Annotated in this window: 57 protein-coding genes and 2 tRNA genes (1 of these 59 running past the window's edge); 30 read left to right on the top strand and 29 right to left on the bottom strand. The window is 63.0% G+C overall.

What is annotated here, in order from left to right; genetic code table 11:
* Positions 1–959 carry the 5' portion of a 3-phosphoshikimate 1-carboxyvinyltransferase gene (gene aroA, locus NEZ08_RS12290; RefSeq protein WP_298107171.1) on the bottom strand. Its footprint begins 391 nt before the window's first position, so 959 of the gene's 1,350 nt are visible here — the first part of the coding sequence; it begins with the start codon at positions 957–959; the stop codon falls past the left edge of the window.
* Positions 960–1,081: 122 nt separating this feature from the next.
* Here aroA and NEZ08_RS12285 point away from each other — a divergent pair, with 122 nt between their 5' ends.
* The 5 genes from NEZ08_RS12285 to NEZ08_RS12265 all read left to right on the top strand — a co-directional run bounded on the left by NEZ08_RS12285 (position 1,082) and on the right by NEZ08_RS12265 (position 4,157).
* Positions 1,082–1,489, top strand: a complete 408-nt coding sequence (locus NEZ08_RS12285) for a TIGR02300 family protein (RefSeq protein WP_298107170.1) — start codon at positions 1,082–1,084, stop codon at positions 1,487–1,489.
* 103 nt (positions 1,490–1,592) lie between these two features.
* Positions 1,593–1,668, top strand: a tRNA-Ala gene (locus tag NEZ08_RS12280).
* 354 nt (positions 1,669–2,022) lie between these two features.
* Positions 2,023–3,222 (top strand): CaiB/BaiF CoA-transferase family protein, encoded by a 1,200-nt coding sequence (locus tag NEZ08_RS12275; protein ID WP_298107169.1) that lies wholly within the window; start codon positions 2,023–2,025, stop codon positions 3,220–3,222.
* Positions 3,223–3,417: 195 nt separating this feature from the next.
* Positions 3,418–3,843, top strand: coding sequence for an Hsp20 family protein (locus NEZ08_RS12270; protein WP_298107167.1), 426 nt, complete (start codon positions 3,418–3,420; stop codon positions 3,841–3,843).
* 50 nt (positions 3,844–3,893) lie between these two features.
* Positions 3,894–4,157 (top strand): DUF1150 domain-containing protein, encoded by a 264-nt coding sequence (locus NEZ08_RS12265; protein WP_298107165.1) that lies wholly within the window; start codon positions 3,894–3,896, stop codon positions 4,155–4,157.
* 96 nt (positions 4,158–4,253) lie between these two features.
* Here the strand turns inward: NEZ08_RS12265 and ptsN are convergent, their stop codons facing one another.
* The 7 genes from ptsN to NEZ08_RS12230 all read right to left on the bottom strand — a co-directional run bounded on the left by ptsN (position 4,254) and on the right by NEZ08_RS12230 (position 11,216).
* On the bottom strand, positions 4,254–4,715 hold the full coding sequence (gene ptsN / locus NEZ08_RS12260) for a PTS IIA-like nitrogen regulatory protein PtsN (RefSeq protein ID WP_298107163.1): 462 nt from the start codon (positions 4,713–4,715) through the stop codon (positions 4,254–4,256).
* Positions 4,716–5,053: 338 nt separating this feature from the next.
* Positions 5,054–5,647, bottom strand: coding sequence for a ribosome-associated translation inhibitor RaiA (gene raiA / locus NEZ08_RS12255; protein WP_298107161.1), 594 nt, complete (start codon positions 5,645–5,647; stop codon positions 5,054–5,056).
* Positions 5,648–5,873: 226 nt separating this feature from the next.
* A complete protein-coding gene (gene rpoN, locus NEZ08_RS12250) occupies positions 5,874–7,508 on the bottom strand; it encodes an RNA polymerase factor sigma-54 (protein ID WP_298107160.1) in 1,635 nt (544 codons plus the stop codon).
* Positions 7,509–7,662: 154 nt separating this feature from the next.
* A complete protein-coding gene (lptB, locus tag NEZ08_RS12245) occupies positions 7,663–8,673 on the bottom strand; it encodes an LPS export ABC transporter ATP-binding protein (protein WP_298107159.1) in 1,011 nt (336 codons plus the stop codon).
* 194 nt (positions 8,674–8,867) lie between these two features.
* The gene (locus tag NEZ08_RS12240; protein ID WP_298107195.1) at positions 8,868–9,542 is read right to left on the bottom strand and encodes an LptA/OstA family protein; all 675 of its coding nucleotides are present in this window, start codon (positions 9,540–9,542) and stop codon (positions 8,868–8,870) included.
* 79 nt (positions 9,543–9,621) lie between these two features.
* Positions 9,622–10,359 carry an LPS export ABC transporter periplasmic protein LptC gene (lptC, locus tag NEZ08_RS12235; RefSeq protein WP_298107158.1) on the bottom strand — a complete coding sequence of 246 codons (738 nt, stop codon included), beginning with the start codon at positions 10,357–10,359 and terminating at the stop codon, positions 9,622–9,624.
* Positions 10,360–10,589: 230 nt separating this feature from the next.
* Positions 10,590–11,216, bottom strand: coding sequence for a ribonuclease D (locus tag NEZ08_RS12230; RefSeq protein ID WP_298107156.1), 627 nt, complete (start codon positions 11,214–11,216; stop codon positions 10,590–10,592).
* A 460-nt stretch (positions 11,217–11,676) separates the two neighbouring features.
* On the opposite strand from NEZ08_RS12230, the gene NEZ08_RS12225 reads away from it, so the two are divergent.
* Both NEZ08_RS12225 and NEZ08_RS12220 read left to right on the top strand, forming a co-directional pair.
* Entirely contained in the window at positions 11,677–11,925 is a 249-nt protein-coding gene (locus NEZ08_RS12225) for a hypothetical protein (RefSeq protein ID WP_298107154.1), read from the top strand.
* Positions 11,926–12,039: 114 nt separating this feature from the next.
* Positions 12,040–12,411, top strand: a complete 372-nt coding sequence (locus NEZ08_RS12220; protein WP_298107153.1) for a hypothetical protein — start codon at positions 12,040–12,042, stop codon at positions 12,409–12,411.
* Between the two features lie 26 nt (positions 12,412–12,437).
* On the opposite strand, the gene NEZ08_RS12215 is transcribed toward NEZ08_RS12220, so the two are convergent.
* Positions 12,438–12,524 (bottom strand) — tRNA-Leu (locus NEZ08_RS12215).
* A 154-nt stretch (positions 12,525–12,678) separates the two neighbouring features.
* Here NEZ08_RS12215 and NEZ08_RS12210 point away from each other — a divergent pair.
* Positions 12,679–13,647, top strand: a complete 969-nt coding sequence (locus NEZ08_RS12210) for a complex I NDUFA9 subunit family protein (RefSeq protein WP_298107151.1) — start codon at positions 12,679–12,681, stop codon at positions 13,645–13,647.
* A 145-nt stretch (positions 13,648–13,792) separates the two neighbouring features.
* Here the strand turns inward: NEZ08_RS12210 and NEZ08_RS12205 are convergent, their stop codons facing one another.
* On the bottom strand, positions 13,793–14,599 hold the full coding sequence (locus tag NEZ08_RS12205; RefSeq protein ID WP_298107149.1) for an undecaprenyl-diphosphate phosphatase: 807 nt from the start codon (positions 14,597–14,599) through the stop codon (positions 13,793–13,795).
* A gap of 215 nt (positions 14,600–14,814) precedes the next feature.
* Here NEZ08_RS12205 and NEZ08_RS12200 point away from each other — a divergent pair, with 215 nt between their 5' ends.
* On the top strand, positions 14,815–15,507 hold the full coding sequence (locus NEZ08_RS12200; protein WP_298107148.1) for a glutathione S-transferase family protein: 693 nt from the start codon (positions 14,815–14,817) through the stop codon (positions 15,505–15,507).
* A gap of 32 nt (positions 15,508–15,539) precedes the next feature.
* Here the strand turns inward: NEZ08_RS12200 and NEZ08_RS12195 are convergent, their stop codons facing one another.
* The gene (locus NEZ08_RS12195) at positions 15,540–16,007 is read right to left on the bottom strand and encodes a nuclear transport factor 2 family protein (RefSeq protein WP_298107147.1); all 468 of its coding nucleotides are present in this window, start codon (positions 16,005–16,007) and stop codon (positions 15,540–15,542) included.
* A gap of 31 nt (positions 16,008–16,038) precedes the next feature.
* Complete coding sequence (locus tag NEZ08_RS12190; RefSeq protein WP_298107146.1) at positions 16,039–16,827, bottom strand: alpha/beta hydrolase; 789 nt, start codon at positions 16,825–16,827, stop codon at positions 16,039–16,041.
* Between the two features lie 228 nt (positions 16,828–17,055).
* Here NEZ08_RS12190 and infC point away from each other — a divergent pair, with 228 nt between their 5' ends.
* From infC to pheT, 5 genes are all read left to right on the top strand, one after another.
* Entirely contained in the window at positions 17,056–17,595 is a 540-nt protein-coding gene (infC, locus tag NEZ08_RS12185; protein WP_298107193.1) for a translation initiation factor IF-3, read from the top strand.
* 360 nt (positions 17,596–17,955) lie between these two features.
* Positions 17,956–18,156 (top strand): 50S ribosomal protein L35, encoded by a 201-nt coding sequence (gene rpmI, locus NEZ08_RS12180; RefSeq protein ID WP_298107145.1) that lies wholly within the window; start codon positions 17,956–17,958, stop codon positions 18,154–18,156.
* 78 nt (positions 18,157–18,234) lie between these two features.
* Positions 18,235–18,594 carry a 50S ribosomal protein L20 gene (gene rplT, locus NEZ08_RS12175; protein ID WP_298107144.1) on the top strand — a complete coding sequence of 120 codons (360 nt, stop codon included), beginning with the start codon at positions 18,235–18,237 and terminating at the stop codon, positions 18,592–18,594.
* Between the two features lie 171 nt (positions 18,595–18,765).
* Positions 18,766–19,848 (top strand): phenylalanine--tRNA ligase subunit alpha, encoded by a 1,083-nt coding sequence (gene pheS, locus NEZ08_RS12170; RefSeq protein WP_298107143.1) that lies wholly within the window; start codon positions 18,766–18,768, stop codon positions 19,846–19,848.
* Positions 19,845–22,250, top strand: a complete 2,406-nt coding sequence (pheT, locus tag NEZ08_RS12165) for a phenylalanine--tRNA ligase subunit beta (protein WP_298107142.1) — start codon at positions 19,845–19,847, stop codon at positions 22,248–22,250. The genes pheS and pheT overlap by 4 nt, the downstream gene beginning before the upstream one ends.
* 21 nt (positions 22,251–22,271) lie before the next feature.
* On the opposite strand, the gene NEZ08_RS12160 is transcribed toward pheT, so the two are convergent.
* Complete coding sequence (locus NEZ08_RS12160; RefSeq protein ID WP_298107141.1) at positions 22,272–23,657, bottom strand: FAD-dependent oxidoreductase; 1,386 nt, start codon at positions 23,655–23,657, stop codon at positions 22,272–22,274.
* 350 nt (positions 23,658–24,007) lie between these two features.
* Here NEZ08_RS12160 and NEZ08_RS12155 point away from each other — a divergent pair, with 350 nt between their 5' ends.
* Both NEZ08_RS12155 and NEZ08_RS12150 read left to right on the top strand, forming a co-directional pair.
* A complete protein-coding gene (locus NEZ08_RS12155) occupies positions 24,008–24,862 on the top strand; it encodes a YiiX/YebB-like N1pC/P60 family cysteine hydrolase (RefSeq protein WP_298107140.1) in 855 nt (284 codons plus the stop codon).
* Positions 24,863–25,180: 318 nt separating this feature from the next.
* Complete coding sequence (locus NEZ08_RS12150) at positions 25,181–25,933, top strand: sulfate transporter family protein (RefSeq protein ID WP_298107138.1); 753 nt, start codon at positions 25,181–25,183, stop codon at positions 25,931–25,933.
* Between the two features lie 5 nt (positions 25,934–25,938).
* On the opposite strand, the gene NEZ08_RS12145 is transcribed toward NEZ08_RS12150, so the two are convergent.
* Positions 25,939–26,604: a polysaccharide deacetylase family protein gene (locus NEZ08_RS12145; protein WP_298107136.1), complete on the bottom strand. Its 666-nt coding sequence runs from the start codon at positions 26,602–26,604 to the stop codon at positions 25,939–25,941.
* Positions 26,605–26,883: 279 nt separating this feature from the next.
* Between NEZ08_RS12145 and NEZ08_RS12140 the strand changes: the two genes are divergently transcribed.
* Positions 26,884–27,765 (top strand): J domain-containing protein, encoded by an 882-nt coding sequence (locus NEZ08_RS12140; protein WP_298107134.1) that lies wholly within the window; start codon positions 26,884–26,886, stop codon positions 27,763–27,765.
* 538 nt (positions 27,766–28,303) lie between these two features.
* Here NEZ08_RS12140 and NEZ08_RS12135 read toward each other — a convergent pair.
* The gene (locus tag NEZ08_RS12135) at positions 28,304–29,512 is read right to left on the bottom strand and encodes an ABC transporter substrate-binding protein (RefSeq protein WP_298107132.1); all 1,209 of its coding nucleotides are present in this window, start codon (positions 29,510–29,512) and stop codon (positions 28,304–28,306) included.
* A 241-nt stretch (positions 29,513–29,753) separates the two neighbouring features.
* Positions 29,754–30,536 (bottom strand): endonuclease III, encoded by a 783-nt coding sequence (gene nth, locus NEZ08_RS12130; RefSeq protein WP_298107131.1) that lies wholly within the window; start codon positions 30,534–30,536, stop codon positions 29,754–29,756.
* Positions 30,537–30,563: 27 nt separating this feature from the next.
* Here nth and NEZ08_RS12125 point away from each other — a divergent pair, with 27 nt between their 5' ends.
* Together NEZ08_RS12125 and NEZ08_RS12120 are read left to right on the top strand one after the other, a co-directional pair.
* Positions 30,564–31,079 (top strand): DUF2244 domain-containing protein, encoded by a 516-nt coding sequence (locus NEZ08_RS12125; protein WP_298107129.1) that lies wholly within the window; start codon positions 30,564–30,566, stop codon positions 31,077–31,079.
* Positions 31,080–31,243: 164 nt separating this feature from the next.
* Entirely contained in the window at positions 31,244–32,137 is an 894-nt protein-coding gene (locus tag NEZ08_RS12120; RefSeq protein WP_298107128.1) for a bifunctional helix-turn-helix domain-containing protein/methylated-DNA--[protein]-cysteine S-methyltransferase, read from the top strand.
* A gap of 29 nt (positions 32,138–32,166) precedes the next feature.
* Here NEZ08_RS12120 and NEZ08_RS12115 read toward each other — a convergent pair whose 3' ends face one another.
* The 8 genes from NEZ08_RS12115 to dnaK form a co-directional block, all read right to left on the bottom strand.
* The gene (locus tag NEZ08_RS12115; RefSeq protein WP_298107125.1) at positions 32,167–32,787 is read right to left on the bottom strand and encodes a 2,3-bisphosphoglycerate-dependent phosphoglycerate mutase; all 621 of its coding nucleotides are present in this window, start codon (positions 32,785–32,787) and stop codon (positions 32,167–32,169) included.
* 24 nt (positions 32,788–32,811) lie between these two features.
* Complete coding sequence (gene dapB, locus NEZ08_RS12110) at positions 32,812–33,627, bottom strand: 4-hydroxy-tetrahydrodipicolinate reductase (RefSeq protein ID WP_298107123.1); 816 nt, start codon at positions 33,625–33,627, stop codon at positions 32,812–32,814.
* Positions 33,628–33,685: 58 nt separating this feature from the next.
* Positions 33,686–34,006: a DUF1330 domain-containing protein gene (locus NEZ08_RS12105; RefSeq protein WP_298107121.1), complete on the bottom strand. Its 321-nt coding sequence runs from the start codon at positions 34,004–34,006 to the stop codon at positions 33,686–33,688.
* A 14-nt stretch (positions 34,007–34,020) separates the two neighbouring features.
* The gene (pyrF, locus tag NEZ08_RS12100; protein WP_298107120.1) at positions 34,021–34,728 is read right to left on the bottom strand and encodes an orotidine-5'-phosphate decarboxylase; all 708 of its coding nucleotides are present in this window, start codon (positions 34,726–34,728) and stop codon (positions 34,021–34,023) included.
* Between the two features lie 6 nt (positions 34,729–34,734).
* Positions 34,735–35,313: an NADPH-dependent FMN reductase gene (locus tag NEZ08_RS12095; RefSeq protein ID WP_298107118.1), complete on the bottom strand. Its 579-nt coding sequence runs from the start codon at positions 35,311–35,313 to the stop codon at positions 34,735–34,737.
* A 47-nt stretch (positions 35,314–35,360) separates the two neighbouring features.
* Entirely contained in the window at positions 35,361–35,963 is a 603-nt protein-coding gene (locus tag NEZ08_RS12090) for an rRNA adenine N-6-methyltransferase family protein (RefSeq protein ID WP_298107116.1), read from the bottom strand.
* A 185-nt stretch (positions 35,964–36,148) separates the two neighbouring features.
* Positions 36,149–37,276, bottom strand: a complete 1,128-nt coding sequence (gene dnaJ, locus NEZ08_RS12085) for a molecular chaperone DnaJ (RefSeq protein ID WP_298107114.1) — start codon at positions 37,274–37,276, stop codon at positions 36,149–36,151.
* Between the two features lie 148 nt (positions 37,277–37,424).
* Positions 37,425–39,326: a molecular chaperone DnaK gene (dnaK, locus tag NEZ08_RS12080; RefSeq protein ID WP_298107112.1), complete on the bottom strand. Its 1,902-nt coding sequence runs from the start codon at positions 39,324–39,326 to the stop codon at positions 37,425–37,427.
* A gap of 502 nt (positions 39,327–39,828) precedes the next feature.
* Here dnaK and NEZ08_RS12075 point away from each other — a divergent pair.
* Together NEZ08_RS12075 and pncA are read left to right on the top strand one after the other, a co-directional pair.
* Complete coding sequence (locus NEZ08_RS12075; RefSeq protein ID WP_298107110.1) at positions 39,829–40,764, top strand: hypothetical protein; 936 nt, start codon at positions 39,829–39,831, stop codon at positions 40,762–40,764.
* A 132-nt stretch (positions 40,765–40,896) separates the two neighbouring features.
* Complete coding sequence (gene pncA, locus NEZ08_RS12070; RefSeq protein ID WP_298107108.1) at positions 40,897–41,613, top strand: bifunctional nicotinamidase/pyrazinamidase; 717 nt, start codon at positions 40,897–40,899, stop codon at positions 41,611–41,613.
* Between the two features lie 219 nt (positions 41,614–41,832).
* Here pncA and grpE read toward each other — a convergent pair whose 3' ends face one another.
* Together grpE and hrcA are read right to left on the bottom strand one after the other, a co-directional pair.
* A complete protein-coding gene (gene grpE, locus NEZ08_RS12065; RefSeq protein WP_298107107.1) occupies positions 41,833–42,453 on the bottom strand; it encodes a nucleotide exchange factor GrpE in 621 nt (206 codons plus the stop codon).
* Between the two features lie 99 nt (positions 42,454–42,552).
* Positions 42,553–43,641 carry a heat-inducible transcriptional repressor HrcA gene (gene hrcA / locus NEZ08_RS12060; protein ID WP_298107105.1) on the bottom strand — a complete coding sequence of 363 codons (1,089 nt, stop codon included), beginning with the start codon at positions 43,639–43,641 and terminating at the stop codon, positions 42,553–42,555.
* Positions 43,642–43,805: 164 nt separating this feature from the next.
* Here hrcA and rph point away from each other — a divergent pair, with 164 nt between their 5' ends.
* Genes rph through hemW form a run of 3 tightly spaced genes read left to right on the top strand, consistent with a single transcriptional unit; the run spans position 43,806 to position 46,332 of the window.
* Positions 43,806–44,519, top strand: a complete 714-nt coding sequence (gene rph / locus NEZ08_RS12055) for a ribonuclease PH (RefSeq protein ID WP_298107103.1) — start codon at positions 43,806–43,808, stop codon at positions 44,517–44,519.
* 27 nt (positions 44,520–44,546) lie between these two features.
* A complete protein-coding gene (rdgB, locus tag NEZ08_RS12050) occupies positions 44,547–45,176 on the top strand; it encodes an RdgB/HAM1 family non-canonical purine NTP pyrophosphatase (protein WP_298107101.1) in 630 nt (209 codons plus the stop codon).
* Positions 45,169–46,332: a radical SAM family heme chaperone HemW gene (gene hemW, locus NEZ08_RS12045; protein ID WP_298107099.1), complete on the top strand. Its 1,164-nt coding sequence runs from the start codon at positions 45,169–45,171 to the stop codon at positions 46,330–46,332. Before rdgB ends, hemW begins: the two co-directional genes overlap by 8 nt.
* A gap of 65 nt (positions 46,333–46,397) precedes the next feature.
* Here hemW and NEZ08_RS12040 read toward each other — a convergent pair whose 3' ends face one another.
* A complete protein-coding gene (locus NEZ08_RS12040) occupies positions 46,398–47,597 on the bottom strand; it encodes a penicillin-binding protein activator (RefSeq protein ID WP_298107191.1) in 1,200 nt (399 codons plus the stop codon).
* 319 nt (positions 47,598–47,916) lie between these two features.
* Here NEZ08_RS12040 and rsmI point away from each other — a divergent pair, with 319 nt between their 5' ends.
* From rsmI to NEZ08_RS12020, 4 genes are all read left to right on the top strand, one after another.
* Positions 47,917–48,870 (top strand): 16S rRNA (cytidine(1402)-2'-O)-methyltransferase, encoded by a 954-nt coding sequence (rsmI, locus tag NEZ08_RS12035; protein WP_298107097.1) that lies wholly within the window; start codon positions 47,917–47,919, stop codon positions 48,868–48,870.
* Entirely contained in the window at positions 48,860–49,255 is a 396-nt protein-coding gene (locus NEZ08_RS12030) for a YraN family protein (protein WP_298107096.1), read from the top strand. Before rsmI ends, NEZ08_RS12030 begins: the two co-directional genes overlap by 11 nt.
* A gap of 31 nt (positions 49,256–49,286) precedes the next feature.
* Positions 49,287–50,237, top strand: coding sequence for a glutathione synthase (gene gshB / locus NEZ08_RS12025; protein WP_298107095.1), 951 nt, complete (start codon positions 49,287–49,289; stop codon positions 50,235–50,237).
* Positions 50,238–50,392: 155 nt separating this feature from the next.
* On the top strand, positions 50,393–51,160 hold the full coding sequence (locus NEZ08_RS12020) for an outer membrane protein (protein ID WP_298107093.1): 768 nt from the start codon (positions 50,393–50,395) through the stop codon (positions 51,158–51,160).
* Positions 51,161–51,268: 108 nt separating this feature from the next.
* Here NEZ08_RS12020 and NEZ08_RS12015 read toward each other — a convergent pair whose 3' ends face one another.
* On the bottom strand, positions 51,269–51,703 hold the full coding sequence (locus NEZ08_RS12015) for a cupin domain-containing protein (RefSeq protein ID WP_298107091.1): 435 nt from the start codon (positions 51,701–51,703) through the stop codon (positions 51,269–51,271).
* A 196-nt stretch (positions 51,704–51,899) separates the two neighbouring features.
* The gene (locus tag NEZ08_RS12010) at positions 51,900–52,892 is read right to left on the bottom strand and encodes an alpha/beta hydrolase (RefSeq protein ID WP_298107089.1); all 993 of its coding nucleotides are present in this window, start codon (positions 52,890–52,892) and stop codon (positions 51,900–51,902) included.
* Between the two features lie 299 nt (positions 52,893–53,191).
* Between NEZ08_RS12010 and NEZ08_RS12005 the strand changes: the two genes are divergently transcribed.
* Together NEZ08_RS12005 and NEZ08_RS12000 are read left to right on the top strand one after the other, a co-directional pair.
* A complete protein-coding gene (locus NEZ08_RS12005) occupies positions 53,192–53,593 on the top strand; it encodes a DNA-directed RNA polymerase subunit N (RefSeq protein ID WP_298107088.1) in 402 nt (133 codons plus the stop codon).
* A gap of 269 nt (positions 53,594–53,862) precedes the next feature.
* The coding region (locus NEZ08_RS12000) for a YifB family Mg chelatase-like AAA ATPase (RefSeq protein WP_298107087.1) at positions 53,863–55,268 on the top strand (1,406 nt) is incomplete at its 3' end.

Genomic DNA, 55,268 nt, shown 5'->3' with positions numbered 1-55,268 from the left:
ACGCCCTTCAGCCGCGAGCCGCGCACGCGCAATTCCGCCATCGGTTCGCCGGCGTCGGTGCGGACATCGCGCTGTTCGATCGATGCGCCCATTTCGCGCAACGTCGTGAACAGGCCGGTGCGCAGTGGATTGGTCATGACGTCGGGCAGAATGATATCCGATCCTTGGACGATCAGCGCCGCTACGATGGGAAAGGCCGCCGACGATGGATCGGCCGGCACGACGACCCTCTCGCCGTGCAGTTCGGGCTGGCCGGTCAGCGCGATCCTGCGGCCATGCACCCCTTCGGGCGTCGAGACGATCTCCGCTCCGAAATGGCGCAGCATCAGTTCGGTGTGGTCACGGCTCGCCTCGTTTTCAATCACCGTCGTCACGCCCGGCGCGGCAAGCCCCGCGAGCAGCACCGCGGATTTGATCTGCGCGGAGGCGACCGGCGTGCGGTAGAGGATCGGCAAGGGATCGCGCGCACCAGCCAGCGTCAGCGGCAGCCGACCACCCTCCCCACCGGCGATGACCCTGGCTCCCATCAGGGTTAAGGGATCGAGCACCCGCCGCATCGGCCGGGAACGCAGCGAGGCGTCGCCATCGAACACCGCCGTGATCGGGCAACCGGCGACGGCTCCCATGACCAGGCGGCAGCCGGTGCCGGAATTGCCGAAATCGAGCGGCTTTGCCGGCTGGGCAAAGCCGGCGACTCCCACCCCGCGGACGGCCCAGGCGAAATCGCCCGTCCGCTCCACTCTCGCTCCCAGCTCCCGCATCGATTTGGCGGTATTGAGGACGTCTTCGCCCTCCAGAAGGCCTGATATCCGGCTTTCCCCGACCGCCATCGCGCCCAAAATCAAGGACCGGTGCGAGATCGATTTATCGCCGGGAACGCGGGCTTTTCCCGTCAAAGGGCCGTTGGAACGGGATTCCAAGGGGGTTTTTTGATCGGCGGCGCGATCCGAATGGGTCAAGATTGTGTCCTTTGGTCTCAGCTCCGGCTTCCGCCATGATCTTCCGTAAAGCACTATTGACAGCGGCGTGCCAACTAGCCAAGTGAAGCACCGCTTTTCGAAAGATTCCCAGGATTCCGCACGTGGCCAAATCCGATCTCGGAACCAAACGCATTTGCCCGACGACGGGTAAGAAATTTTACGATCTCAACAAGAACCCGGTGATATCGCCTTACACCGGCGAGGTCGTGCCGATTGCGCCGGTGACGCCGGCGCGAACCCGAAGCGACGCACGCGCCGCCGCTGCCGCCACCGAGACGATGCCCGAGCCCGCAGAGGCCGAGGAGTTGGTCTCGCTCGAGGAGGCCGATGCCGAGGAGAACACCGGCAAGGTCAAGGCAGTGGTACCGGAATCGGAAGACGACATCGAGATCGACGAGACGATCGAGGGCGATGACGACGACGATTCCACCTTCATTGCCGATGAAGAAGAAGGCGATGAAGACGTGACCGATATCATCGGCGATGTCGGCGGCGATGAGGAGACTTGAGATCGGCTCTGATTTGTGATCAGGGTCGTGTTGATATGGCGCGTCGCCCAAGGCGCGCGGAGAGCATGATCCGAAAGGGATCATGCTCAAAGGCTGAAGTTTCGGGGCCATAGCTCAGCTGGGAGAGCGCTTGCATGGCATGCAAGAGGTCGGCGGTTCGATCCCGCCTGGCTCCACCAGCCTTCGCCGGCCACGGGAAGTTTGTTGTAACGAGCCAGTGGGCTGCGCCTTCACGAGCTGGCACTTCAGCGGGTTTTCCTCTCCGCCTTCGCATTCAGCCGGTCGAGCGGCTGCTTTTTGACGGGATTGAAGTCTCAATGCCGGGCGCGCCGCGCGACGATGCCGAGGCTTTCCTCTCCAAGAGCCTTGGTGTGGACCTACGCCAGCGCCGAACGCCAGGACGTTGACGTGTGACTGACTTCGGTCTGGCGTAAGGCCGCCCTGCTCGGAAAGCCGTTGCTGCGGTTCGCGAAGCCAGCTAGCTCTGAAACCCTGACATCACGGATTGGACCAGGAATTTTCGAGGGCTTCCGATGACTGAGACCGGTTCGGGCGCGATGACGGGCCTCCGCGTGATCGACCTCACGCGCGTGCTCGGCGGCCCGTATTGCACGCAGATTCTCGCCGATCACGGCGCCAACGTCATCAAGGTCGAGCCGCCGGCCGGCGATGAGGTGCGCGACTGGGGACCCCCCTTCCACGGCGAGGATGCGGCCTATTTCGTCGGGATCAACCGCAACAAGCGCTCGATCGGCCTCGACCTTGCCTCCGAGGGCGGTCGCGCCGTGCTGATGAAGCTGCTCGAGGGCGCCGACGTGCTGATCGAGAATTTCAAGCCGGGCACGCTGGACAAATGGGGCATCGGCAACGACGTCCTGCGCGCCAGGTTTCCAAGGCTCGTTCACTGCCGGATTTCCGGTTTCGGCGCCGACGGACCGCGCGGCGGCAATCCCGGCTATGATGCGATCATCCAGGCGATGACGGGTATGATCATGGCGACCGGCTCGCCGCAGTCGGGCCCGACGCGGATCGGCGTTCCTGTGGTCGACATCACGACCGGCCTTTATGCGGCGATCGGCATCCTGATGGCCTTGTCGGAACGGCAACGCTCCGGCCAGGGACAGTTCCTCGAAACCACGTTGTTCGAGACGGGGCTTTCGGTCATGCATCCGCATGCCGCGAACTACTTCATGCACGGCAAGCCGCCGGCGCTCACCGGCAACGAGCATCCGAACCTCGTGCCTTACGCAATCTTTCCGACCCGCACCGACAACATCTTCATCGGCGTCGGCAATGACGGCACCTTCGGCAAGCTCTGCAAGGAGATCGGCAAGGAAGAGCTCGCTGCCGATCCGCGCTTTGCCCGCAACCGCGACCGCGTCGCCAATCGCGAGGCGTTGCGTGCGGAACTCGCCGCTGTGTTCAGTCAGCATGACGCCGGGCCGCTGTGCGATCGCCTGCTGGCCGCGGGTCTGCCGGCAGGTCCGGTGCAGTCGATCGATCAGGCCCTGACCAGCGCCCATGTCGCCCATCGCGGCGATGTCGTCGAGAAGGACTGGTATAAGGGCGTGGCTTCCCCGATCCGCATGTCGCGCAGTAAGGCGAGCCTGCGCAGCGTCCCCCCCACATTCGGCCAGCACACGGCCGAGGTGCTCGCGGAGTTCGGCTACTCCAAATCGGAGATCGAGGCCTTGGCTGCCAAAGGCGTGATTGCTACCCAGCGCCGCCGTTAATGATCGGCGACACGTCGGTAACTGTTCGCAAACGCCTTTGGGGAAAGCTTCTGACACTGCGGCAAAGGGTGCTTGAACACCCCCGGATTATGCCCATATTGGCTTTGACCGGAGTGTGAATTCACCTTCAGGTCATTAGGGGTGCCGCAAGGGCCCCGAACACTTCAAAGTCGCTTCGAGAGGACTTTGCAAAAAATGTCTCGTGTTCCCTCGTTATCGAGTCCGTTTCTGCTGGGATTTGACGAAATCGAGCGTGCGCTCGATCGCGTCGTCAAAGGCGCTGACGGCTATCCTCCTTACAACATCGAGCGGTGCGACCGTGCCAACGGGCAGCCGGAACGGCTGCGCATAACGCTCGCGGTCGCCGGATTTACCCGCGACCAACTCGATGTGACCATTGAGGAAAATCAGCTTGTCATCCGCGGCCGCCAGCAGGAGGAAAAGGCCCGGCAATACATCCATCGCGGCATCGCCGCGCGCCACTTCCAGCGCACCTTCGTGCTGGCGGAGGGGATGCTGGTGCTGGGCGCGGATCTGAAGAACGGGCTGTTGTCGATCGATCTGGCCCGGCCGGAGCCGGAAAGGGTCGTTAAGACAATTGCTATCAATGAACACGAATAATGGAACGAGTAGCGGACTCGACCGCTTGGAATTGAGAAGGAGTCGAGACCATGACTGAAGGTAATGTTGCTTTGGAACCTCGCGTCTCCCTGGAGACGTTGGCCAGCCTTGGCGAAGGTCATATCGCCTATGTGAAGCAGATCCGCTCGGAAGACGTGCCGGGCCTGTTTCCGGAGGCGCCGGAAATCGCGCCGGGACTGAAACTGTTCGCGCTTCACGCCGCGGACGGCACCCCGATCATGCTGACCGACTCGCGCGAAGCCGCGATAGCGAACGCCTGGAGCAACGAACTACAGGCCGTCAGCGTGCACTGACGCGCGCGCGCCCGCACAGAGAATTCAAAAACGGCGGGCCTGCCGGGGCCCGCCGTTTTCATTTTTTGTCTGTAAGCTGACGTCAGGCCGATGATTCTAAGCTGCGCTGGCGGGCGGCAGGGCCAGCACCGAATAGATGGCCTGAGCCTCGCGCGAGGCGCGCAGCTTCTTCGCGACATCCTGGTCGCGTAGCAGCCGTGCAATGCGCGCCAATGCCTTAAGGTGATCGGCACCGGCGCCTTCCGGCGCCAGCAGCAGAAAAACAAGATCGACCGGCTGGCCGTCCATGGCCTCGAAATCGATCGGGCGCTCCAGCCGCGCAAACAGGCCGAAGATCTTTTCCAGCTTGGGCAGCTTGCCGTGCGGGATCGCGACGCCATATCCGACAGCCGTGGTGCCGAGCTTTTCACGCTGCAACAGCACTTCGAAGATTGAGCGCTCGTTCTGTCCAGTCAACTGTGCGGCGCGCGCCGCCAGTTCTTGCAGCGCCTGCTTCTTGCTGTTGACTTTTAACGCGGGGAGAATCGCCTCGGGTGCGACCAGATCGGTAATCGTCATGGAACGTTCCGAGGTAAATTGCGCGGTGGATCGATCGTCAGGTTGCGAAGGGATGCTGGCCAGCGAACAAGAGAGTGAAGGCGACCGCCCCCACTCCGTTCCTAATTGGGTGGGCTTCTACTCCAACACAAGAGCAGTGCCAACACCCGCAAGAGAACCGCCGGCCGCGCATCATCAAGGGCGCGGACCATAGGGAGGGGCCCCCCGCTCGTCAATGCCGATTTTGCCTCAGGAGCGAGCTTGGAATGGACCGAGATAAGGCAATAGCGCATTGTTCTGCCATCGTTTTTTCGCAAAACCCGAGTTCCGCTTCCAGCCCCGCCCACCTTATGGCTGCTTCAGTCCTTCGGCTTAACCGTGGGAGGATCGATCCAGCCGACATGGCCGTCGACACGACGGTAGATGATGTTCACCCGGCCGCTGGACCCGTGCTGAAACACCAGACAAGGCGCGCCGGTCAGATCCAGTTCCATGACCGCCTCCGCAACCGACAGCCGTTTCAGCGAGGTCGTCGCCTCGGCGATGATGACCGGGCTATAGCCGGTGACCTCGTCGTCGCCCTCGCCCGGCGCCTCGATCACGTAGCTCGGCGCATCAAGCGTCGCCAGCGCCTCGGAGGCCGCATGAGCCTTGCGGGCCGAACGATCCTTCAGCCGGCTTTTGTAGCGGCGCAGGCGCTTCTCGATCATCAGCAGCGCCTGATCGGCGCTGGCATAGGCATCGGCCGCATTGGAATCGGCTTCCAGCGTGATGCCGGAATCCAGATGCAGCGCGCAATCGGTTCGAAAGCCCGAGCCATCCTTGCTCAGGGTAATGTGGCCCGAATAATTGCCGTCGAAATATTTGCGCAAGACTTCGTCGGTGCGCTCCGAGACCCGTCCGCGCAACGCCTCGCCGATCGAGATGCTTTTTCCAGAAATTCGCAGCGTCATCGTTTGCCTCAGTCGTGTGGCGGATCAGAAGTCCGCATCATTGCTGCAGCGAGCTCGCCGCGCGGACGTTTGATCCAAGCCCAAGAGTTAGTGGGTTTGCCAGCGCTCTTTTGATTCCGACCCTTGATTCGATTCCCACCTTTGAATGTGCTCCGAAAAAAATCGAACTCCGGAATCGGGACCAGTTGTGCTTACTGAACACTATTACGATTCGACCGAGACACAATCAGGCAGGCTGGGGGTCGCGGGATCGGTCGGAAGATGCGGGAGAAGCTGACAGGGCATTGCCAAGCATACCTTGTTTATCGCGGCGTCGCTGGACCGATGACGGAATCCGCATCGCTTCGCGGTATTTTGCGACCGTGCGGCGGGCGATATCAATACCGTTTCCGCGCAATCGTTCCACGATGGTGTCGTCGGAGAGAATCAGCGCCGGGTCTTCGGCATCGATCAGTCGCTTGATATGGTGACGCACCGCTTCCGCCGAATGCGCTTCGCCGCCGTCGGCGGACGCAATCGAAGCAGTGAAGAAATACTTCAGTTCGAAAATACCGCGATTGGTTGCCATGTATTTGTTGGCGGTGACGCGCGAGACCGTCGATTCGTGCATCTGGATCGCGTCGGCCACAGCTTTCAGGTTGAGCGGCCGCAAATGCGCCACGCCGCGCGTGAAGAAGCCGTCCTGCTGCCGGACGATTTCGGTCGCGACCTTTAGGATCGTGCGGGCGCGCTGATCAAGTGCGCGGACCAGCCAGGTGGCGTTTTGCAGGCAGTCGCTGAAATAGGACTTGTCGCCGTCCTTGCGGATCGTCTTCGACAGTTCGGTGTAATAGCTCTGGTTGACCAGGACACGCGGCAGCGTCTCGCTGTTGAGTTCGACCAGCCATCCGCCGTCCGGGCCCGATCTGACATAGACATCGGGCACCACTGTCTGCGCGCGTATCGAGCCAAACTTCAGGCCGGGCTTCGGATCGAGCTTTCGGATTTCACCGATCATGTCGGTGATATCTTCGTCGTCGACGCCGCACAGTTTCCGCAAGGCGACGATGTCGCGCTTCGCGAGCAGCTCGAGATTTTCAACCAGCGCCCGCATCGCGGGATCGTAGCGGTCGAGTTCGCGGAGCTGGATCGCGAGGCATTCACTCAGGGAACGCGCGCAGACTCCAGGCGGATCGAACTTCTGCAAGACGGAAAGCACCGCCTCGATGTCCTCTTGCGGTGCGCCGAGCCGCTCGGCAGCCTGCCCAAGATCCCCAGGCAGATAGCCGGACTCGTCGACGAGGTCGATCAGGTATTGACCGATCATGCGCTGTGCCGGCGCGGTGAAGGCCACCGCCAGCTGTTCAGCGAGATGACTCCCCAGCGTCACCTCGGCGGCCACGAAAGCCTCGAGATTGTAACTGTCGTCGTTGGAGGCGCCGCCTCCCCATTCGGTATAGGTGGTGGGCACGGCATCCTGCGCGTTGCGGGCGGCAACCTCCGTAGGTTCTTCCGAAAACACGTTGTCGAGCGGGGTATCGAGGGTTTGCTCGATCTCGGTTCGGCTGCCGAGATCCCGGTTCATCCAGTCCTCCTGGACCGGCTCAAAACCTTCGGCGCCGGATTCGGAGGCTTGGCCGGCAAATTCCTCGTCAAAACCGCCCTCGGACGCCTCCGCCCCGCCTGTGGCCGGTTCGCCCGCTACCGGCGCTTCCGGACCGTCGCTTTCCCGCTCGAGCAGCGGATTTCGCTCCAACTCCTCCTCGACGAATGCCGAAAGGTCGAGATTTGACAGCTGAAGCAGCTTGATCGCCTGCATCAACTGCGGCGTCATCACCAGCGACTGCGACTGGCGGAATTCTAGTCTCTGCGTCAGAGCCATCGAGGCGAGAACCGATTACCGATTCGAAAAATTGGTCCGATTCTTGCTTATCCTAGTCGTCAGCCGATGTACACGGCTTGACTCGGCGGAAAAAAGTTTACTTCCACGATGGATTACGGGTTCGGCCTGGTGCGTGCGGGCGCAACTTCCGCGATCAAAGCCGGAATTCTTCGCCGAGATAGAGCCTGCGGACATCGGGATCGCTGACGATCTCGTCCGGGCTGCCCTCGGTCAGGATCTCGCCGGCATAGACGATATAGGCGCGGTCGGTCAGCCCGAGCGTTTCGCGGACATTGTGGTCGGTAATCAAGACGCCGATGCCGCGATTGGTGAGGTGACGGACAAGGTCCTGAATATCGCCAACGGCAATCGGGTCGATGCCGGCGAAGGGCTCGTCGAGCAGCATGTAGTTCGGACGGGTGGCAAGCGCGCGCGCGATCTCGACGCGCCGCCGTTCGCCGCCCGACAGCGCGATCGAGGGCGTCTTCCTTAACCGTGTGATGTTGAATTCGTCGAGCAGCGAATCCAGCTCGGCCTCGCGCTTCTTGCGCGAGGATTCGACGACCTCGAGCACCGCGCGGATGTTCTGCTCGACGGTGAGGCCGCGAAAAATCGACGCCTCCTGCGGCAGATAGCCGATGCCGAGCCGGGCGCGCTGATACATCGGCAGCTTGGTAACGTCGTGGCCGTCGAGTTCGATGGCGCCGCGATCGGCCTTGATCAGGCCGGTGATCATGTAAAAGACGGTGGTCTTGCCGGCCCCGTTCGGGCCAAGCAGGCCGACGGCCTCGCCACGGCGGACGTAGATGCTGACCCCGCGCACGACCTTGCGGGTGCCAAAGCTTTTTTCCACGCTATGCACAGCCAGATAGCCGGCGCGGGCGGCTTGCCGCGGCGCAGCCGCGCCGCTGGCCCTTTGCGCGGGGTTGGGCGCAGGTTTGGGCGCTGCAGCTGGAGCCGGGCGCGGACGCGGATTCTCGACCGGCGGCAATTCCAGCACCGGTGAGGGTGCGGCCCTGGCGAGCGGCGGCGCATCGCGCACGGGGCTTGTCAGCATGTCGCCCATGTTGTTGCCGAGTGTGGTGATGTCCTCGCGCGAACGCGCAAACCCTGCCTTGCCGCGTTTTGCGGGGCGCCGCCGGAACATGCCGAGTAAATCCACCATCCCCGCTTCGTCCGACCCCTCTAACAAGCTCCGCGAACCTTGCCTGGCGATGATTCGCCCGCCAGCATGAATCAACGGATGCCCCTTGCCCAGCGGAAGCCTTTGTCCGAAACGCGCGACCCCGTGCGCTAAATACAAGCTTGCGCCGAGCCGTTCAACCGCGCCCCGGCGGCCCTTTGATCAAGCTCTTGGCATTACTTTGGTTTATTCGGCGCCAAAGACTGCGGCGCCCCCGGCTGGGAGCCCGACGGCGACGCGCCGGGCAGCGCCGGCCCAGTCCCGCTCTGGCCGGATGACTGGAACAAGCCCTGGACGCGCCCTGTGTCAGACTCGACGCGCGACACGCCGGTGGTCATGTCGACCAGGAGCCGGTCGCCACGCAGCACGTTCTTGCCCTGGGTCAGCACCACGCCGCCGAGCATCGTGATCAGGTTGGTCTTGGTATCGAAGACGGCCGTTTCGCCGGTCACGACCTGATCCTTTTGCGTCACGATGACGTCGCCCTTGGCCTCCAGCCGCTTGATCGACGATGCGCCGCCCGGGCCCGGCGTCGTAGACTGCATGGATGCCGATTGTGCAGAGGCTGGCTTGGCGGAAGCGGACGCCGACTTGCCGGAAGTCTTGCCGTTCGCCGGCTGAGCATTCTGATTGCTCGATTCATAATAGACGACCAGCACCTTCGAGGTCATGGTGGTGTCGCCCTGAACCACCTTCACATTGCCGGTGAAGGTCGCCTCCTTCTTCTTGTCGCGCATCTCGAGAGAGACCGATTCGATCTGGATCGGCTGATCGCGGTTTTGCGAAAATCCCTGCATGGCATTCGGCACCCCGGTCACCGTGCTTTGCGATCTGGCATCGCCCGCAGCCATCGCGCATGCAAAGGCTGCGCAAGCGACACCGACTGCAAAGCGGTCTTTGAGAACTCTCACGGGAGACAGCGTCATCGGATCACTTGGCGTTGGAGGATTTGGCGGCCCGTGCCTTTGCGGGGTGCGCTGGCTGCGGTGGCGGCTCTCGCGGCGCGGCATCGGCAGAGGGCGGCAGCTTGTCGATGTTCATGACCACATGACCGTCGAAGCGGACGACTTCGCCGCCGCCTGTCACCTTCATCGTATCGGCGGAGATCTTTCCGTCGGCCCATTTGACATCGACATGCTCATGGGAGCTCACGGTCCCGCTGTTCATGTCGACGAAGGCCTGACTGAGCCACGCCTGGTACCCGGCGGTGGTCTGGACGTAGATGTCCTTATGCAGTTCGAGCTGCTGTTGCTTGGTGTCCATCTGTCCTTTGACCGCCTCCAGCGTGACGGTGGATTGATCTTCCATCAGCATCTTGCCCCGCAGCGTGTGCAGCTCGACGTGATCCGGGTCGGTCACGTCCTGGATCGCGGTGTTGGCCCAGACCTCATAGGGACGCTGGTCCTGCGAATAGCCCGCCAAATGTGGCGATTCCATCGTCACCTTGGTGCCGGAGACGACGAGGTTGCTCATGTCGACCGGCAGCTTCGGCAACAGCATCCGGAACGGATTGAAGACCGACACCAGGACGATGGCCGCCAGCGACAGAATCACGGCGGCCGGAACCGCAACCCGCAGGATGCGCACCAGCCGGCTGTGGCGCGCCGCCATCGCAAAGCGCGCCTCCATGCTGGCGGCGTCATAGGCAGGATTCTGGACCGAACTCAAAAAAGCTCCGAAATTCGCGAGCTGTCATTTTAGCGGGAGATTACCGGGTCGCCCAGTCCACAACCGCACGCACCCTCTTATCTGCTATCTGCTGCTGTCAGGACTGTGTCGGAAAAACGGCGAAATGGCCGCCCTTCCAGCAAGCAATTGTTTCGTTTTGCTTCAGCCTATCGGATCTTCGGACGGCACGAGCCGCCACCAGGGTGGGGAGCGAATGTCAAATCCACGCCCTAGGAATGCGCGAAAATATCCTCGGCTTCCCAGCCCTGAAGATCGAGCCTGGCGCGCGTCGGCAGGAACGCAAAGCAGGCTCGCGCCAGGTCGAGGCGGCCTTCGCGCGCGAGCATGACGTCGAGCCGCTCGCGGAGCGCATGCAGATGCAGGACATCGGAAGCCGCATAGGCTAGCTGCGCTTCGTTCAAGGCTGGTGCGCCCCAGTCGCTCGATTGCTGCTGCTTCGAAAGCTCGACGTTGAGCACCTCACGCACCAGGTCTTTCAGGCCGTGGCGGTCGGTATAGGTGCGGGAAAGCCGCGAAGCGATCTTCGTGCAATAGACCGGCTCGGGCATCACACCGAAGCTGTGATAGAGCGCGGCGAGATCGAAGCGGGCGAAATGGAAAATCTTGGTGATCTTCGGATTTGCGAGCAGCGCCTTCAGATTCGGCGCGTCATTCGCGCCCTTGCCGTGATCCTTGGGGATCTGCACCACGTCTGCGCTGCCGTCGCCGTTCGACAACTGCACGACGCAAAGCCGGTCGCGATGCGGATTGAGCCCCATGGTCTCGGTATCGATCGCGACTGCCTCAGTATAGCGGATAAGATCGGGCAGGTCGCCGCGATGCTGGCGCACGGTCATAGCTTCAAAGGCCTCTGGTCGATTCGGAGCAGTGAGAGCGGCGACAACACTAGCCTCCAATATCGCAACAGGCGAGCCGCACGAGGCCGCTTCGGTCAGCAAAATCGATCTCGCTCCAGGGGCGCACAGCCCGGCCTTGGGCGCCGACCAATCTCACCTCCCTCCCGACCTCGGGGTAACTTCGGCGGCTGAAGCTCGCTGCCGTTGGCTGCAGCGCTCCAGGTTATCGACGATTTTCCGGCGGGCTGGGCGCAACGGCTTTGGGGTCCTGCGAAAGCGCGCGCGGCAGGGTCAGATGTTGGCCAGGACAAGTCCTCATTCCGCTCGACCATGAGGACTCGGCCGACAATAAAATATTGTGTTTATTGCGATTTTTACATTTCTGGCTGGGCCGATGGAACTTTTGCGGCCTGAGCGAATTGAGTAAATTACTCAACGAGATGATTCCTGGACAGATTCGATGAATGATATACGTGGCGAGCGATTGCAGGTCATGCTCTCCCCGGAAGAGCTTGCCGCGTTGGACGATTTTCGCTTCAAGCACCGGATGCCGACGCGCGCGGCAGCCGTGCGCGAGCTTTTGAAGCTCGGGCTGACGGTCGCGGCCCCCGACGCCCTTGCCGGCGTCAAATCCAGCAATTACGGCGTCTTCAAGCGCGGACCCGACGGACACAGGGAAGCGAGCGCCGAATCGGACGGCGGAAACTGACCGGGCAGGAAACACGAAAGTTTTGCAGCATTTTTGAAACATCCCGGTGAGCGGTTCTCTACCGGTTTTGCAGGCTGCAAAAGCGCCCACCGCGGGCGCTGATATAATTTGATCATGATTGAACCCCGTCGTCCCGAACGTTGCGCCACGATCAAGGTCCACTCCCGACCCTGCATCGAACCCCATCGCAAACGCGGATGGGAGCTCGTCCTTTGGACAGGCAATGCCTTCGACCACTCGACCCCGTTCCGGGAGATGCTGGCCGAGATCGCCGCAGTGTTAGCCAAGGAAGCGCCGACCTCGATCGAATTACCCGACTATCGGGACTCGGAAGATCGGGTCGAAGGCACGCTTCGATTCGGCGGAGAAGAGGTTGGCATCTACTACGAACACTCGCTGAGCTATCTGTCGCTGATGAGCAACAACGCGACCACGCTGCTGCGGGTCGCGGACCACCTTCAGCCGCTGGTGGCGCTCGCCGCCTGACGTAGTATCCGTTGATCGAAGGGGAATGGTGCCCAGGAAAGGACTCGAACCTTCACGACTGTTAGGTCACTGGCACCTGAAGCCAGCGCGTCTACCAATTCCGCCACCTGGGCATGGCCCGGCTTGTTAAGGTTCGGTCGCGCGCTTGTCAAATTGAAGTAGCCCGGCCGAATGGGCTATACAGAAATCGGGCGATGGCGTATCGGCAAATCGCCGAATCTTGAAGCCCATCAGACCCGAAGCCCAGCAGACCAAAGGCATCCGAACATGGCATCGAATCTGGAAACCCTGGTCACGGTCTTTGGCGGATCGGGCTTCCTGGGCCGGGCCGTGGTCCGGGCGCTGTGCAAACGCGATTATCGCATCCGCGTCGCGGTGCGGCGGCCAGAGCTCGCAGGCCACCTCCAGCCGCTCGGCAAGGTCGGCCAGATTCACGCTGTTCAGGCCAATTTGCGTTACCCGGCCTCCGTCGAGGCGGCCATGCGCGGCGCCCATGTTGCGGTCAATCTCGTGGGCATCCTGGCGCAGAGCAGCGCCCAGACCTTCGACGCCGTTCAGGCGGAAGGGGCGGGCCACGTGGCGAAGGCGGCAGCCGCCGCGGGCGCGCGGATGGTGCATGTATCGGCGATCGGGGCCGACGCCAATTCCGCCTCGCTTTATGCCCGCTCCAAGGCCGCCGGCGAACAGGCCGTGCTGGCGGCCGTTCCCGGCGCGACCATCTTCCGGCCGTCGGTGGTGTTCGGTCCGGAGGATGATTTCACCAACCGCTTTGCCGCACTGGCGCGGATCTCGCCGGCGCTGCCGCTGATCGGCGGCGGGCTGACCAGGCTGCAACCGGTCTATGTCGGTGACGTCGCGACCGCAGTGGCGGGCGCGGTCGACGGCAACACCAGGGCAGGCGCGACATACGAACTCGGCGGTCCGGAAGTGCTCACCATGCGCGAGATCATGGAAACGATCCTGGAGATCACAGAGCGCGGGCGGATGCTGGTGTCGCTGCCGTTTGGGCTGGCGAAACTCCAGGCACTGTTCCTGCAATTTGCACCCGGCCCCTTCCGCCTGACGGCGGATCAGGTCGAACTCCTGCGCAGCGACAATGTAGTGTCAGACGCCGCGAAAGCCGCGGGCCTCACGCTGGAAGGGCTGGGCATTGCCCCGGATTCGCTGGAAGCAATCGCGCCGCAATATCTCTGGCGCTTCCGTAAAGCGGGCCAGTTCACGCACCGGAACGCGTAGCGAATCCGAGTTGTCGTTGCCGGCATAGATGCTCGACGAGCGGCAGCGCTTCCGCTCGCCTGTGACCCGGCAATCCATCGGATTTTTCGCAGAGGACCGTGGATGCGCGGATCAAGCCACTCGTGACGAGCAACCTGAGTAATCATCATCGTCCCAGCGCCAGTGCGATCAGGCCGAGCGTGCCGACGACGACCCGCCACCACGCAAACAGCGTGAAGCCGTGGCGGGTGAGATAGCTGAGGAATGATTTCACCACGATGGCCGCCACGACAAAGGACACCACGAAGCCAAGGGCCACTATGCTCAAATGATCGAACGTCATCTCGGCGCGGTTCTTGTAGAAGTCATAGGCAAACGCGCCGATCATGGTCGGTATTGCCAGGAAGAACGAGAATTCCGCGGCCGCGCGCTTGTCCGCCCCTAACAACATCGCCGCGACGATGCTGGCGCCCGAGCGCGACACGCCGGGAATCATCGCAAGACATTGCGCGATACCGATCCACAGATACGTCAGCAGCGGAAATTTGGTGGCGTCGTGCTCATGCGGCTTGTGATCGATCTGGTCGACCCAGAGCAGGATGGCGCCGCCGACGATCAACGAGAAGCAGATCACCCAGGGATTGAACAGGAGCAGCTTGATATATTTGCCGGCAATCAGGCCGATCACTACCGCCGGCAGGAACGCGATCAGGATACCGATGACAAAGCGGCGGTCATCGGGGTTGGAGAACATACCGAGCGCGACTTTCCACAATCTCGCAAAATACAACATGACGATCGCGAGGATTGCGCCGAGCTGGATCAACACCACGAAGCTGTTCCAGAAGGCGCCTTCGCCCAGACCGAAGAAGCGTTCCACGAGCAGCATGTGGCCGGTCGAGGAAACCGGCAGGAACTCGGTGATGCCCTCGACAATGCCGAGAATGACCGCCCGCAGCGAATCAGTGAGCATGATGGAGAGCCCTCTTTCTGGTCAGATTGGAGATTGAGGCGATGGCGGTCCGTCGACGGACCGCATCAAAGCGATAGCGGCTGAAAATGGCCGGATTCTTCTCGCTTATTCGTTTGCATGGAGCAACGGCAAAAACGTAGAAACGATCATCGGGGTTGCCACAATCGAAAGCTTCGCTAGTTTGGCGACCCGATCAGGCGTCACCCCAAGGCTTCATGTTTACGCTGTTCCATCACCCCTTCTGTCCACATTCGCGCTTCATTCGCCTCGTGCTCGGCGAACTCGGCGCCGATCTGCGTCTGGTGGAGGAGCGGGCCTGGGAACGGCGTGAGGCATTCCTCGCGCTTAACCCCGCCGCCACCACGCCGGTACTGATCGCCGAAGGCGAAGGCGCGATACCCGGCGCAGGCGTCATTGCCGAATATATCGACGAGACTTTTGGCGCCGAGATGGCGGAGCGCCGGCTGTTGCCGCAGGCGACGGCGGAGCGGATCGAAGTGCGGCGGCTGATGGCGTGGTTCAACGAAAAATTCTTCGAGGAGGCATCCAACCCGCTGGTCACCGAGCGTATCTACAAGCGCTTCATGAGCGAGGAATACGGCGGCGGTCCGCCCTCCGCCGATGTCATGCGCGCGGCGAAGGCGAACGTACGCTATCACCTCGCTTATATTGGCTGGCTGGCGAGGACGCGAAATTATCTCGCCGGTGACCGCATCACGTTTGCGGACCTCGCCGCTGCCGCGCATCTGTCGGCGATCGACTATCTCGGCGACGTGCCGTGGAGCGAGGATGACGCGGCGAAGGCCTGGTATGCGCGGGTCAAGTCGCGGCCCTCGTTCCGTCCGCTACTCTCCGAATGGCTGGCGGGCGTGCCGGCCTCGCGCACTTACGTCGATCTCGATTTCTGACCCGCACTGACGGATTGGCAACGAGCGCCGCTTCAGGCAAGATGCCGCCGCATCTCCGGCCGCGCCTTCAGCGCAGCACCCTGTCTGGCAAATATCCTCGCGATGCGTTCCGGCGCAAAGTTCATGTCGACGAAGGCTGGTCCTGTGTTGGCGACCTCGTGATAGCTGGCGATCTTGCCGTCGCGCAGCTTCATCATCGCCACGCCCTCGAACATCACGCGCGCGCCCTTCGCCTCCGGCAGCGTCGAGCGGTAGCTGAAGAGATAGTGCGCATAGAGCATCTTGCCGTCGCTGAGCGGGGCGTGCGCATCCCAGCGGAAATCGGTCGCGCTGCGATAGAAAACCTCGTCGATCATCTCGGCGATTTTGGCGCGGCCCTCGAAGGCACCATAGAACACGTCGTGATAAACGCCGTCCTCGGTAAACAGATCGGCAAAGGCCTTGCCGTTGCGCTGTTCGACGGCATCGCAAAAGGCGCGCAGCAGTTCTTCCGCGGTCATGGCGCTGTTTCTCTAGCCGACACAGAGAAGCTTAACCGAATTCGGCGACAGCAGCCAGGATCCGCGCAATGTCCTGCGGCCGCGACAGGCGGTGATCGCCATCCTGGATCATCGTCAGCACCACGTCGTCGGCGGGCAGCCGATGCACCAGCGCAAAGGCGTGCTTCCACGGCACATCGGGGTCCTTCGCGCCCTGCAGGATATGCACCGGACATCCGACCTCGATTGCGCCGCCGAGCAAAAGGTGGTTGCGGCCCTCCTCGATCAGCTTGCGGGTGATCGGATAGGGGTCGCCATATTCGGACGGACGCAGCCACTCGCCGGTGGTCTCGATCTGGCGGCGAACGTCCGGTGAAAACGCTTTCCACATCAGCTCTTCGGTGAAATCGGGCGCCGGCGCGATCAGCACGAGAGCTTTCAGCGAAGCGCGGGTCGCGGGACGTTCGGCGAGTTCGCGCGCAAGCAGAAGCGCCATCCATCCGCCCATCGAGGAGCCGATCACCACCTGCGGGCCGCTCGTGAACCGCTCGAAGACGGCGACGCTTTCTTCCAGCCATCGGCCGATAGTGCCCTCGGCAAAGTCGCCGCCGGATTCGCCATGGCCGGAATAATCGAACCGGGTACAGGCCCGGCCGTGCTCGGCCGCCCACGCGTCGAGGGCCAGCGCCTTGGTCCCGCGCATGTCGGACTTGAAGCCGCCCAGCCAGAAAAGCCCGGGCAAGCCGCCTTTTCGGGCACGGACCGCGATCCGGCGCGGCGCGCCGGCCTCGCCGACCTCGACGAAGACGGGTGTTTGGCTGCCGGTTTCGGGATTGGTCATGACATCGTCATGCGCGAGCGCATGAGGTCCGTCAACCAAAACGCCGGACAAGCGTTATGACTGCTTGCGGAGGGCACGCCTCTGTCCTATCTCGCGGCAAGACAGCATCCCCGTGGCCAGAAAGCCTCGCATTTGATGCTTTTTCGCTTCGTGCGGACAAGTTGGCTTGCCCACGAAGCCTTATTCCTTCAAACTGCCCGCTTCGCTCACAACTTTGGAGAAATACCCATTCGCCGTCCCAACAGAGCCCCGCCCGTCGTTGCCAAAGATGGGCCGCGCACCAACGATGAGATTCGAAACGCAACGGTTCAGCTAATCGACCAGAACGGCACGAACCAAGGCACGGTCGAAACGATCGTCGCCATTAAGCAGGCTGTCGAAGCCGGAATGGATCTCGTGGAGATTTCGCCGAACGCCACTCCTCCCGTCTGCAAGATCATGGATTACGGGAAGTACAAGTATTCGGCGCAGAAGAAAGCGGCAGAAGCCCGCAAGAAACAGAAGACCGTCGAGATCAAGGAAATCAAGCTTCGGCCGATGATCGACGATCACGACTACGACGTGAAGATGCGCGCCATGCAGCGTTTCTTCGAGGAAGGCGACAAGGTCAAGATCACCTTGCGCTACCGTGGCCGTGAGATGGCGCACCAGGAAATCGGCACCAAGCTGCTCGACAAGATCAAGACCGACGTCGCGGATTTCGCGAAGGTCGAGCAGGACGCCCGTTTCGAGGGCCGCCAGGTCGTGATGGTTCTGGCACCGCGTTGATTTGACCTTATTGCAAGACCTCTCGTCCCCGCGCCAGCGGGGACGAAGCCTCCGGCCTTTGGTTCTGCTCGTCCCGCTCGACAACGGCCTCCTGGGGATCACGCCGCCCAGACCGCCGGTGCTGCAATTGCCGAGCGGACGCGCCCCCGCGGATTTGGCGGTTCATCGTTGCCAAAACAGCCTTGTTCTGTCATAAGCGCGGCCTTCATCGCCCGGCTGATCAAAGGGCTGCCGTGGCGATGGCCAGTGCGGGTTTTGTCGACCGACATAGAAACCTGAGCACTTTCAACGCTCTAACGAGCATTTTAGCCGCCGGCCGCCTGATCGGGCGCGTTTTTGTGCGGCCATTAGGAGAGCCAAATGCCCAAATTGAAGACCAAATCGGGCGCCAAAAAGCGCTTCAAAGTAACGGCTACAGGCAAGGTCCTGCACGCCCAGCGCGGCAAGCGCCACGGCATGATCAAGCGGACCAAGAAGCAGATCAGGCAGCTGCGCGGTACGCGCGTGCTGTTCAAGACCGACGGCGACAACATCAAAAAATATTTCCTGCCGAACACCTGATCGCAGGCTTCTGTCCGCTCGCGGCCAACTCCAGGCCGCGACCCCTCATTTTTATTTTTCAGATGAAGGAGACCCGTCATGTCTCGCGTCAAACGCGGTGTGACCGCTCACGCCAAGCACAAGAAAGTCTACAAGGCCGCCAAGGGCTATTACGGGCGCCGCAAGAACACGATCCGCGCCGCCAAGCCGGCGGTCGAAAAGGCCGGCCAGTACGCCTTCCGCGACCGCAAGCGCAAGAAGCGCACCTTCCGCGCGCTGTGGATCCAGCGCCTGAATGCGGCCGTCCGCCCGTTCGGCATGACCTACAGCGTGTTTATCAACGGCCTGTCCAAGTCGGGCATCGTGGTCGACCGCAAGGTGCTGTCGGATCTTGCGATCAACGAGCCGGCGGCGTTCCAGGCGATCGCCGAGAAGGCCAAGGCCGCGCTCGCCGCCTGAGGCGTCAACTCGTTCCGGCTTGCAATTCCGCTGTCATGCCCCGCGTTGGCGGGGCATCCAGTAGCCACCCATCGACGAATTGACCTTCGTGGTTACTGGATCGTCCGCCGAGGCGGGTGATAACAGGCTTGTATGGACTGCGAGCGCATTCTTTCAGAGGTGCCCGTCGCCATGTCCGATCTTGCTCGTCTCGAAGCGCAAATTCTCGCCGATATCGCTGCGGCATCCGACGAAGCCATGCTGGAAGCCGTGCGCGTTGCGGCGCTGGGCAAGAAGGGCTCGATTTCGGCCCTGCTCTCGACGCTCGGGAAGATGTCCCCCGACGAGCGCAAGACGCAAGGCGCTGCGATCAACCTCGCCAAGGACAAGGTGACACAGGCGCTCGCCGAACGCCGCGAGGTGCTGAAATCCGCCGCGCTTGATGCGCGCCTCGCCTCCGAGACCGTCGACGTCACGCTGCCGTTGCGCGATGCGCCGACCGAGACCGGCCGCATCCATCCCTTGAGCCAGGTCTGGGATGAACTCACGGCGATCTTTGCCGACATGGGATTTTCCGTTGCCGAAGGGCCGGACATCGAGACCGACGACTACAATTTCACCAAGCTGAATTTCCCGGAGGGCCATCCGGCGCGGGAAATGCACGACACGTTTTTCTTCAATCCGAAGGAAGACGGCACGCGCATGCTGCTGCGTACACACACCTCGCCGGTGCAGGTCCGCACCATGCTGAGCCAGAAGCCGCCGATCCGCGTGATCTGCCCGGGGCGCACCTATCGCATCGATTCAGATGCCACCCACACGCCGCAATTCCACCAGGTCGAAGGCCTTGTCATCGACAAAGGTTCGCATCTCGGTCACCTGAAGTGGATCCTGCACGAATTCTGCAAGGCGTTCTTCGAGGTCGACCACATCAACATGCGCTTCCGCCCGTCGTTCTTTCCGTTCACCGAGCCCTCGCTCGAGGTCGACATCCAGTGCCGGCGCGACAAGGGCGAGATTCGCTTCGGTGAAGGCGAGGATTGGCTGGAGATTCTCGGCTGCGGCATGGTGCATCCGAACGTGCTGCGCGCCTGCGGCATCGATCCGGACACCTATCAGGGCTTTGCCTGGGGCATGGGCATCGATCGCATCGCTATGCTGAAATACGGCATGCACGATCTCAGGCAGCTGTTCGAGAGCGATGTGCGCTGGCTTTCGCATTACGGCTTCAGGCCGCTCGACATCCCGACGCTGGCGGGAGGGCTGAGCTCGTGAAATTCACCCTCTCCTGGCTGAAGGAACATCTCGACACCGACGAGAGCGTTGAAAAGCTCGCCGACAAGCTCACCATGATAGGGCTCGAGGTCGAGAGCATCGAGGACAAGGCCAGGCAGCTGGCGCCTTTCACCATTGCGCGCGTGATTTCGGCCGAGCAGCACCCGAACGCCGACCGGCTGCGCGTCTGCATGGTCGATACCGGCAATGGCGCGGCGCCGGTGCAGGTGGTCTGCGGCGCGCCGAATGCGCGCGCCGGACTGATCAGCGTCTTCTCGCCACCGGGCACCTACATCCCGGGCAAGGACATCACGCTCGGCGTCGGCACGATTCGCGGCGTCGAGAGCCGGGGCATGCTGTGCTCGGAGGCCGAGCTGAAGATTTCCGAAAACCACGACGGCATCATGGAGCTGCCGGCCGACGCGCCAGTCGGTACGGCCTACGCCTCATGGGCCGGGATTGGCGATCCCGTCTTCGAGATAAACCTGACGCCGAACCGGCAGGACTGCACCGGTGTGCACGGCATCGCGCGCGATCTCGCCGCCGCCGACATGGGCAAGTTCAAAGATCCCGGCATCAAGCAGATCAGAGGCGAATTCCCCTGCCCGGTGAGCGTGAAGGTTGAAGACGCGAGCCTCTGCCCCGGCTTTGCGCTGCGGCTTGTGCGCGGCGTCAGGAACGGACCCTCGCCGAAATGGCTGCAAAAACGGCTGACCTCGATCGGCTTGCGGCCGATCAACGCGCTGGTCGATATCACCAACTTCATGACCTACGACCGCGCCCGTCCGCTGCACGTGTTCGACGCGGCCAAGGTGAAGGGCGATCTGGTGGTGCGCCGCGGCCGCGAGGGCGAGACGCTGCTCGCACTCGACGGTCGCACCTACACGCTCGACAGTTCGATGTGCGTGATCGCGGACGAACAGGGCGTCGAGTCGCTGGCCGGCATCATGGGCGGCGAAGCTTCGGGCTGCTCGGAACAGACCACCGATGTGCTGATCGAATCGGCGCTGTGGAACGAGATCAACATCGCCCAGACCGGCCGCAAGCTCGGTATCAACTCGGATGCGCGGTATCGCTTCGAGCGGGGCATCGACCCGGCCTTCATGGTGCCCGGGCTCGAAATGGCGACGAAGCTCGTGATGGACATCTGCGGCGGCACACCCTCTGATAACGTTGTGGTCGGAAAGTCGTTCGGCGACGACCGCATCATCGAGTTTCCGCTGACGGAAGTGAAGCGCCTCGCCGGCGTCGAGGTTGGCTTCCCCGAAATGAAGCGCATCCTCGGCCATCTCGGTTTCATGGTGGCCGGCAGCGGCCCGGCCGTGAAGGTTGCGATCCCCTCGTGGCGATCGGACGTGCACGGCAAGGCCGACATCGTCGAGGAGATCGTGCGCATTGTCGGCGTCGATCAGGTGCCGATGACGCCGTTCGAACGCGGCGAGGCGCCGCGCAAGCCGGTGCTCAAACCGATGCAGCTGCGCACCCGCCGCGCCAAACGCGCGCTGGCGGCGCGCGGTATGGTCGAGACCGTGACGTGGTCGTTCATCTCCAGGCCGCAGGCCGAACTTTTCGGCGGCGGCAAGGCGGAGCTTGCGCTCGCCAATCCCATTGCTTCTGATCTGTCCGATATGCGGCCGAGCCTCCTGCCGGGATTGATCGCCGCGGCGCAGGCCAATTCCGACCGCGGCTTCGCCGATGTTGCGCTGTTCGAGGTCGGGCAGGTGTTCAGGGGCGACAGGCCCGAGGATCAGTTCACCTCGGCCGCCGGCGTCCGCCACGGCTTTGCGACGCAGGCGGGACTCGGGCGCAACTGGACCGGTTCGGCGGGGGCCAATGCGTTTGACGCCAAGGCCGACGCCTTTGCGGTGCTCGCGGCCGCGGGCGCGCCGATGCAGGCGCTGCAAGTCGTGCCCGGCGGTGCCGCATGGCTGCATCCCGGCCGCTCCGGCAGCATCCAGATCGGGCCGCAGAACGTGCTTGGTCATTTCGGCGAACTGCATCCGCGCGCGCTGGAGAAGCTCGGCGCCGACGGTCCGATTGTGGGATTTGAAGTCATTCTCGACCGCATCCCCGAAGCCAAGGCGCGGCCGACCCGCGCCAAGCCTGCGCTGGAACTGTCGCCGTTGCAGCCGGTGACGCGCGATTTTGCCTTCATCGTCGATCGTACGGTGAAAGCCGGCGATATCCTGCGCGCCGCGCAGAGCGTCGACAGGAAGCTCGTCACCGCCATCACCGTGTTCGACGTGTATGAAGGCAAGGGCATCGAGGACGGCAAGAAGTCTGTCGCGATCGCCGTGACCATCCAGCCGCGCGAGAAGACCATGACCGATCAGGAGATCGATGCGGTCGCAGCCAAAATCGTGGCGGAGGTCAACAAGAAGACCGGCGGCGTGCTGCGGTGAACCGGGTCAATGATACACCGCTCAGCGTGTGCGGCGGCGTTTAGCGGTCGTTCGCGCAGGCGGGCTCGGTTGGCCGAGCGCGCCGATCTTGCGCAGCGCCGCCTCAGCCGCACGCTCGCCGCTTTCCCAGGCGCCATCGACCGTGCCCCAGAGCGTCTCGTGGGTGGCCTCGCCGGCCAGGAACAGATTGCCGGCCGGCTCGGCGAGAATCTTGCGCGAGGGCTCCCCGCCGGGTGCAGCCACCGACATCGCGCCGAGAATATGGGGTGAGGCGTTCCAGCGGGTAACGCTCGACTTCTTCACCGCGAGAACCGGATCGCTCCCGAACAATTTTGTCAGCCATTCCTGCGCAAACGCGACCATCGCTGCCTCGCCCTGACTGGAAAGATCGCGTCCGAAGGAGCCGCCGACATCGATCAGGCATAACGACGAGCCGCCGACATTGGCTGACAGCAGGGCGGTACGGGTGGAGTTGCTCTGCTCGATGAGCGCCTCATCATGCGCGAGCGCCAGCGGATTTCCTGGCAGCACCAGCGCGATGCGATCATAGCTGCCGAGCGAGAGTCTTGCCGCGGCGTCCAACTGGCGCTTCGGTTCCGGCGTGAAGCGGATGTTGCCAGCGGCCAGTACGTTGCTCGAAACGGTGACGATCGCAGCCCGCGCCGCGATGCGCCCCGCGGGCGTTTCCACGGACACCTCGCGGTTATTCCAAATGACTTGATGGGCGGGCGTCGACAACGCGACCGGCAATGGCGCAGCCAGTTTGGTCATCAAAGCGCCCAGCCCCTGGCGGCAGCCGATCGCTGCCATGCGATCCTGCGCGCGCGCCTTGTCCATAACCGACACTTCGCCGAGGTCCTTGCCGACCGCATTCGCGCCGAGGACGAATTCGGTGGTGCCGGCCCAATCGCCGAGGTCTTTCGGCAGCACGGACTCGCAGGCGACGTCGGCCTTGCCGCCGCGCGCGGCGTCATCGATGGCGCGGTTGGCGCGCACGAGGGCTGCGAGAAACTGCTCGGTTTCACCGGCCCGGGCGAAGCGCCGGCCGATGCGGATTTTCTGACCCAATGGGGCGGCGGAGATGTCGAGTCCGGCGCTGCGGGCGAGCCTGGCCATCGGATTGGTCTCGGGGTTGTGCAACCAGCGCGCGCCGCGATCGAACGGCACATCGAAGGTTCCGCCGTCGGTCCAGCAACGGCCGCCAAGTCGGCTATCCGCCTCGACGATAATCACCGTGCGATTGGCGGCCTGGATGCGGCGTGCGGCAGCAATGCCGGCGGCGCCGGCGCCGATCACGACAATGTCAGCCTGGCGCGGTATCGGCGCGGCCCACGCCCCGCTTTCGAGGCCCGGCACCCCTGCGATGGCGGCGGCAGCCGCTAGAAATTCGCGCCGCGTGATGGGCATGTCAGTTCCGGAATTGTTGAGAATAGCGTGAACAATGGGTGTGGGGTTTGGAAGTGCGAAATCCTTGCAGCTCAGCCTTGGCCATGCGGACTTCAGGACCAAAGCAAAACGAGATCAATAAGTTTTTCTTTAGTGTCGTGCGGATTTCCGAGTCCGTAAACGAAGGGCCACCCAGCCTCGGCGTCGGGGCAGAGAGGAGTTTTCAAACTTGCCGCATCCGGCCGGTGGCGGCAACCGTCATGGTAAATCAATCATGATTGAAGCGCCTTTTGCATGAACCAAATTGCAACGGCTTTCGACCATGATATTGGTTGCAAAAAAAGCAGCCAAAAAGCTGCTTGGGGGGACCCATGGGCGTAATGCTCGACACCGTCGGCAAGTGGATCGCTTCCTATCTTCAGAAGGAAGTGCCCGGCTATGAGCCGTTCACCCCGAGCGACCCCGGTCATCTGCGCGGCATCGTCGAGCCCGGCGACGTGCTGCTGGTCGAAGGCAACAACCGCGTTTCCGGCATCATCAAGTACCTGACCCAGTCAACCTGGTCGCATGCCGCGCTCTACGTGGGACCGGTCGACGGCGCAATGGAAGAGGACGGCGAGCCTCATGTGCTGATCGAGGCCAATATCGGTGAAGGTGTTACCTCGGCGCCGCTGTCGAAATATTTCACCTACCATACACGGCTGTGCCGCCCGGTCGGACTGACCTACGAAGATCGCTACACGGTGTGCCGCTATGCCATCAACCGGATCGGCTTCGGCTACGACACCAAGAATATCCTGGACCTGATGCGCTATCTGATTCCGTTGCCCATCCCGCAACGCTTTCGGCGGCGCATGATTGCGTTCGGCTCGGGCGATCCGACCAAGATCATCTGCTCGGCGCTGATCGCGCAGGCCTTCGACGCCGTGCGCTACCCGATCCTGCCGAGGATCACGCTGGCCGGTTCACGGCAGGCGCGCCGGGAAATCCTGCACATCCGCGACTCCTCACTCTATATGCCGCGCGACTTCGACATCTCGCCCTATTTCGAAATCGTCAAGCCGACCATCGTGACCGGGTTCGACTACACCTCTTTGCACTGGGCCGACAAGCAGAAGCCGCTCCCGGAGGTAGCGGGCCAATTCGGTGTGTTTCCAGAAGAGCTCCCAGCGCCGCCGCTTGTTCCTGAAACGGCTGACGAAGAAGCGCCGCTTGCAACTGCGTAAGTAACCCGCAAGACTTTCGTACCCACCCCAACCGCCAATCCGCGACAATCGACCGATCCGCCCCGGAGCCGTGCGCATCAGACCGCAGGGCCTTGCCGAACGCCTATGTCATGGCTACGTCTCGCTGACATTTCATGGGAAGGAAAAGCTGGTGCGGCGAACTGGAAGTTCCTGTCAATTTCGCGGCGAGCCCGTCATAGGAACTTCAAGTTCAAAAGCCGCTACTCCGAAACAACAATTTGCCAGAGATCCTTTGATTCCGAAGTTCGCATCAGAGGTTGCGGCAATAGCTTGCGAACTTCGGAATCGGAGCTCTAGATGATCGAGGCAGCTGTCAGGGCGCTGTCGCAAATTCTGTCGCCGCCGATGCGCTCGATCCTGTGGCGATCGATCGGCCTCGCGCTGGTATTGATCGCCGTGCTGGCGATCGGGCTGCAACGGCTGTTGAGCTGGCTTGCGACCTCGGGTGAGGTCTGGGCCGAGGCGGCGCTCGGACCTTCGTTCCAGACGCCGCTCGATATTCTCGCCTGGATCATTTCGATTGCCGCGGGCCTCGGCGTGGTGTTCGGCGCCGTGCTTCTGATGCCGGCGATCACCTCGCTGGTCGCCAGCTTTTTCGTCGACGAGGTCGCCGACCATGTCGAGCGCGAATATTATCCCGCCGAACGGCCCGGCAACGCGCTGCCGCTCGGCGTTGCCATTCCCGAAGGAGTGAAGACCTCGCTCCTGACGATCCTCGTCTATCTGATCGTTCTTCCATTGGTATGGTTCGCAGGCGCGGGCTTCATTATCTTTTTCCTCGCGACTGCCTGGCTATTGGGGCGGGAATATTTCGAACTCGCGGCGATGCGGTTTCGCCCGCCGCAGGAAGCCAAGGCGATGAGGAAGGACAATGCCGCAGCCGTGTTCACGGCAGGTCTCTTCATCGCCGCCTTTGTCTCGATTCCGATCGTCAACTTGGCGACGCCGCTGTTCGGCATGGCCTTCATGGTCCATATGCACAAGCGCCTGAGCGGGCCTCGCCCTGAGCTCATCGAGCCGGCACGGAAGAAGAGGTTGCCTGTGGCCTGAGCGGCTTAACGCGGCCTGCGTTCGTCTGTGAGATAGCCTTGCGGAAGGCAGACGATCTTGCCTTTCCGTGTGAGCGTGACCGAGTCAGGAAAATCCTGTTCAAACCCGACGCCGAGATCCTCCAGCCGACGAAGCAGTTCCGGAAGACGCGCCAGACAGGCGCCTTCGATATCGTGCAGAACCATCACGCTCCAGGACCCGCCTGAGACCAGCGCGATGCAGCTTTCAACCCAGCCATCTGGATCCTTCCAGTCTCCGGGCACGTTGTTCCAGGTGATGGTCCGGTATTTTTGCGCGAGGAGATGGTCGAGAGCGGGGCGGCTCAAAAGATGCGGCCCGAGACGACCGGAATTGCCGTAGGGCCGGAACAATTTCTCGGCGTGAGCGAACGATCCGATGCGTTGCTGCGCGCCTTCGATCTCACTCACGGCATAATCGTGCTCGGGCCGGTCTCCCAAGGCAACCGTGTGCGACAGCGTGTGATTTCCGATCCAATGGCCGGCCGCATGCGCCCGTCTGATCAGGTCGGCGGCAGCGGGGTCATCAAGCTTCCGTCCGATCACGAAGAATGTCGAACGAATCCTTCGCCGCTCCAGAATCTCCAGCACCCGCTCGGTAATACCGGGCGTCGGGCCGTTGTCGAAGGTCAGGGTGACGCGTCCAATGGTCATTTCGCTCAGGATGGTCGGATGGTTCAGTATTCGTGCGCCAGGGTTAGCAAACGCCGATCATGCCCGACACATCGCGCGATGTCGTAGGAAGCGTTGCCCCGTGTTTCGCGCGCTCAAGGAGGCGAAGCGGACATAATCCGCAGGGACCGGCCGATCGAGCGAAAATAACCCATAGCAGAACAGATGCAGCTCTAATGCAACTTCCGCGGCATCTTCCAGGACCGCCCCTTGAACTCGCAGCCTCTTGTATTATGACGGTCCTACTGGGGCTACAAAGACATGAACAGACGAGATCCTGAGGGCTACTACGCCATTCTGGGCGTAAGCCAACACGCTACGGCGACGGAGATTAAGGCCGCCTATAGGACCCGCGCAAAGGAACTTCACCCCGATCGCAATCAGGCTCAGGACGCATCAGCTCAATTCCGTTTGCTTAATAAAGCATACGAAGTGCTGAGCGATCCGACTTCCCGTGCTTCATACGACACAATAGTGCTTGAGACAGCGAATGATCCAGTAACCGGCGCGCATCATTCGAAGCCCGAGTCAATCGTTTGCTCCTCCTGCGGCAAGCTATCCGCCCAGCCTCGATATGCAATCTTCTTCGCGGTGAAAAGCTTTCTTCTGCTGACGAGGCGATCACCTGTTCAAGGGATTTTCTGCAGTGCTTGCGCTGAGAAAAAGGCCTACAGAGCTTCAGCCGTCACCTGGCTCTTAGGCTGGTGGGGTTTTCCTTGGGGACCGATTTACTCGGCTCATGCCATCATTACAAACATGTTAGGCGGAAAACGTCCGGCAGATGTGAATGCGCGCCTCGCGGCGTATCAGGCATGGTATTTTGTTGCGGTTGGCAAGATGAACCTGGCCCAGGCGGTCGCCATGGATGCCGCTGAGCTTGCTCGACTGGTCCCTTCGAATTCTGCCGGGGCCGAGGTAGGTGGTACTCTCGATCAGTTGCTCCGTGCCACCGGCGCCAGCACCAATCGCTTGAAAAACTCGTGGCGCCTCCTCTCCAGACCCTTCTATGTTCAAGCAGGATCGATTGCTGTCATAGCTCTTGGTATTTGGCTGGGATATGAGAACACCCCGGCAAGCCAGCCACCGCGCGGCCCAAAGACGTATGTGGGAAATCTTTCGGCTACTCCCCGACTTCAGACCTGAAACGGCGAACGTACGTCCGGCCAGCGACGGCACCGAACGGGAATCCTTGGCCCACGGTGGCTGGATATCTACCGGGTTTTCCGCGGCTGAACACTGACGGCAATTCGACTATTGCAGTCGACAATGGTCAGAACGATTCTGATGTCTTCGTGAAGCTTGTCTCACTGAGTAGTGCAAATGCGTATCCGGTCAGGCAGTTCTTTATTCCAGCCGGTCGTAGTTTCAGGCTGGAGAGCCTCCGACAGGGCACTTACGACATCCGCTACCAAGACCTAAGCTCGGGTAGCCTATCTCGATCGGCAGAGTTGTCCGTGACCGAAACGCGCACCTATCAGGGCATACGCTATACCGACCTGAGGTTGACACTGTACAAGGTGCGGAACGGAAATATGCAGATGTACACTTTGTCAGCCGACGAGTTCTGAGCAGAAGCAACATTGGTTAGGTGAGCTGGCCCCGTGGCGTCATTTCGTTGCCGCGCGGCAACCGCTGCCTTCGGATTAAAGCGGACATTGCGCCCGCTTTATCGATGCACGTCCTAACGCTTGACCAGCGGACAGCCGCCGTCGGCGAGCGAGCGGAATGCCTGATCGCCGGGGATGGTGGACAGGATCTTGTAATAGTCCCACGGCTCCTTGGATTCGGCCGGCGTCTTCACCTGCGCGAGATACATGTCATGCACCAGACGGCCGTCGGCGCGCAGGCGTCCGTTTTTGACATAGAAGTCATTGACCGGCAGTTCGCGCATCTTCGCCATCACCGCCTTGGCTTCATCGGTGCCGGCGGCCTTGATCGCGCCGAGATAATGGGTAATCGCCGAATAAACCGCCGCCTGCGGCATGGTCGGCATCCTCCCGAACTTTGCAAAAAAACGCTTCGACCAAGCGCGCGTCTCCGCGTTGCGGTCCCAGTAGAACGCGGTGACCAGTTTCAGTCCTTGAGCGGCCTGAAGCTGCATGCTGTGCACGTCGGAAATGAACACCAGGAGCGAAACGATGGATTGATTCTTGGTCAGGCCGAATTCGTTCGCCTGCTTGGTGGCGTTGACCATGTCGCCGCCGCCATTGGCGAACGCGACCACCTTGGCGCCGGAGGACTGCGCCTGTAACAGGTACGAGCTGAAATCCGCGGTGTTGAGCGGGTGACGCACGCTGCCGAGCACCTTGCCGCCAGCCGCTTTCACCGCCGCGCTCGCATCCGCTTCCAGCGAATGGCCGAACGCGTAGTCGACCGTGAGAAAGAACCAGGTATCGCGGCCTTCCGCCACCACCGCTTTCGCAAGGCTCGTGGTCAGCGCATAACTATCATAGACCCATGAGGCCTCGTTCGGCGTGCACGACTTGCCGGTGAAGGCGGTGCTGCCGACCGCGCCCGCGATTGCGATGCGGTTCTTTTCGGCGGCGAGCTGTTCGACCGCGAGCGCGACGGAGGAGTTGTCGAAGCCGATCGCCATGTCGACCTTGCCGACATCGAACCATTCGCGTGCGATCCCGGCACCGACGTCGGATTTGTTCTGATGATCGCCGGATACGATCTCGATCGGCTTGCCGAGTACCTTGCCGCCGAAATCGTCCACCGCCATTTTCGCTGCGACCACCGAGCCCGGACCGCCGAGATCGGCATAGAGACCGGTTTGGTCGTTGAGCACGCCGATCTTGACGAGATCGTCGGATATTTGCGCGTGCGCCCCGCGCCCAGCCAATGTCGTGACCAACAGCACGGAAACCAACGCAAGCCGAAGCCGCATGGCGTTTCTCCCTGATGATGCGCAGCCCTTGTGTTGGGCTCTGGCGCTTTTGGGCACAAGCCTAGGCTGCTGGAGACCGGGGCACAAGCGCCCCTCTGCACCGGCTCAGTGGAAGGCCTTCAACTCCTCCGGGGAGCGCGCCTCGCGCATCTCGAACCATGTGGCCCCGATGCCACCATCCTTCGCGACGCCGTGCGAGCGCGGCTCCTCAGGATCAGGTCGAGCAAGCGACCCGCTGCCTTCATATTGTCTTTTCCGGCCACCGGCAGAGATCGTTGATCAGGCAGACCGCGCAGCGCGGCTGGCGCGCCAGGCACGTATAGCGGCCATGCAGGATCAGCCAGTGATGCGCGTGCAGCATGAACTCAGCGGGAATGACGCGCTCGAGCCCGAGTTCGACCTCCAGCGGCGTCTTGCCCGGCGCGAGCCCCGTGCGGTTGCCGACGCGAAATACATGCGTATCCACCGCCATGGTGCGTTCGCCGAAGGCCATGTTGAGCACGACATTGGCGGTCTTGCGGCCGGCGCCCGGCAGCGATTCGATCTCTGCGCGCGTGCGCGGGACTTCACCGCCGAATTCGTCGATCAGTTTTCGCGAGAGCGCAATAACATTCCTGGCCTTGGTGCGGTAGAGGCCGACGGTCTTGATGTAGTCGCGCAATTTTTCCTCTCCGAGCGCCAGCATCTTGTGCGGCGTGTCGGCAACCTGGAACAGAGCGCGGGTGGCGCGGTTGACCCCCGCGTCCGTCGCCTGGGCCGACAGCACCACTGCGACCAGCAGCGTGAAGGGATTGAGATGTTCGAGTTCGCCTTTCGGCTCGGGGTTAGCTTTACGAAAGCGCTCGAACGCCTCGCGGACCTCGGCTTCGGTCCACGGCTTTACTTTTTTCGTGTCCGGCGCGCGCTTTGGACTGGCCTGCTTCCGACCGCTCGATTTCACCGCACGCGACGCGGGGGCGGTCCTCGATTTGGGCTTGGCCCCGGACTTCGATTTGGTGGCGCCACGGCGCGTGATTTTCGACATAGTCCGGGTAGGATATACTGATTGGTCATGATGCCAGGCAACGACTTTGATCCAAGCGAGGCGGAGCTGTTTTCGGCTCGGCTTACGCCGCACCGCTCGCTCAGCCGCACCGGCTTCCTGGTGCTGATGGCCATTGTCAGCGTGGTGAGCTTTGCCGCTGGCATGGTCTTCCTCTGGATGGGGGCGTGGCCAGTGTTCGGCTTTTTCGGCCTCGACGTGCTGGCGATCCATTGCGCGTTCCGCCTCTATTTCCAGCGCGCCAAGGCGTCCGAGGAAATTCGCGTCACGCTGTCAGAGCTTTACGTGCGGCGGACCAGCCATCGCGGTCATGTGGTGGAATTCACCTTCAATCCTCTGTGGGTGAAACTCGACCGCCAGATCCATGCCGAATTCGGCATCGAGCGGCTTTACCTGGTCTCCAAAGGGCGGCGCATCTCGATCGGCGGCTTTCTGGGCGCCGAGGAAAAGGAAAGCTTTTCCAATGCCTTGATGGCAGCGCTCCAAGCCGCCCGCCGCGGGCCGACCTATAATCCTGTTCTGTAGCGCACACTCTTTTGACGCGTTTTCTTCGCGCCAACCGGTATCCATCTCGGATCAAGTCCGAGGCCGTGCTTCGCGCGCAAACGCTTTGCCATCAGGAAACGGGTGGTTTGCAAGGTGCCCTCGGCCTACATCGGTGGCATGATCAATCTTGCCGTGATGACGCCATGAACCTCGCCACCGATGAACTTCGCCTGGCCAAGCCGGGGACCCAGAATGCCGCGCTGCGCGATTACGATTCCGTCCGCCGCGCCATCGCCTTCATTTCCGAACGCTGGCGGACCCAGCCCACCATCGAAGCGATGGCCGAGGCAGCCAGCCTCACCCCCGATGAGTTGCACCACCTGTTCCGCCGCTGGGCCGGGCTGACACCGAAAGGCTTCATGCAGGCGCTGACGCTCGATCACGCCAAGAACCTGTTGCGCGATTCGGCAAGCGTGCTGGATGCCGCGCTCGATTCAGGTCTCTCAGGCCCCGGACGGCTGCACGACCTGTTCGTCACTCACGAAGCGATGTCGCCGGGCGAATGGAAGGCGGGCGGCGCCGGCATGACGCTGCGCTTCGGCTTTCACCCCTCGCCGTTCGGCACTGCCTTGGTAATCGCCAGCGAACGCGGCCTTGCAGGCCTCGCCTTTGCCGATCCGGGCGAAGAAAAAGCCGCGCTCATCGACATGAAGAGCCGCTGGCCGCACGCCGCCTACATCGAGGATTACCTCGCCACGGCTCCGCTCGCACAGCGCATCTTCGACAAGAAGCTGTGGCGGCCAGATCAGCCGCTGCGCGTCACCCTGATCGGCACCGACTTCGAGGTCCGGGTCTGGGAGACGCTGTTGAAAATCCCGATGGGCCGCGCCGTCTGCTATTCGGACATCGCAAAGAAGATCGAGTCACCGAAGGCCTCGCGCGCCGTGGGCGCTGCGGTCGGCAAGAACCCGATCTCGTTCGTGGTGCCCTGCCATCGCGCGCTCGGCAAGAGCGGCGCGCTGACCGGCTATCACTGGGGCATCACCCGCAAGCAGGCGATGATCGGCTGGGAAGCCGGGCAGGTGGGGATGCAGTAACCTCCCGTCGGGCCTCATGGCCAACCGCTTCACGCAAGGTCGAGCTTGGATGCGACGGTGGCGTCGGCATTCAGCCGGTAGATGATCGGCGCGCCGGTCGCGAGTTCGCGCTTCAAAATGCCTTCCGGCGACAGCTTTTCCAACACCATGATCAGGGCACGCAGCGAATTGCCGTGGGCTGCGACCAGCGTACGTTCGCCGCGCAGCACGCAAGGGAGAATCTCCTGAACATAATATGGCAGCGTGCGCGCCAGCGTATCCTTCAGGCTTTCGCCGCCCGGCGGCGGCACGTCGTAGGAGCGGCGCCAGATCAGCACCTGATCCTCGCCCCACTTCTTGCGGGCATCGTCCTTGTTGAGGCCGGAGAGATCGCCGTAGTCGCGTTCGTTGAGCGCGAGGTGCTTGTGAACGGGAATTTTGGTTTGCCCGAGCTGGGCCAGCATCAGATCCAGCGTGTGCTGGGCGCGCGTCAGCGCCGAAGTGAAGGCAATATCGAACTCAAGGCCCTGCGCCTTCAGCTTGCGGCCGGCCTCGTTGGCTTCGGCGATGCCCTGCTCGGTCAGATCAGGGTCTTTCCAGCCGGTGAAGAGATTCTTCAGATTCCATTCGCTCTGGCCGTGACGCACCAGCACGAGAAGACGGTCGCTCATGTCAGGACTTCCGTTTTGAACCGATCAGAAATTTTGCAGCCCGAGCACGTCGGCCATGGTGTAGAGCCCGGGCTTCTTGTCGCGCGCCCACAGCGCCGCCTTCACCGCGCCATGGGCGAAGATCACGCGGTCCTCGGCATGATGCGACAATACGAGGCGTTCGGACGGGCCGGAAAAGAACACACTGTGGTCGCCGGCCGCGGTGCCTCCGCGCAGCGACGCAAAGCCGATGTCGCCGGTCCGCCGCGGGCCCGTTTCGCCGTCACGTCCCCGCGCCGAATGCCCTTCGAGCGTGATGCCCCGGCCGCTGGCGGCGGCTTCGCCCAGCATCAGCGCGGTGCCCGAAGGTGCATCGATCTTGCCTTTATGGTGCATTTCCAGAATCTCGATATCGAAACTTGCATCGAGCGATTGCGCGACGCGCTTGACCAACGCGGCGAGCAGGTTGATGCCGAGACTCATATTGCCGGACTTCACGACCGTGGCGCGCGAGGTCACGCTCTTGATCACAGCATCGTCGGACGCCGACAGCCCGGTCGTGCCGATCACATGAACGAGGCCACGCTGGGCGGCGATCGCGACATTGGCGATGGTCGCCCCAGGCACGGTGAAATCGAGAATGCCGTCGGCATTGGCCGACATCGACCACAGGTCGGCCGACAGCTTGACGCCGTTGGCAGGCAGGCCTGCGAGCTGGCCGGCGTCCTGGCCGAGCAGTTCCGAGCCCGGCGCCTCCAGCGCACCGGCCAGCACCGCTCCCGTGGTCTCGGCAATCACGCGCGTCAGCGCCCGGCCCATCCGGCCGCCGGCCCCCGCAACGATCAAGCGCATTTCGGACATCGCAACACCTCTCCCGCCCTATTAGCGGGCCCAGGCGGCAACGGCAACCAACCAGGCTCTAACCGCCCGGTTCCAGCGAGGGCTGCGGGCCATCATAGCCCTCGATGATCACGAGATCGCCCTCCGAATGCGGCTTGCGCAAAGCGACAAGGCGGACGTATTCCGGCGAGTTGTAGCAGGCGATGGCGGTGTCATAGTCCTTGAACTCGATCACCACGTTGCGGGTGCGGGCGGAGCCCTCCTTGGAGACATGCCGGCCGCCGCGCACCAGAAACTTGCCGCCATATTTCGCGAAGACCGGGCCGTTCTGCGCGACATATTCCTTGTATCCTTCAGGGTTGTGCACGTCGATGCGCGCGATCCAGTATCCCTTTGCCATGTCGGGTCTCCTTGCTAGTTGAGCGCCTGGCCGATCTCGGCCTGAATGGCGTCGGCGACGGCCTTCGGCTCCGCCGCTTGCATGATGGGCCGCCCGACCACGAGATAGTCTGCGCCGAGCTTGATCGCGCGCGAGGGCGTCATGATGCGTTTCTGGTCGCCGGCGGCCGAACCTGCTGGCCGGATGCCCGGCGTCACCAGGCTCATCTGATCGCCGACGATGGCGCGCACCGCCGCGACCTCCTCGGGTGAACATACCAGACCGTCGATGCCAATCGCCTTGGCCTGACGGGCACGGATCGCGACGAGATCAGCGACCGTATGCCGGTAGCCGGCAGCTTCCATGTCCGCCTGGTCGTAGGAAGTGAGTACGGTCACCGCGAGAATCTTGAGCCCCGAATTGCCGCGGCCCTCGACCGCTGCCTGCATTGTCTGCGGGTAGGCGTGGACCGTGACAAACGTTGCACCGAGCGATGAAAGACTTTCGATGCCGCTTTTCACGGTATTGCCGATGTCATGCAATTTGACATCGATGAAGACCTTCTTGCCGGCGGCGCGGAGCTTTTGCGCCAGCGGAAGTCCGCCGGCATAAACCAGCTGGTAGCCGATCTTGTAGAACGTCACGCTGTCGCCGAGACGCTCGATCATCGCCTCCGCCGGCTCAAGGGCCGGCAAATCCAGCGAAACAATCAGCCGGTCTTTGGGCGAGATGGACGATGGCATGTGACCTCACATCAGGCGTTGGGAGACGTCGATCAGTTGCCGCACCATGAGCGCCAACGCTTCGATATCGGGCGGCTTCTTCAGCCGGTCCATATCGTCATAGGCGTCATTGGCGAAGGCAAGCGCGAGCTGGTTGGGAACGACCAGCGCATGGCAGGCAGACAGGATCAGCCGCAAGGCGGCCAGCGCCCGGGCTCCCCCGAGCCGGCTATGCGAAGCGCTGGCCAAGGCAAAAGCGCGGTTGCGAAACACCTGACCGCGGGTTTCATGCGGATCCTGGACGCGGCTGACCCAGTCGATGGCGTTCTTCAGCAGCGGTGGTACGGAAGAATTGTATTCCGGCGTCACGAGCAGGACGCCGTGATGGGCGCCGATCATGCGTTTGAGATCGACGGCGTGCTTCGGTACGCCCGATTTCGTTTGCAGGTCGCCGTCATAGATCGGCAGCGGAAAATCGCCGAGTGAGAGTCTTGTCACTTCTGCACCGGCCTGCGCGAACTGATGCGCGGCAATGGCCGCAAGTTTCGCGTTGAGCGAGCCGGTCCGCAGCGAGCCGGGAATCACCAGGATTTTCAGCGCAGCCATGATTTCAATCGGTTCGGTCGAGCCATCCATACCGAACCGTGGATGGCCTAGCCTTTGCGATACACCCAGACACGGGCGGGTGGAAGGTTCATCCAGATGCGCTCGGAAGCCTCGGTGGAAACGCCGGGCAGCGATTTCGGGATCGGCGGGGCTACCGAATAGGTGAACTGGACGAAGGGCGCTTTCGGCGCGAGCGCGAGGAAAGCATCGCGGATCAGCCGCAGGCGGATCTGCATCGGCTTGGTCACCAGCGGCAGGCCCGACACCACCGCGGAGGCCGGCACATCCAGCGCCTCGCGCAGCGCGTCGCGCAGCCGATAGGCATCGGCCTGCACCACCTTGGCCTGCGGATAACGTTCGCGCAGCAGCGCGCAGAAGCCAGGATTGTATTCGACCAGGACCAGCCGCTTCTGCTCGACGCCGCGCTCGATCAGCGCGTTGGTGATCGCGCCGGTGCCCGGTCCGAGTTCGACCACCGGACCTTGCGACTCGACATCGACATACTGGGCCATGGTGCGCGCGAGCAATTTGCCCGACGGCATCACCGCTCCCATGTGAAGCGGCTTCTCAATCCACGAGCGAAGAAAACGAACCTCGTCATCGAGACGGAGGGGTTTTTTCAGCGCGCGCGCGGACGATTGCAATGGCATGTCGCTACCAGGCGGGACCGCTCTCGCGGAGGTGTCAGAAAATAGTCACAAAGACGTATAGGTACGCAGCGATCCGGTCAAGCAAAACGCGCCCCTGGGCGCGCGGTCCAGAACATGTCAGCATCGCAACAAGACGCTGCACTCGTTATTGTTTTGCGCGCTCATAAGCAACACCAGCCTGTTGTTCACGTGCTGGCGCGGGTACCGAAAAAGTCCTTGACCTTCGCAAAGAACCCCGCAGCTTCGGGTTGGGTTGCACCGGAGGACAATTTTTCGAACTCGGCGAGCAATTCCTGCTGCTTCTTGGTCAGATTCTGCGGCGTCTCGACCACGACCTGGACATACATGTCGCCGCTTTGGCGCGAGCGCAGCACCGGCATGCCCTTTGATGCAATGCGGAAGCGGCGGCCCGACTGGGTTCCCGAAGGTATTTTCACCTTGGTCTTGCCCTTGTCGATCGTCGGCACCTCGAACTCTCCGCCAAGTGCTGCGGTCACCATCGAGATCGGCACCCGGCAATGCAGGTCGGCGCCGTCGCGCTGGAAGAATTCGTGCGGCGTCAGCGACAGGAAAATATAGAGATCGCCTGGAGGTCCGCCGCGCAGGCCAGCCTCGCCCTCGCCTGCCAGACGAATGCGCGTCCCGTCCTCGACGCCTTGCGGAATGTTGACCGACAGCGTCCGCTCGCGCGTGACCCGGCCCGTGCCGGAGCAGGACGGACAGGCATCCTCGATCATCTGGCCGCGGCCCTGGCAGCCCGGGCAGGTCCGCTCCAGCGTGAAGAAGCCCTGTGCCTGGCGTACGCGGCCCGCGCCACCGCACATGCTGCAGGTCTTCGGCTTGGTGCCGGCCTTGGCGCCAATGCCCGAGCAGGCTTCGCAGGTGACTGAAACCGGAATCTCGATCTGCGCGGTCTTGCCTTGGAAGGCTTCTTCGAGCGAGATCTCCATATTGTAGCGCAGATCGGCGCCGCGCTCGCGGCCGCCGCGCGAGCGCTGGCTCGCCATGCCGAACAGGTCTTCGAAAATATCGGAGAAGGAGGAGGCGAAACCGGCGCCGAAGCCCGCACCGCCGCCGTGGCCCTGCTCGAAGGCGGCATGGCCGAACCGGTCATAGGCGGCGCGCTTCTCGCCGTCCTTCAGGACCTCGTAGGCTTCGTTGATTTCCTTGAACTTGATTTCGCTTTGAGCGTCGCCGGGATTGCGATCCGGATGCCATTTCATGGCAAGCTTGCGAAAGGCGGCCTTGAGCTTGGTTTCGTCCGCGCCTCGGTCGACTTCAAGGGTTTCGTAGTAGCAACGCTTGGTAGACATCCGTCAGACCCGCCCGAAGTTCTTCCTCATCCCGAAGGAGTGCCGCCGCTCACAATGCCGCTTGCGGCTTAACGAAAAAATAACCCCCACCCTTTCGAGACGCCACTTTGCGTGCTCGTAAGAATGGGGGTCATCGTCGGCTCGCTCTTTAAGCAGATTTCTTGTTGTTCTTGTCGTCGTCGACTTCGGTGAATTCCGCATCGACAACGTCGTCCTTCGCAGCATCCTTGGCCGCATCGCTTTCGGCCTGCTGCTTGTACATGGCCTCGCCGAGTTTCATCGAGGCTTGCGCTAGCGTATTGCTCTTGGCCTTGATCGCTTCGGCATCATCGCCCTTCAGCGCTTCCTTCAGGTCACTGACCGCATCCTCGATGGCGCGCCGTTCGGTATCCGCAATCTTCGAGCCATGCTCGGCAAGCGCCTTCTCGGTGGAATGCACCAGCGCGTCGGCGTGGTTCTTGGCGTCGACCGCCTCGCGGCGCTTCTTGTCCTCGGCCGCATTGGCTTCGGCGTCCTTGACCATCTTGTCGATGTCGGCTTCCGAAAGACCACCCGATGCCTGGATGCGGATCTGCTGTTCCTTGCCCGTCGCCTTGTCCTTGGCGGACACGTTGACGATGCCGTTGGCGTCGATGTCGAACGTAACCTCGATCTGTGGCATGCCGCGCGGCGCCGGCGGAATGCCCATCAGGTCGAACTGCCCGAGTATCTTGTTGTCGGCCGCCATTTCCCGCTCGCCCTGGAAAACGCGGATGGTGACCGCATTCTGGTTGTCCTCGGCGGTCGAGAACACCTGGCTCTTCTTGGTCGGGATCGTGGTGTTGCGGTCGATGATGCGGGTGAATACGCCGCCAAGCGTCTCGATGCCGAGCGACAGCGGCGTGACGTCGAGCAGCAGCACATCCTTGACGTCGCCTTGCAGCACGCCGGCCTGGATCGCGGCGCCGATCGCCACGACTTCGTCCGGGTTGACTCCCTTGTGCGGCTCCTTGCCGAACAATTGCTTCACGACTTCCTGCACCTTCGGCATGCGGGTCATGCCGCCGACCAGCACCACTTCGCCGATCTCGCCGGCAGTGAGGCCCGCATCCTTCAAAGCCTTGCGGCAGGGCTCGATGGTCTTCTGCACGAGGTCATCGACCAGCGCCTCGAACTTGGCGCGCGTCAGCTTCATGGTCAAATGCTTCGGTCCGGTCTGATCGGCCGTGATGAAGGGCAGATTGATTTCGGTCTGCGTCGTCGACGACAATTCGATCTTGGCCTTTTCGGCGGCCTCTTTCAGCCGCTGCAGGGCCAGCTTGTCGTTGCGCAGGTTGATGCCCTGCTCCTTCTGGAATTCGTCGGCAAGATAACCGACCAGCCGCATGTCGAAGTCTTCGCCGCCGAGGAAGGTGTCGCCGTTGGTCGACTTCACCTCGAACACGCCGTCGCCGATCTCGAGAATCGAGATATCGAACGTACCGCCGCCGAGGTCGTACACCGCAATGGTGCCGGACTTGGTCTTGTCGAGACCATAGGCGAGCGCCGCCGCGGTCGGCTCGTTGATGATGCGCAGCACTTCAAGGCCCGCGATCTTGCCGGCATCCTTGGTGGCCTGGCGCTGGGCGTCGTTGAAGTAAGCGGGAACCGTGATAACGGCCTGATCGACCTTCTGGCCGAGATGGGCCTCGGCGGTCTCCTTCATCTTCTGCAGGATGAAGGCGGAAATCTGCGAAGGCGAGTAGGTCTTGCCGTCGGCTTCGACCCAGGCATCGCCGTTGGATGCCTTAACGATCTTGTAGGGGACGAGCTTCTTGTCCTTTTCCACCATCGGATCGTCGTAGCGACGACCAACCAGACGCTTCACCGCAAAGAAGGTCCGCTCGGGATTGGTCACTGCCTGGCGCTTGGCCGGCTGGCCGACGAGGCGCTCGCCATCGTCGCTAAAGGCGACGATTGACGGGGTCGTCCGCATGCCCTCGGCGTTTTCGATAACTTTAGCGTTTTTGCCATCCATGACGGCGACACACGAATTCGTGGTGCCGAGATCGATCCCGATGACCTTTCCCATGGTCCTACATCCTTCTTTCTGCGGCAGGTCGGCTAAGGCCCTGACGGCGCCCTGATCCGGACCCCCAACGATCAAAAACTCGCGATATTGCGACGGTGAGCCTCATATAGGAGGGGGCGTATGCCCTGCAAGGAGGCGGACGCAACCTTCGTCCGCAAAAGCCGGCAACGTTTAAAGATAGTTTCGAGGCGAGGCTATGATCGGGCGGCGCCGGGGCAAGACCGGGAAACCCCGGTCCCTCAGGGCGCCGATGCCGCTGTCGCAGGCCCGGCAAAACCGCTAAAAGGCCGCCCGGGCCGGGAGGCATTCGGCCCTCCGTGGCGGTTCAGAAGCCGGTATCACCGCTGCCGCGGCAATCGCCGAAGATTTTGAACCCAAGCCAAACGGGATCAATGGGTTTTTAGTGTTCTATCGATTCCGAAGTTCGTAAACGAGGGGGCCGCATAATGATACGAGCCGCCCATCATCAGACGGCCGCAACCATCATCCGAGAAAATCGCCGATGACCTATCTCCGACTGCTTTCTGCGCTTGCCTGGCTCACCGTCACCACGGGTGGCGCATTCGCTGCCGACCAGGTTTTCCCGACGGGTGCCCGGATCGGAATGACCCCGCTGGTGGGTCTCGTCCCCGCCAAGACCTTCACCGGCTTTGAGACCGAAGACCAGAGCGTCAAGGTGCTGATCGCGGAGTTGCCGGCGGCCGCCTATGGCGAGGTGATGAACACATTCAAGAACAATCCGGCGATCGCCTCCGTCAAGCCGGAGAGCCTCGAGACCGCTGCCGGAACCGCCTACTACACCGTCGACAACGCCAAGAACACGTCCGGCGTCATTCGCCACTATTCGATGATCCTCTCGGGCGGCACCTTCTCCGGCTATGTCGACGTCCAGGTGCCCGAGAACGCGACCAAGATCTACAGCGACGATGCGGTTCGCCAGATGCTGGCCTCGGCCGTGATCCGCAAGGAGGTTCCGGTCAACGAGCAGCTCTCCCTGATGCCGTTCAAGGTGGGCAACCTTGGCGACTTCAAGAACGTTCGCGCGCTCGGGGCGACCGGTGCGCTGCTGCTCGCCGACGGCGATGAGACCAAGGGCTTTGAGGCCGCGCCCTTCATGGTGATCGGGCTGATGGCGTCAGCGCCCTCCGAGCCCGAGGACCGCGCCCGTTTTGCCGATCAGGCCGCACGCGCCATTCCCGGCCTGCACACCGGGCACATCACCATGTCCGAGCCGGTTCGCATCGAGAGCATGGCCGGTTATGAAACGCGGATCGACGGCACCAGCGGCCGGGACAATACCCCGGTCACCGTGGTGCAGTGGATGCGCTTCGGCGGCCAAGGCGCCATGCGCGTGATCGGCAGCGCGCCGCGCGATCAATGGGAGAAGGCCTTTCCGCGGTTCCGTGCGGTCCGCGACAGCATTGCGCCGCGCTCGTAGAGGGCTCAGCCGAACTTATATGGCCGGGGAGTGGTCTCACAGCGCGTACAGTCAGGCTCGCCGCTTCTTTGATCTTCCCAGGCCGGCCTGATTTGCTAGCATCGCACCTTCAGATGCAGGTGGAGGTGCGGCATGATGGATCGACGAAAGACGCTCGCAGCATTAGGGAGCCTGGCCATGACGGCGATTGCCTCGCGTCCGGTTTCGGCGGCGACCCCGATCAAGGTCGACGATGCATCGGCGCTGCTTGTCATCGACGTGCAAAACTGTTTCCTGCCAGGCGGCAGCCTTGCGGTGAAGGACGGCGATCAGGTCATCCCGGTCATCAACCGCCTCGCCAGAGGATTTGCCAATGTCGTGATGACGCAGGACTGGCACACCCCCGGCCACGTCTCGTTCGCTTCCTCTCATGCCGGCAAGAAGCCGTTCGAGACGATTGATCTGGCCTACGGCAAGCAGGTGCTGTGGCCCGATCACTGCGTGCAGGGAACGGATGGCGCATCGCTGTCGAAGGATCTGTCGATCCCTCAGGCCGAACTCATCGTCCGCAAAGGCTATCACAAGGACGTCGACAGCTACTCGGCCTTCACCGAGGCCGACGGCAAGACCACGACAGGCCTTGCCGCCTGGCTCAAGGCGCGCAAGCTGCAACGGCTGTTCATCGCAGGATTGGCCACCGATTTCTGCGTGGCGTGGACGGCGCTGGATGCGCGCAAGGCCGGCTTTGATGCTTTCGTGGTCGAAGACGCCTGCCGCGGCATCGACACCCACGGCTCGCTTGCGAAAGCCTGGGCGGACATGGAAAAAGTCGGCGTCAAGCGAATCCAGTCGAGCGATATCGCGGTATAAGGAAAGCTCCCCCTAATCCGGCAGAACGCGCTCGGCGGCGCGGCTCGAGCTGGCCGCGCCGGTGCCTCATGGCTCTCCCGGCGATGCAAGGCATCGTCCGGAACGGCGCGTCGTTTGATCTTACACCGTTCGCCACGGGCCTTCGCTCGGCCTCTTCGTGTGCCCGCGCGTCCTCGCCGTGAGGGTCAAGAGGCCCGTGAGGGTCAAGAGGCCTAAGAATCAAGCTCCGCCATTCGGCTCGTTTCCGTTAGCCGGCGCGGCCGTCTTCGCACCGCCCTTCGAAACGCCGACAAGGGCCGGCCGCAGCACCCGTTCGCCGATCATGTAGCCGGCCTGGACCACCTGCACCACGGTGCCCGCAGGCACGGACGGATCGGGAACCTCGTACATCGCCTGCTGGAAATTCGGATTGAATTTCTCGCCGGTGGGGTCAAATTTCTTGACGCCGTTCTTCTCCAGCGCATTGAGCAGCGAGCGCTCGGTCAACACCACGCCCTCGATCAGCGTCTTCAGCATCGGATCGGCCAATTCGCGCGTCTCCACCGGCACGGCATCGAGCGCGCGCTGGAGATTGTCGGCGATGTCGAGCACGTCACGCGCGAAACCCGTAATGCCATAAGAGCGCGCATCGGACACTTCCTTGGCGGTCCGCTTGCGCAGATTTTCCATCTCGGCGAGCGTGCGCAGCATCTTGTCGCGCCATTCCGCGGCTTCCTTGGCGAGCGCCTCCGCCGATCCCGGCTCGGGATCATCCGGCATGATATAGGGCTTGGAAACCACGGGCTCCGCGGCCTGCTCGGGATCGGCCGAATTGTCGTTTTGCCCGTTGGGATCGGTCATGCGACTACCTTTTCGAAATCGTCTTTTGGCTAACTTGAGCGGATTGATGGGCCGGATATCGTGCTTTAGCCGCTGAAAATCAAGCGCCCCGACCGCCGATCAGCCGCCCAGGAGGCGGCTGACGATCCGCGCCGCATAATCGACGGTCGGAATCACGCGGGCATAATTGAGCCGGGTCGGCCCGATCACCCCGAGCACGCCGACGATCTTGCCGGCAGCGTCCCGATAGGGCGCGATGATGGTCGACGAACCGGATAGCGAGAACAGCTTGTTCTCCGATCCGATGAAGATCCGCATGCCCTCGGCGCTCTCGGCCCGGCCCAGCAGATCGATGACGCCGCGCTTGGTTTCCAGATCGTCGAACAGCAGGCGGACGCGCTCGAGGTCTTCGAGCGCGTGAAGATCTTCGAGCAGATTGGCGTGACCGCGCACGATCAGCTGCCGGTCCTCGTTTTCGCCGCCGGACCAGCTGGCGACGCCCGCCGCAATCACCTTCTGCGTCAATTGATCGAGCTCGGCGCGAGCCTGCACCAGCGCGGTTTCCAGTTCGAGCCGCGCTTCGGCCAGCGTACGTCCCCTGATCCGCGCATTGAGGAAATTGGTGGCTTCGGTCAGCGCCGACGACGGTACGCCCGGCGGCAAGCTGAGGACGCGGTTTTCAACCTGGCCATCCTCGCTGACCAGCACGACCAGCGCCCGCTCCGGCTCCAGCCGCACGAATTCGATATGCTTGAGGCGCGAATTGGATTTGCCGGTCAAAACCACGGCGGCGGCGCGTGTCAGCCCGGAGAGCCGGGTCAGCGCCTCGCCGAGCACGGCTTCCACCGGCTGGGCCCGGCCGACGGCGGAAAGCTGGGTCTGAATCGATTGCCGTTCGGCTTCGGTGAGATCGCCGACCTGCATCAACGCATCGACGAAAAACCGCAAGCCGGCTTCGGTCGGCAGCCGGCCGGCCGAGGTGTGCGGCGCATAGATCAGCCCGAGCGCTTCGAGGTCGGCCATGACGTTGCGCACCGAGGCCGGCGACAGTGGAACCGCGATCAGGCGCGAAATGTTGCGCGAGCCGACTGGCTCGCCGGTGGCAAGATAACTTTCGACGATCTGGCGAAAAATCTCCCGCGAGCGCTCGTTGAGCTGGGCAAGCCCGCTATGCGACGGGATCAGCCCGATCGGTTCGTGGTGGGCCAAGATCGAAACTCCCGGTAGTCCGATTCCAACAAACTCCCCCGCTGCTGATTTTCCTTATCTAGTGGCTCGGTGGCAAGCATGCAGCAGGAAAAGCCTTGCCGCGCCGCAAACGCCCTCCTACAAGCACGCCGAAGGCCCTGATTGGTTAATTTCGGAGGATTTTCATGCGTCCAAGCCGCCGTGCGCCGGATGAATTGCGCGCCGTGTCGCTGGAACGCGGCGTGGTCAAATATGCCGAAGGGTCTTGCCTCGTGAAGTTCGGCGACACCCATGTCCTGGTGACGGCCACGCTGGAAGAACGCCTGCCGCCGTGGCTGAAGGGCCAGGGCCGCGGCTGGGTGACGGCTGAATACGGCATGCTGCCACGGGCCACCCTGGAGCGCACCCGGCGCGAGGCGTCGAGCGGCAAGCAGAGCGGCCGCACCGTAGAAATCCAGCGGCTGATCGGCCGCTCGCTGCGAGCCACCATCGACCTGGAAGCGCTCGGCGAGCGCCAGATCACGGTCGACTGCGACGTGCTGCAGGCCGACGGCGGAACGCGCACGGCCTCCATCACCGGCGCCTGGGTCGCGCTCGCCGACTGCATCTCCTGGATGAAGGCGCGCAACATGATCAAGACCGACGTGCTGCGCGACCATGTCGCCGCAATCTCCTGCGGCATCTATAACGGCACGCCGGTACTCGACCTCGACTATGCTGAGGATTCGACCGCCGAGACTGACGCCAATTTCGTGATGACCGGCGACGGGCGCCTCGTCGAGGTGCAGGGCACCGCCGAGAAGACACCGTTCTCGCAAAACGAGTTCCTGGCGCTGATGGCGCTCGCGCAGAAGGGCGTCGCCCGACTGGTGGACTTGCAGAAGATGGCGGTGGGATGACCCCACTCATTTCAATGAGCTGAAGATATGCCCCGTCGCATCAGTGGCCAGCTTGTGATCGCGACCCACAATCCCGGCAAGCTTGCCGAGATGCGCGAATTGCTTGCGCCTTATGGCATCACGGCGATTTCGGCGGCAGAACTCAATCTCGACGAACCGGAAGAGACCGGCAGCAGCTTTGCAGCCAATGCGAGGATCAAGGCGGTGGCGGCAGCGACCGCGGCAAAGCTTCCCGCTTTTGCCGACGACTCCGGCCTTGTGGTCGACGCGCTCGACGGCGCTCCCGGGATTTATTCGGCGCGCTGGGCCGGCCCGGCCAAGGATTTCAACGCCGCGATGACCAGAATCGAACGGCTCCTGATCGAACGCGGCGCTAGCGAGCGCGGCAGGCGCAACGCGCATTTCGTCTCCGCGCTCTGCGCCGCCTGGCCCGACGGGCACGTCGAGGAAGTCGAGGCGCGCGTCGACGGAACTCTCGTCTGGCCGCCGCGCGGCGGTGCCGGCTTCGGCTACGATCCGATGTTTTTGCCCGAGGGCCATGACCGCACGTTCGGCGAGATGACTTCGGTCGAAAAGCACGGGCTGCCGCCGCTCGGCATGGGGCTCTCACATCGGGCACGCGCTTTCGTCAAGCTGGCGGAGCGCTGCCTTGGTTAGCACGGCGAGCAAGAAAGAGGCGTTCGGCGTTTACGTGCACTGGCCGTTTTGCCTGTCGAAGTGCCCGTATTGCGATTTCAACAGCCACGTCCGCCACGCTGCGATCGACGAGGATCGCTTTGCGCGCGCCCTTGCCCGCGAGATCGAAACAACCGCGACGCGCGTGCCCGGGCGTGAGGTGACGTCGATCTTTCTCGGCGGCGGCACGCCGTCCCTGATGCAGCCGGCGACGGTGGCTGCGGTGCTCGATGCCATCGGCAGACACTGGCACGTGGCGGCGGATGCCGAAGTGACGCTGGAGGCCAACCCGACCAGCGTTGAAGCCACCCGCTTTGCGGGCTACCGCTCAGCCGGCGTCAACCGCGTCTCGCTCGGCGTTCAGGCGCTGGACGATGCATCGCTGAAAACGCTCGGACGGTTGCACAGCGCCCGCGAGGCGCTGGATGCGGTCGCCATCGCGCGCCGCACCTTCGAACGCTATTCGTTCGACCTGATCTATGCGCGCCCCGACCAGACGGCGGAAGCATGGCGCAGCGAATTGAAGCTCGCGATTGCGGAAGCCGCCGAGCACCTGTCGCTGTATCAACTGACGATCGAGGAAGGCACGCCGTTTTTCGGCCTGCATGCGGCCGGCAAGCTCAGGACGCCGGACGAATCCCTGGCGCGTGACCTCTACGACGTGACGCAGGAGGTCTGCGATCACCACGGGCTGAACGCCTACGAAATCTCCAACCACGCACGCAGCGGCGCCGAATGCCGGCACAATCTCCTCTACTGGCGCGGCCACGAATATGCGGGAATTGGTCCCGGCGCCCACGGTCGGCTCGACATCGACGGCATCCGCCACGCCACCGCGACCGAAAAGCGCCCGGAAGCATGGCTAATGCGGGTCGAGTCCAGCGGGCATGGCGTCGTCGTCGATGACGTCCTCAACAGCGAGGAGCGCGCCGACGAATTCCTGCTGATGGGATTGCGCCTCGCCGAGGGCATCGATCCGCGCCGCTATCAGGCCTTGGCCGGCCGGCCGCTCGATCCGCGCCGGATCGCGCTGTTGCGCGAACAGGGGGCGATTGCCGTCGACAGCCAGGGCAGGCTGCGGGTGACGCAGGCGGGCTTTCCAGTCCTCGATGCGGTGGTCGCGGATCTCGCGGCTTAGAGTCTTCGGTTTGACGCGTTTTCTTGAACGCAAACCGTAGCCTGTTCAGTCGAAAAACGCTTTGCTTACGCCCCGAAGCTGCGCGGCGAGCCGGCAACCGCGACCGGTCCTTTCGACGTGACGCGCATCACCGCAAGGCCGCGCTCGTTGGTGCCGTCGGCGCGGAAACGGAACAGCCCGTCGATGCCGGCAAAACCGGACGAATTCTGCAACACCTCGGTCGTGAAGCGCTTGCCACCCTGGGTGCGCGACAGCGCCGCGGTCAGTGCGACGGCGTCATAGGCAAGCGTTGCGGTTCGCACCGGCTCGCTGCCATATTTGTTCTTGTAGCGCGTGGCGAAGGAGCGGAAGCCGGCCGGATCCGGCGCCGCGTACAGGCCGCCCTCCAGCGCTGACGTTCCGAACACGCGCGGATTGTCCCAGAGCCCGGTGCCGAGCAATTGCACCTTCTGCAGGTTGGCGCCGCCCGCAACCAGCGCATCGGCCACCTGCGCGACGGCATCGCCATCGTCGGCCAAAAGCAGCGCGTCGGCGCTGGGCAGGGAGCCTGCGACGTTGTGCGCCACCGTGGCGCGATCGGCGCCGTATTTCTCAAACACGATGACGCGAGCACCGCGCTTCGCCACCGCCTGCTTGAAGGCGGCCTCGACCACGTTGCCATAGGCGTTCTCGGGCAGCATCGCCGCGAACGAACGTTTGCCGGTAGCGCCGGCATATTCGATGATCCGGTTGACGTCGGACTCGGGGAGGAAGCTCAGCAGATAGACGCCGCGGCTCGCGACGCTCGAGTCGGTCGAGAATGCGATCACCGAAACGCCGCGCCCCCGCGCCACCTGCGCGACCGGCGGCACGGAAGCGGCAAACAGCGGCCCGAGGATGATCTCCGCGCCTTCGTCGAGCGCCTGCTGGGCGGCCTGCTGCGCGCCCTGCGGCGAGCCGGCATCGTCCTTGATCAGGAGCTGAAGGTTGGGATTGAGGAACTCGGCCAGCGCCATTTCGGCGGCGTTGCGCATCGAGATTGCGGCAAGTCCGGCATTGCCGCCCGCCGACAGCGGCAGGATCATGCCGACCTTGACGTTGCCATTGCCGACCGCGACCGGGCCCTGCGGCGCGCCGGCCGGAGGCGGCGCCGACGATGAGCTGAACGGGTTGGGAACGGAAAACTGGCTGATGCTTTGCTGCACGCTCGAGCACGCGCCGAGCAGCGGCGCGGCCGCGATCAGCCCGAGCGCCGTGCGCCGGCTGGTCGAGAAGGTCGACGTCAGCGGTTTGTCGACGCCCGGCTTCTCGGCTCCGGCCGTGTCGGTTTCAAGCTTGGGATCGAACGCACCCACCGTCACTTCTCTTTCTTGTCCGGTCTCACAAAGGCCGGGACTTCGCCCCATCAGGAAGGGTGGAATCAGGCATATTGTCGGCGAATAGTTAACTGAAATAAAAGGATTTTACCCTTCCTCACGCCCAACCAGTTGCAGACTCCACCTTTTCGCACGCGAAAGCGGCCTGCTTCTCCCGAATCTGTCTGGTCCTGATCTGACCGGCGCGAACCCCTCGCCGTGGTGCGCGCGCTCCCTTAAGATCGTCATTATGCGCCCAAAAGCGGTTTCCACCAATCCATCCAATGTCTCAGAAACCCCAAACGCGCGGAACTATACCGTCGCCGGCACGACGCTGGCCGCACCGAAGGCGGCAAGCGGGCTTTATCTGGTCGCCACCCCGATCGGCAACCTCGGCGATATCACGTTGCGGGCATTGGAGACGCTCGCCGGCGTCGACCTCATCGCCTGCGAGGACACAAGGATCACCCGCCGTCTTACCGAGCGCTATGGCATAGCCGCGCGGCTGATCCCCTATCATGAGCACAATGCCGCCGAGATGCGGCCGAAAATCCTCGCGCAGCTCGCGGCTGGCGCTGCGATCGCGCTGGTCTCCGACGCCGGAACGCCGTTGATTTCCGATCCCGGCTTCAAGCTGGTGCGCGAGGCCTGCGCCGCCGGCCACCGCGTGACCGCGCTGCCGGGCCCCTCCTCCGTGCTGGCGGCGCTGTCGGTCGCGGCGTTGCCGACCGACCGTTTTTTCTTCGAAGGATTTCTGCCGCCGAAACAAGCCGCGCGCCGCGCCCGCCTCACCGAGCTTGCGCGGCTCGATGCAACCCTGGTGCTCTTCGAATCCGGCAGCCGCGTGCAGGACGCGCTCTCCGACCTCGCTGCCATCATGGGCGCGCGAAGCGCCGCGATCTGCCGCGAGATGACCAAGCTGCATGAGCAGATCAGCCGCGGCACGCTTGCTGGATTGGCGCAGTCGGCGGCGACGCTGGAGACGCGCGGCGAATTCGTGCTGGTGATCGCACCCGCCGCCGAAGGCAGCCAGGCGATGACGACGGAAGAAGTCGATGCGCTGCTGCGCGATCGGCTGGCGCGCGACAGCGTCAAGGATGCGGTCGCTCATGCGGTGGAAGTGTCCGGGCGGCCGCGCCGCGAGCTCTATGCCCGCGCGCTTGAACTCGCCAAGCAGAACGAAAAGCAGGCGCATGGCGACTGACAAGGGCGAACCCAGGCCAGCTTCACCGGCGCGCGTGGCAGCCTTCCGCACGGGCCTGTCGGCGGAAGCGCGCGCCGCGGCGTTCCTGATCGCCAAGGGCTACCGCATCCTCGCCAAGCGCTTCCGCACGCCGCACGGCGAGATCGATCTCGTGGCGAGGCGGCGCAGCACCATCGCCTTTGTCGAGGTCAAGGCGCGCGACAACCTCGACGATGCGGCCTATGCGGTGACGCCGCGCCAGCAGGCGCGCATCATCGCTGCCGCGCAAATCTGGCTGATGGCGCATCCCGAACATGACGGCTATGATCTGCGCTTCGACGCCATGTTGATTGCGCCGCGCCGCCTGCCGCACCATGTGATGGCGGCCTTCGATGCGAGCCCTTGAACAACAACCCGAAAGAGCTGACGGACCCGCCATGAAACTGAACGTCGCCGTCCAGATGGACCCGATCGCGCGCATCAACATAGCCGGCGATTCCACTTTCGCGCTGCTCCTGGAGGCGCAAAGGCGCGGGCACGGGTTGTCCTATTACACGCCCGACAAGCTGTCCCAACGCGGCGCGGACGTGGTGGCGCCGGTGCAGGCGCTGACCGTGCGCGACGAGGCGGGCGACCACTTCACGCTCGGCGAGCCGCGGCGGGAGCATCTGTCGGCGTTCGACGTGATCTTGCTGCGCCAGGACCCGCCGTTCGATCTTGCCTACGTCACCTCGACGCATCTCCTGGAGCGGCTGCTACCGACGACGCTGGTGGTGAACGATCCGGCCTCCGTGCGCAATGCGCCGGAAAAGCTGTTCGTGATGGATTTTCCGCAGCTGATGCCGCCGACGCTGATCTCGCGCGATCTCACCGAGATCAACGCCTTTCGCGACGAGCACGGCGCCGTGGTGATGAAGCCGCTGCACGGCCATGGCGGCGCGGCGGTGTTTCGCATCATGCCGCAGGACATGAACTTCGGCTCGCTGTTCGACATGTTCTCCGTGACCTTCAAGGAGCCTTGGGTGATCCAGCGCTTCCTGCCCAAGGTGAAACACGGCGACAAACGCATCATCCTTGTCGACGGCGAATTCGCCGGCGCGGTCAACCGCGTGCCGGCCGCCGACGATCTGCGCTCCAACATGGTGCGCGGCGGCGCCGCGAAGGCGACCGACCTCACCGACCGCGAACGCGAGATCTGCACCACGCTGGGACCCGCTTTACGCGCGCGCGGACTGCTGTTCGTCGGCATCGACGTGATCGACGGCAATCTCACCGAGATCAACGTGACCTCGCCGACCGGCATTCGTGCCATTTCCCGTCTCGGCGGGCCGGACATCGCCGCCAGGATCTGGGACGTGATCGAGACGAAGCGCGGCCAAAAGGCCTGACGTCATGGCGTCTGCAGTATGCGTGCAGGTCGTGGCGCTGGACGCCGTCTCGCGGCGGTTTTCCTGCGTGACTGTTGCCGATGAGAGACTGTGTGGCCGCCTTAAACGTGGAATCATGTCGGAATAATTCGACAAATGCATTGCGGAGGCATGTCATGAAAACCCTTTGGGTTGGCGCGTTCGCGCTTCTGGCAAGCGGAGCCGCTCCGGCGATGGCGGCCGATATCCCGCTCAAGGCACTTCCGCCGGCTGCCGAGGCTGCCTTTAACTGGAGCGGATTTTACGCCGGCCTGAACGGCGGCGGGGCCTGGCAGGACCGGCGTCCCGACATCACGCTGAGCAATAATTTCGGCATTCAGCTTACGACCACCGGTTTAAAAGGGTCGGGAGGATTCGGTGGCGTGCAGGCGGGTTACAACTGGCAACAGGGGCCGATCGTCGTTGGCATCGAAACGGATTTCCAGGGCTCGGCAATCAAGGACTCCTTTGTTCGGCTCCTCGACCCCTTTGGTGACCAGCTCGCTGCGTCCCGCGACCTCGATTATTTCGGGACCACGCGGGTCCGCGTTGGCGCTGCGTTCAATCAGTTCCTGATCTACGGAACGGTCGGTGCGGCCTATGCCCACGTCACGAACACCGAACTCGTGACCAACATCAATACGCCCGGATCAGCCGCGAATCTGGCGAACAGCAGCATGAAATTGGGAGTGGCTGCCGGCGCCGGGATCGAATACGCGATCAACCGCTCATGGTCGGTCAAGGTCGAAGACCTCTGGACGGGCATTCCCGGCGAGACCCTTTCCGCGCCGGTTGTCCCTCCGAGCGGCATCATCATCTCGAGCTCGCGTCTGACGGATGACTTTCAACTCCTGCGCGTCGGCGTGAACTACAGAATCGGCGAACCCGCCGCCACGAGGTATTGATCGTCGCCTGACTGTTTCAAGCGAAAAGGCCCCGGCATCGTCCGGGGCCCTTTTTGTCGGGCTGGCGCTTGTCGAGTGGCGGCTATGAGGTCGAAGGCCGCTTTGAGCTCATTTGACGACGCCAGCCAGCCGCTCCGCCAGTTCCTGGTCGAGCTCCGGCAACAGCACGATGCCGTCCTGGTCGCTGCCGGATGAATGCACGACGATCCACGTGCATGGCTTGCCGCTCTCGTTGCGCGGCGCGTGCGGAATATTGGCGTCGCAGAAGCATTGTTCGCCCTGCTTCACTTCCACCCTGTTCTCCAGGTGATCGCCGTAATAGACCGTGCATTCGCCCTCGAGCATGTAGGCGATCGTTTCAATATCCAGGTGGAAATGCGCCTTCGCGGTCGCGCCCGGCGGCATCGGCATCACGTTCATGCAGATCTTCTGGGCACCCACCGTCTCGGCTGACGCGCCTGCCCCATACACAATGCCCTGCTTGCCGAGATAGGTCTGGCCCGGCTTGATGAGCGCAAAGCCGTCGGATGGGCGTGTGGTCATCGGATCCCCTCGTCGCCTTGTTTGATTGCGTCATGCTAGAGCGTTTTCGAGCGGAGTGGAAACCGGTTTGCGCGAAGAAAACGCGTCGAAACAACAATCCGAAGCTCATCTCGCCAAGAATCCCCTCCCCGATGCGCGGCTCGGGATGCCTGGTCTTTTCCGCCCCTGACGTCGGGATGGAATCACGGCGCCTCCTTCAAGCCGGTATCGGCGCGACATCCTCGCCGGCCAGGAAATCGATGCTCTCGCGCCACAGCGCGAACCGCATCGTTTCCAGATGCATCAGATGCGTACCGCGGCCGATCTTGATGTCGCGCTTGCTGGCGGCATGGATGAAGGCGTCGAACAGCCAGCGCGCATCTTCATCCGGCAGCAGGCCATCCCATTCGCCGCGGATGATCGCGACGGGACAGCGCACCGCGGCGGGGTCATAGGCCAGGCGGCCATGCCACGCCTTGATGATTTCGGAAAAGGGCCCGAGCGGAGTTTGCACGCCCGAGGGATCGCGCAAGCGGCTTTCGGGATCGCTGTCGAGATAGCGCTGTCCCCATTCCTCGAAGTGAATGCGCGAGAGCACCGGCGGTTCATGCGCCGGCACGTCCTCGACGAACCGGCTCCACTGGTCCTCAAGCGTCACTATGCGCCAGGCCGGAAACGCGGCGGGCTGCTCGTAGCGGCGCGGCGGTCGGCGCGCGATCGGCGCGAACAGCACGAGACGATCGATCAGCGCCGGGTGCTTGGCCGCGAACAGGCTTGCCGGCATCGAGCCCCAGGAATGGGAGATCAGCGACAGCCTGTCGAGATTCTGGTGGCCAAGGATGAAGCGGACCGCGACCGCTACCTGTTCCACCGCATCTTCCGCCACGCAGAGCGGAGCATTGCCGGCCGCCGGCTGGTCCATCTCCGGGTAACGGTCGGAATGTCCGAAGCCGTAAAAGTCCAGCGCCCACACGTCGAAGCCTGCGTCATTGAGCGCATCGCGCCAGGATCTTCCGTCAAAGCGATGTGCGATCGACAGCGCCGAGGGAAACGTCGCGCCATGGATGTACAGCACCGCGCGGCGCGGCCGAGGTTCAGGTCGTGGCGACGGCAGGAATCTCAGAAACAGGGACAGGCCCTGGCGCGGGCCCGGAAAGCGAAAATGCTGCTCACGGGAATCGAGTTTCACCGCGGACGAAAAGTCGACCATTCGAATCCCTCCTAAATGAACCGGTGGCGGGCGACTGCCATTCGTCATGCCCTGCCGTACCGCTCACGCCTTCCAACCAACCCTGTCTAAGGCAGGTTTCTCCGTCTCGTTTCCGTCGCGGTCGAACCGTGCACGCTTGGGTTCCCGGCTTGCGGGATCGTCGCGGCGTATCCGCACCAGGCGCTCGACGCGAAGGCGTCCAATTCTAGTCACAATGGTTGGGTGACTGGTGACGGGGTAGAGACTCGCCGTGATCAGGCTTGTCACCATCCGATGGTGGACAAGCGGGGGATTTTAAAATGAAGAAACAGACGATCGGCCTGGCCTTTGCCCTTGCACTGCTGTCAACGGCTGCGACGGCCCAGGAACGCGCTGGCGATGCTGTGCTCGGCGCGGTTTCGGGAGCCGTCGTGCTTGGGCCGGTCGGCGCCGTGGCCGGTGCGTTTGTCGGTTATGCGGCCGGACCATCGATTGCGAGTTCCTGGGGATTGCGGCGACCGAGCCACCGCCGATACGCCCGCAGGCCCGCAACGGCGGAGCCAACCGCGATGTCAGGCGACTACCGGTCCGCGCCACGAACCCGTGCGGATGTTGCAGCGGTCGCATCGGCCCCGCCTGCGCCACCGCCGTCCCCCGCTCCGGCGCCGGCCCCTGCTATGGCGCATACATCGGCCATGCCGCCGGTGCAGCCGCTGGAATAACGCTGGCGCGGGATTGATTCGGCGGGCTGTCCTCATTTTCGTTTAAACGATCCGCGCGCGATCAGGCGCATTCGCCGTCGCGCATGGGCGGCCCGGCATCACGTTAGTGCAGATGTTTTGCGCACCGACGTCTCTTCGACGCGACCCGCCTTTCTTGTCTTTCGCGTCCGGTTCGTTAACACCGATTCCATCGCATTCGATATAGTTTGTTCTACTAATGTTCTTGATTGGCCACTCGCGTTCCGCTACCCTTCCTCGCGGAGGGGCTGATGGTCCAGCGGGTTTCAACCGTCGCGTTTGAGGGGATCGAGGCCCGCGCCGTCGACGTGCAGGTGCAGGTCGCCCCGGGTCTGCCGGCCTTTGCCATCGTCGGCCTGCCCGACAAGGCGGTGTCCGAGGCGCGCGAAAGAGTTCGTTCGGCGCTGATCGCCTCCGGCCTCGCTCTGCCCGCGCGCCGCATCACCGTCAACCTCGCGCCGGCCGACCTGCCGAAGGAGGGCAGCCATTACGATCTCCCCATTGCGCTGGGATTGATGGCGGCGATCGGCGCGATCCCGCCGGATGCGCTTTCAGGTTTCACCGTGCTCGGCGAACTCGGCCTCGACGGCTCGATTGCGCCGGTTGCGGGCGTCTTGCCGGCCGCGATCGGCGCGAACTCGCGCGAGGAAGGCCTGATCTGCCCGGCGGCCTGCGGCGCCGAAGCCGCCTGGGCGAGCCCGGACATCCAGATCGTGGCGGCAAATTCGCTGATTCAACTGGCCAATCATTTTCGCGGGAGCCAGGTGCTGTCGCGGCCGACGCCGAAGGTGCACGAGGCCTCGCCAGGCCAGCTCGACCTGCGCGACATCAAGGGCCAGGAGAGCGCCAAGCGCGCGCTCGAAATCGCCGCAGCCGGCGGGCATCATTTGCTGATGATGGGAAGCCCCGGCGCGGGCAAGTCGATGCTCGCCGCGCGACTGCCTTCGATTTTGCCGCCGCTGTCGCCGTCCGAACTGCTGGAAGTATCGATGATCGCGTCGGTCGCGGGCGAAATCCGCGACGGCGCCTTGACGGCGCAACGGCCGTTCCGCAGCCCCCATCATTCAGCGAGCATGGCGGCGCTCACGGGTGGAGGGTTGCGCGCCCGGCCCGGTGAAATCTCGCTCAGCCACCACGGCGTGCTGTTTCTCGACGAATTGCCGGAGTTCGATCCGCGCGTGCTCGATTCGCTGCGCCAGCCGCTCGAAAACGGCACCGTCGCGGTGTCGCGCGCCAACCATCGCGTCACCTATCCGGCGCGCTTCATGCTGGTCGCCGCCATGAACCCCTGCCGCTGCGGCCATGCGTTCGAGCCCGGCTTCTCGTGCAGGCGCAACCGCATCGAGCGCTGCACCGCCGATTACCAGGCGCGCATCTCCGGTCCGCTGATGGACCGCATCGATCTGCGCATCGAAGTGCCGGCGGTCTCTGCAGCCGATTTGATCTTGCCGCCGCCGGCGGAAGGCTCGAAAGAGGTCGCCACGCGCGTCGCGGCGGCGCGCGACATTCAGGCCGCGCGTTATGCCGCGCTTGGCCTGGCGAATGTTCGCACCAATGCGGAGGCCCCTAGCGCCGTGCTGGAGACGATCGCGCAAACCGATAGCGCCGGCACCAAGCTCTTGCGGGAGGCGTCCGAGTCCATGCGGCTCTCGGCGCG

This window comes from Bradyrhizobium sp. (assembly GCF_027451485.1).
GTDB lineage: Bacteria > Pseudomonadota > Alphaproteobacteria > Rhizobiales > Xanthobacteraceae > Bradyrhizobium.
This window is presented reverse-complemented; position numbering and strand designations above follow the sequence as displayed.

Bases quoted from the DNA above. Each gene is read 5' to 3' on its own strand.
- rsmI (WP_298107097.1), top strand. From the start codon at position 47,917: ATGCGCCCAAAAGCGGTTTCCACCAATCCATCCAATGTCTCAGAAACC.
- NEZ08_RS12135 (WP_298107132.1), bottom strand. From the start codon at position 29,512: ATGCGGCTTCGGCTTGCGTTGGTTTCCGTGCTGTTGGTCACGACATTG.
- NEZ08_RS12095 (WP_298107118.1), bottom strand. From the start codon at position 35,313: ATGGCTGCGCTGAAAATCCTGGTGATTCCCGGCTCGCTGCGGACCGGC.
- pncA (WP_298107108.1), top strand. From the start codon at position 40,897: ATGATGGATCGACGAAAGACGCTCGCAGCATTAGGGAGCCTGGCCATG.
- pyrF (WP_298107120.1), bottom strand. From the start codon at position 34,728: ATGCCATCGTCCATCTCGCCCAAAGACCGGCTGATTGTTTCGCTGGAT.
- pheS (WP_298107143.1), top strand. From the start codon at position 18,766: ATGTCCGATCTTGCTCGTCTCGAAGCGCAAATTCTCGCCGATATCGCT.
- rpmI (WP_298107145.1), top strand. From the start codon at position 17,956: ATGCCCAAATTGAAGACCAAATCGGGCGCCAAAAAGCGCTTCAAAGTA.
- NEZ08_RS12075 (WP_298107110.1), top strand. From the start codon at position 39,829: ATGACCTATCTCCGACTGCTTTCTGCGCTTGCCTGGCTCACCGTCACC.
- NEZ08_RS12090 (WP_298107116.1), bottom strand. From the start codon at position 35,963: ATGCCATTGCAATCGTCCGCGCGCGCGCTGAAAAAACCCCTCCGTCTC.
- NEZ08_RS12225 (WP_298107154.1), top strand. From the start codon at position 11,677: ATGAATGATATACGTGGCGAGCGATTGCAGGTCATGCTCTCCCCGGAA.
- grpE (WP_298107107.1), bottom strand. From the start codon at position 42,453: ATGACCGATCCCAACGGGCAAAACGACAATTCGGCCGATCCCGAGCAG.
- dnaK (WP_298107112.1), bottom strand. From the start codon at position 39,326: ATGGGAAAGGTCATCGGGATCGATCTCGGCACCACGAATTCGTGTGTC.
- NEZ08_RS12120 (WP_298107128.1), top strand. From the start codon at position 31,244: ATGAACCTCGCCACCGATGAACTTCGCCTGGCCAAGCCGGGGACCCAG.
- NEZ08_RS12265 (WP_298107165.1), top strand. From the start codon at position 3,894: ATGACTGAAGGTAATGTTGCTTTGGAACCTCGCGTCTCCCTGGAGACG.
- NEZ08_RS12145 (WP_298107136.1), bottom strand. From the start codon at position 26,604: ATGACCATTGGACGCGTCACCCTGACCTTCGACAACGGCCCGACGCCC.
- NEZ08_RS12195 (WP_298107147.1), bottom strand. From the start codon at position 16,007: ATGACCGCGGAAGAACTGCTGCGCGCCTTTTGCGATGCCGTCGAACAG.
- NEZ08_RS12020 (WP_298107093.1), top strand. From the start codon at position 50,393: ATGAAAACCCTTTGGGTTGGCGCGTTCGCGCTTCTGGCAAGCGGAGCC.
- NEZ08_RS12230 (WP_298107156.1), bottom strand. From the start codon at position 11,216: ATGACCGTGCGCCAGCATCGCGGCGACCTGCCCGATCTTATCCGCTAT.
- lptB (WP_298107159.1), bottom strand. From the start codon at position 8,673: ATGGTGGATTTACTCGGCATGTTCCGGCGGCGCCCCGCAAAACGCGGC.
- ptsN (WP_298107163.1), bottom strand. From the start codon at position 4,715: ATGACGATTACCGATCTGGTCGCACCCGAGGCGATTCTCCCCGCGTTA.
- NEZ08_RS12210 (WP_298107151.1), top strand. From the start codon at position 12,679: ATGGCATCGAATCTGGAAACCCTGGTCACGGTCTTTGGCGGATCGGGC.
- NEZ08_RS12010 (WP_298107089.1), bottom strand. From the start codon at position 52,892: ATGGTCGACTTTTCGTCCGCGGTGAAACTCGATTCCCGTGAGCAGCAT.
- NEZ08_RS12115 (WP_298107125.1), bottom strand. From the start codon at position 32,787: ATGAGCGACCGTCTTCTCGTGCTGGTGCGTCACGGCCAGAGCGAATGG.
- NEZ08_RS12270 (WP_298107167.1), top strand. From the start codon at position 3,418: ATGTCTCGTGTTCCCTCGTTATCGAGTCCGTTTCTGCTGGGATTTGAC.
- NEZ08_RS12105 (WP_298107121.1), bottom strand. From the start codon at position 34,006: ATGGCAAAGGGATACTGGATCGCGCGCATCGACGTGCACAACCCTGAA.
- rdgB (WP_298107101.1), top strand. From the start codon at position 44,547: ATGCCCCGTCGCATCAGTGGCCAGCTTGTGATCGCGACCCACAATCCC.
- NEZ08_RS12155 (WP_298107140.1), top strand. From the start codon at position 24,008: ATGGGCGTAATGCTCGACACCGTCGGCAAGTGGATCGCTTCCTATCTT.
- rpoN (WP_298107160.1), bottom strand. From the start codon at position 7,508: ATGGCTCTGACGCAGAGACTAGAATTCCGCCAGTCGCAGTCGCTGGTG.
- nth (WP_298107131.1), bottom strand. From the start codon at position 30,536: ATGTCGAAAATCACGCGCCGTGGCGCCACCAAATCGAAGTCCGGGGCC.
- rplT (WP_298107144.1), top strand. From the start codon at position 18,235: ATGTCTCGCGTCAAACGCGGTGTGACCGCTCACGCCAAGCACAAGAAA.
- NEZ08_RS12125 (WP_298107129.1), top strand. From the start codon at position 30,564: ATGATGCCAGGCAACGACTTTGATCCAAGCGAGGCGGAGCTGTTTTCG.
- dnaJ (WP_298107114.1), bottom strand. From the start codon at position 37,276: ATGTCTACCAAGCGTTGCTACTACGAAACCCTTGAAGTCGACCGAGGC.
- NEZ08_RS12015 (WP_298107091.1), bottom strand. From the start codon at position 51,703: ATGACCACACGCCCATCCGACGGCTTTGCGCTCATCAAGCCGGGCCAG.
- NEZ08_RS12205 (WP_298107149.1), bottom strand. From the start codon at position 14,599: ATGCTCACTGATTCGCTGCGGGCGGTCATTCTCGGCATTGTCGAGGGC.
- rph (WP_298107103.1), top strand. From the start codon at position 43,806: ATGCGTCCAAGCCGCCGTGCGCCGGATGAATTGCGCGCCGTGTCGCTG.
- NEZ08_RS12190 (WP_298107146.1), bottom strand. From the start codon at position 16,827: ATGACCAATCCCGAAACCGGCAGCCAAACACCCGTCTTCGTCGAGGTC.
- NEZ08_RS12150 (WP_298107138.1), top strand. From the start codon at position 25,181: ATGATCGAGGCAGCTGTCAGGGCGCTGTCGCAAATTCTGTCGCCGCCG.
- NEZ08_RS12220 (WP_298107153.1), top strand. From the start codon at position 12,040: ATGATTGAACCCCGTCGTCCCGAACGTTGCGCCACGATCAAGGTCCAC.
- NEZ08_RS12140 (WP_298107134.1), top strand. From the start codon at position 26,884: ATGAACAGACGAGATCCTGAGGGCTACTACGCCATTCTGGGCGTAAGC.
- NEZ08_RS12030 (WP_298107096.1), top strand. From the start codon at position 48,860: ATGGCGACTGACAAGGGCGAACCCAGGCCAGCTTCACCGGCGCGCGTG.
- NEZ08_RS12200 (WP_298107148.1), top strand. From the start codon at position 14,815: ATGTTTACGCTGTTCCATCACCCCTTCTGTCCACATTCGCGCTTCATT.
- NEZ08_RS12160 (WP_298107141.1), bottom strand. From the start codon at position 23,657: ATGCCCATCACGCGGCGCGAATTTCTAGCGGCTGCCGCCGCCATCGCA.
- raiA (WP_298107161.1), bottom strand. From the start codon at position 5,647: ATGACGCTGCGAATTTCTGGAAAAAGCATCTCGATCGGCGAGGCGTTG.
- dapB (WP_298107123.1), bottom strand. From the start codon at position 33,627: ATGTCCGAAATGCGCTTGATCGTTGCGGGGGCCGGCGGCCGGATGGGC.
- gshB (WP_298107095.1), top strand. From the start codon at position 49,287: ATGAAACTGAACGTCGCCGTCCAGATGGACCCGATCGCGCGCATCAAC.
- NEZ08_RS12240 (WP_298107195.1), bottom strand. From the start codon at position 9,542: ATGGCTGCGGGCGATGCCAGATCGCAAAGCACGGTGACCGGGGTGCCG.
- NEZ08_RS12005 (WP_298107088.1), top strand. From the start codon at position 53,192: ATGAAGAAACAGACGATCGGCCTGGCCTTTGCCCTTGCACTGCTGTCA.
- NEZ08_RS12275 (WP_298107169.1), top strand. From the start codon at position 2,023: ATGACTGAGACCGGTTCGGGCGCGATGACGGGCCTCCGCGTGATCGAC.